The sequence below is a fragment of the Haloparvum alkalitolerans genome (assembly GCF_055381565.1).
Genome location: NZ_AP043938.1, coordinates 1,549,048 through 1,604,603, shown reverse-complemented (window position 1 = coordinate 1,604,603; position 55,556 = coordinate 1,549,048). Strand labels below are relative to the sequence as shown.

The following is a 55,556-nucleotide window of genomic DNA, read 5'->3' as shown; positions in this document are numbered from 1 at the left end:
GGCGCGTCCGCGAACGTCGACGGCTACAACTCCGAGCTGGAGCGCACCATGTTCGTCGGCGACTACACCGACGAGCAGGAACACTACTTCGAACTGATGAAGGAGGCACAGGAGGTCGCCATCGACGCGCTCGGGCCGAGCGTCCCGGTCTCGCACGTCGACGAGCAGGTGTTCGCGTACGCGGACGAGCAGGGGATCGCGGACCTCCTCCAGCACCACACCGGCCACAACATCGGCCTCGGCGGCCACGAACCGCCGTACATCGACCGCGGCTGGGACGAGCGCTACGACGGCGCGGACGTCGAGATGGCGCCCGGCCACATCTACACCATCGAGCCGGGGATCTACACCGACGAGTACGGCTACCGCCACTCCGACACCATCGCCATCACCGAGACCGGCGTCGAGTGGCTGACGCACTTCCCGCGCGACATCGAGTCGAACACGATCTGAATGGCGGGGCGTCGTGCGGACCTCCACCTCGACGGCGAGCGCGTCTCCCTGATCGACGGGCACAACGACACCGTCCTGCGCTGTACCGACGGGGACAGGCGGACCGAGGCCGCCGCGGAGGTCGGGGTCGCCCCCGAGAACGTCCCCGGCGTCGACGCGGCGTTTCTGGAGGGCGGTGCGGGCGGCCACCTCGACCTCCCGCGCGCGCTCGAGGCGGGGCTCGCGGCGGGGCTGTTCGCCACCTTCGTCCCGAACGCCGCGGACCCCGCCTTCGAGGAGGGGTCGGTCGACTACGCGGCCGGCGAGGTGCCGCCCGCGGTCGACCCCGCGGTCGCCCGCGACGTGGTCCTCGAGCAACTCGCCGCGCTTCACCGGTGGGACCGCGCGAGCGACCGCTTCCGGCTGATCCGGGACGGAGCCGACCTCGACGCGTGTCTGGAGGCTCCCGGCGACGTCCTCGGCGCGGTGCCGCATCTGGAGGGCGCGGCGGCGGTCGCCCCGGACCTCGCGAATCTCGACCTGCTGTACGCCGCGGGGCTGCGCTCGGTCGGCCTCGTCTGGTCGCGGCCGAACGCCTTCGCCGAGGGCGTCCCCTTTCTGCACGACGCCTCCCCGGACACGGGTTCGGGGCTGACCGACGCCGGTGAGTGCCTCGTCCGCGCGTGCAACGAGCGCGGGATGGTCGTCGACTGCGCGCACCTCAACGCGGCCGGGTTCTGGGACGTGCTGGACGCCTCCGACGACCCGCCGGTCGTGACCCACGCCTGCGCGCACGCGGTCTGTCCGTCCAGCCGGAACCTCACCGACGAGCAGCTCCGGGCAGTCGGGGAGCGCGACGGCGTCGTCGGGCTCACCTTCGGCACGGGCTACCTCCACCCCGAAGGCGACCGGGACGCGACCGTCGGACTCGACACGGTCGTCGACCACGTTGACGCGATGGTCGGCGCGGCCGGGGTCGACGCGGTCGCGCTCGGATCGGACTTCGACGGCGCGTCGATCACCGACGCCGTCGGGGACGTGGCCGGGCTCCGCGACCTGCTCGACGCGCTCCGCGAGCGCGGCTACGACGAGCCCGCGGTCGAGAAGGTGGCGTGGCGCAACTGGCGGCGCGTGCTGACGGAGACGCTCGACGGCCGCGGTCGATAAATGCCGCCCCGGCCACGGGGACTGAACCCACCGACAGGTTCAACCCGGCCTTCCACCTACTGCCGGCAACGTGGCCGTAACGTTCGACCTGTTCGGGACGCTCGTCGACGTCTCCTATCCGACGGACCCGGCCGAAGCGGTGGCTCGGGAGCTGGAGGCGCGCGACGTGGCCGTCCCCGACGACTGGCACGTCGCCTACGGGGAGCGACACGTCGACGCCCCGGAGGGCGCCGAGGTTCCGCTCCCCGCACACGTCGCCCGGGCGCTGTCGTCCCGCGGCGTCGACGCGCCGGAGAACGTCGCCCGACACGCGGTCGTCGCGGCGTTCGACCCCGAGGTGACCGTCCGAGAGGGCGCGCACGCGGCCGTACGAAGCGCCGCGGAGCGCGGCCCGGTCGGCCTGCTCTCGAACTGCTCCGTCCCCGAGCTCGTCTCGCGGACCCTGATCCGGGCGGACCTCCGCGGCGAGTTCGACGCCGTCGTCTCGAGCGTCGCCTGCGGCTGGCGGAAGCCGCACCGGAAGGCGTTCGAGCGCGTCGCCGACGAACTGGGCGTCGCGCCCGCTGCGCTGACCCACGTCGGCGACGACCCGACGGCCGACGGCGCTGTCGCCGACCTCGGCGGCCGGTTCGTCGACGTGACCGAGACCCCCCTCGCGCGGCTCCCGGAGCGACTGGAGGCACCGTAGCGTGCCCGCCGCGGCCGCCGCCGCGGTCGCGCTCGCGGCGGTTCTCGACCGTCTGTTCGCGGAGCCGCCGGCGCGCCTGCACCCCGTGGTCTGGCTCGGCAAGCCCGTCGGCGCCGTCGACCGCCGCTTCCGCGGCTCCGCGCTCGCCGGCCTCCTCGCCGCCGCGGCGTTCCCGCTCGCGTTCGCCGGCGCGGCCGCCGCCGTGGTGTGGGCCGGCGGCGCCCTCGCGGCCGGCGTCGCTCCGCGGGGACTCGGCCTCCCCGTCGCGACCGCAGCCGCCGCCGTCCTCGCCGGGCTGGTGCTGTTCTCCTGTTCGAGCCTGCGGATGCTGCTGGACGCCGCGAGCGAGGTGGTGGCGCTGTCGGCGACGGACCTCGACGCGGCGCGGGACGCGCTCCCGGCGCTGGCCGGCCGCGACCCGAGCGACCTCTCCGCGGCGGCGGTGCGCTCGGCCGCCGTCGAGAGCGCCGCGGAGAACCTCGCCGACGGACTGGTCGCGCCACTGCTGGCGTTCTCGCTGGCGGCGGCCGGGGCGTCGCTTCTCGGCGCGTCGACGCCGTTCCTCGCGCTCCCGCTCGCCGCCGCCGCCGCGGCGTGGGTGAAGGGGGTGAACACGCTCGACTCCATGCTCGGCTACCGCGAGAAGCGGGCGGGGCGGGCGCCCGCGCGTCTCGACGACGCGGTCATGTGGCTCCCCGCTCGGACGAGCGCGCTCTGTCTCGGAGTGGCGGCGCGGTCGCCGGGCGCCGTCGCCCGGGCCCGCGAGTGGGCTCGCGTTCCCGCCTCGCCGAACTCCGGGTGGCCGATGGCGACCGCGGCGGCCGCCCTCGACGTGCGCCTCCGGAAGCCGGGCGCCTACGACCTGAACCCCGACCGGGATCTGCCCGACGTCGAGACGGCCGCCGACGGGGTTCGCCTCGTCGGGCGAGCGGGCTGGACCGCGGTCGCGCTCGCGGGGGTGACCGCGGCCGTATGACCGGCGCGGACGGCCCGAGCGACGACGCCGACCCGAGCGACGGCGCCGACCGGCCCGCGGCGCCGACCGGGCGCGCCGAGCCGATCCCCGCGCTCCGCGGTGCGTTCGGTTTTCTGACCCGATTTCCGGTCCCGGGCGGAGAGCTCGCGGACTGGGACGCGTTCCGGCGGTCGCCGTGGACGCTCCCGGTTGTCGGCGCAGTTCTGGGGGCGGTTGCCGGCCTCGCGTTCGCGCTCCCGGTCCCCGCACCGACCGCCGTCGCGGCGTACCTCCTCGCGCTCTACCTGCTCGGCGGGATCACGCACGCGGACGGGCTGGCCGACCTCGGCGACGCGCTGTCCGTCCACGATCCGGAGAAACGGCACGCCGTCCTGAAGGACGCCGAGACGGGCGTCGGCGGCGTGCTCGCGCTCGGGGTGACGCTCGCGGCGCTGACGCTCGGCGCGGTGGGTCTCGCGACCACGGCCGCGGCCGCCGGCGTGGCGTTCCGGATCGCCCTCGCCGCCGAGGTCGGCGCGAAACTCGGCATGGCGCTGCTCGTCTGTCTCGGCGGGCCCGCCCACGAGGGGCTCGGCTCACAGCTCGTCGGCGTCGTCGGGCCGCTGTCGGCGGTCCCGGCGGTCGTCGTCGCCGCGCCGGTTCTGCTCGCGCCGCCGACCGGCGCGCTCCCGGCGCTTGCGACTGCGCTACTTGCCGGGCCCGCGGTCGCGCTGGCGGTGCTGGCCCGGAGCGATCGGTGGGTCGGCGGCGTCAGCGGCGACCTGATCGGCGCGGCGAACGAACTCGGGCGCGCGGTCGCGCTCCACGCGGGGGTGGTCGCGTGGGCGCTGACGTGACGGGCGACCCGGAGCCGGTCCACGAGCCGGTCCCGGCGGTCCTGCTGTGTGGCGGGCGCGGAACCCGGCTCTCCGGCGCCGACGCGCCGTCCGCGGTCCGGGACGCCGAGAAGCCGATGCTCCCGATCGCCGGCGAGCCGATGGTCGCGCGCGTCCTCGACGCGCTGCTCGCCGCGGAGCGGGTCGGGGTCGTCCACGCGGTCACCTCCCCGCACACGCCCGCAACGGCGGGGTTCCTGGAGGACCGAGCGACGGCCGCCCGCTCCGACGAAGAGGGCTCGCGCCCCGTCCGCGTGATCGAGGGTTCCGGCGAGGGGTACGTCGCTGACCTCGACGCCGCGATCTCGCGCGTGGGAACGCCCGCCGTCACGGTCGCCGCGGACCTTCCCCTCCTTGCGCCCGCGGACGTGGACGACGCGGTCGCGCACGCGGCGGGCGACTCGCTCGCGGTCTGTGTCCCCGCCGCCCTGAAGCGGTCGCTCGGGGTCAGCGCGGACACGACGTTCTCGGCCGCGGACGCGGGCTCCGGGGAAGGCGAGGTGATGGACGGCGCGGGCGACGACCGCGAACTCGCCCCCACCGGCCTGAACGTCGTCGGCGAGGGCGACGACCGGCTTCGGGTCCGCGAGGACGCGGCCGGCCGGCGGCTCGCGGTGAACGTCAACCGCCCCCGGGACGCTGCGGTCGCTGATCGGCTGCTTTCCGAGGGCGAGTGAGTCGGAGCGAACCCCCGTGTTGGGGACCGTGTTCGGGCTGTTTCTGCGTCTGTTGCGGACGTTGTTGATCTGGACAGCAACACCTCGAAAGCCCCAGCCGGCTGCCCCTTTCAGTCCCGCCCCGCACCGCGACCGCAGCCTCACGCCCCCCCAGCCTCGCCGCGGCCGCGGTCGCGCGACCGCACCACAGCGCGACCGCGGTCGCGGGCTCCCTCGCGCGCGTTTCTCGCGCGCGCCGACAGCACAGCATCACAACAGCCCAGTACCGCAACAGCACCGTACCGCAACAGCACAGCACCACAACAGCACCGTCTCCACAACAGGATCACCTCACGGCGTCGTTCACGTCACGCTAACGCGGTGTGTCCCCTCAGATCCCCTTGCCCATCAGGTGGCTACGGAGCACGTCGGGCGTCTTCACGCCGCTCTCGGTGTTGATCAGGACGACCTCGTCGTCCGGGTCGAAGAAGTCCTCCTGTGCGAGGGCCCACGCGCCCGCGGGAGCGACCCCGCCCGCGGCGCCCATCTCCAACACCTCGTTCTGCGCGACGGTCACCGCGCTCTCGAGGATGTCGTCGTCGCTCGCGGTGACGCCGCGGCCGCCCGTCGCGCGGACCGCCGCGACCGCGGCCGCACCGCCCGCGGGGTCGGGGATCTCCAGTTCGCCGCAGATCGTGTCCGGCGTCTCCCACGGCTCCGGCGCGTCGAGACCGCGGTCCAGCGCCGCGGAGACCGGCGCGCACCCCTCGGGCTGGGCGGCGACCAGCGTCGGCACCGCGTCGAGAAGCCCCAGCTCGCGGAGCTCGCGGAACCCCTTCTCGAGCCCGACGATCAGCTCCCCGGTGCTGGTCGGGACGACGACCGCGTCGGGCACGTCCCACGCGCGGTCCGCCGCGATCTCGTAGGCGACCGTCTTCGCTCCCTCGTGGCGGTAGGGGGTGGTGAACGCCCCCAGGTCCGTGTAGTCGGTCGCGAACTGCTCGTCGACGGCCGCCGCGGCGTCCGGGAAGCGGCCGCCGACGACGCGCATCTCGCCGCCGTGGACGTTCGTCATCGCCTTGTTCGAGAAGGCGCACCGCGAGGGGACGAACGCGTACGACCGCAGGCCCGCGCGGCCGGCGTACGCAGCCATCGACTGCCCCGAGTTGCCGGGCGTCGCGGCCGCGAGCGGCTCCACGTCACGGGACGCCGCGTGCTCGCTCGCGGCCGCGACCGCGAGACACATCCCGCGGTCGTGGAACGTTCCGGTCGGGTTGCGCGCCTCGTCCTTTATCAGCACCTCGCCGACGCCGAGTTCGCCGGCGAGCCGGTCGGCGCTCACGAGCGGCGTCCCCCCCTCGGCCGCCCCGGGGAGCGCCGCGGCCGGGAACGGTAGCAGCGCGTCGAACCGTCCGACTCCGCGGCCGCGTGCGGCCTCGGAAGCCGCCTCGCGGAACGCCGCCGAATCGACGGCGTCGTAGTCGTAGGTCGGGTCGAGCGACCCGTCACACTCCGGGCACCGGCCGGCCGTCGTCGCGTCGTGGACGGCGCCGCAGCCTCGGCACTCCAGCCCCTCGAACGCGTCCGTCGTCTCCATGCACGGCCCTTGTGACAGCGGCGACTAAGCCCTTCCCGTCTCGGCTCGCTCGGCCGCGGGAGCGGACCGCCGCCCTCCGCCGCCGGGACTTTTGGCCCCGCGCACCCAACGACGGGCATGGACGACGACTCCGAGGTCGCGGTGGTCGGCGGGGGGCTCGCGGGGCTGACGGCGGCCGCCCGGCTGGCCGAGCGGGGCCGCGACGTGACCCTCTTCGAGCGCCGCGAGCGCGTCGGTGGCCGCGTTCGGAGCCGGACCGTCGACGGGTTCACGCTCGACCGCGGGTTCCAGGTGCTGTTCACCGCCTACCCGGCGGTCCGCGAGGAACTCGACCTCGACGCGCTCGACCTCCGGCGGTTCGCGCCCGGCGCGACGATCTGTCGCGATGGGTCCCGAGCCGTCCTCTCCGACCCGATCCGGGACCCCCGCCACGCGGTCGAGTCCGCGCTGAACCACGAGGTACCGCTGACCGACAAGCTCCGGACGCTCGCGCTCAGACACGACCTCCTCCGGCGCCCCGAGGTGGAGTTCTTCGTCGGTCCGGACGAGTCGATCCGCGAGTACCTCGACGAGTGGGGGTTCTCCGACGCCTACGTCGAGCGCTTCGTCGAGCCGTTCTACGGCGGGATCACGCTCGACCGGAGTCTCTCGACCTCCTCGCAGGTGTTCGAGTACACCTTCCGCGCGATGAGCCGCGGCGGAATCGCGGTGCCGGCTGCTGGCATGGCCGCGGTCCCCGACCAGTTGGCGGCCCGCGCGAGCGAGGCCGGCGCGCGGATCGAGACCAGTCGCGAAGTCGTCCGGATCGACGCCGAGGGCGGCGAGGAAGGGGGGAGCGCCGACGGCGCGGACGCGACCGTCTCCTTCGCTGACGGCACCGCCCACGCCGCGGACGCCGTCGTCGTGGCCGCGGACCCGAAGACGGCGCGCCGACTGACCGACGTGCGCTCGGTCCCGACGGAGGGCGTCGGTTGCGTCTCCGCGTGGTACACGCTTCCGGAGGGAGCCACCTTCGAAGCCGGCGGTCGGATCCTTCTCAACGCGGGCGACGAGCGGCCGAACACGGTCGTCCCGATGTCCGACGTCGCGCCGGAGTACGCGCCCGACGACCGCGCGCTGATCAACGCGACGTTCGTCGACGAGGCGGCGCCCGACGCCGACGACGGAACGCTCCACGCGGCGACCCGCGAGGCGCTGGCGTCGTGGTTCCCCGAGCGCTCCTTCGAGGGACTGGAGCCCGTCGCAGTCGACCGGATCCCGTTCGCACAGTTCGCACAGCCGCCGGGGTTCCGGGCGGACCTGCCGAGCGTCGACGACCCCGACGGGCCGGTGTGTCTGGCCGGCGACTACACCGAGTGGTCCTCGATACAGGGTGCGATGGCGAGCGGGCGGGCCGCGAGCGACGCGGTCGCGGAGCTGTTGGCGGAGTGAGAGCCTCGGTGGTCCGGACGGCTACCGGGTCCCCCGAGTCTCCGGGACCGGATCGACCGAAGCCTCTCCCTCGACGTGTGCGCTCGCGGTGGCGTACGCCTCGCGGACGCGCCTGAACGCCGCCTCGTCGCCCCCCTGGTCGGGGTGGACCTCCTTGACGCGCTCGCGGTAGGCCCGCTTGACCGCCGCGGCGTCCGCGGTTCGCGGGACGCCGAGTTCGTCGAACGCGGCCGCGACCGGATTCGGCGTCCGGCGGGCCCGCGGTTCCGGTTCGGGCACGTCGAAGGGGAGCCGCCGGCCCAGCGAGTGGCCGGGGAGTTCGTGCTCGGCGAGCACGGCGCTGACACCGGCCTCGCGCAGTCGGAAGTAGTCGTGTGCGTCGAAGGTGATCGCCACCTCGCGCTCGGGGAGGAAGAACGGAACCGTCACGCCGTCGACCGCGTGGTTCTCGCGGACGCGCTCCCCGATGGAGCGCAGGTAGTCTCGCACCTCCATCCGTCGGCGTTCGGCGCCGTCCACGCTGGGCCCGCCGCCGGCGCGGTTGCGAGCCGGGAACAGCCGGTCGGCGGCGTAGAAGGTCGCGGCGACGACGCCGGTCGCGGCAAGCCCCAGCGCGACGCCGACGAGCAGCCACGCCGGCAGGAGTCGGACGATGTCGACGACCACACCCCGCGTAGGGACGCGGGGCTCAAGAACCTCTCGTCGGTGTCAGTCGTCGCTAGCACGGCAGAACGGAGGTCGCGAGTGCGGTCCGGCCGACTCAGAGCATGCCCTGCGACTTCAGCCCCTCGATGACGTCGTCGACGAGGGAGTCCACGTCGGCGTAGGGGAACTCCTGTTCGCTGCCCAACTTGGCCGCGAGCTCCATCGCGGTGAAGCTCACGTCGCCGGCCTCGAACTTCGTCGCCGGACCGTCCGGCAGCGCCGGAACGAGGTCCATCTGGCTGTCGACCGGAAAGTCTGCGCCCTCGAAGGCGTCGCGGAACTGTGCACGGAGTTCGGCTTCGACGTCAGTCATGTCTCCACGTCCAGCCACGGACCGCAAAAGCGTTCCGGAACAACGGTAAACTGGTTCTTGGTGGATCCGTGCGCGGATCCGGGTCGGCGTTCCGGAACCTCCGCGGTTATGTCGACGGAGCCGCCACGCTCGGGCATGTCGTTCGACTTCGACTTCGACCTGCTGCGCGAGTTGACCGAGGCGCGGGGCGTCCCCGGCTACGAGGACCGCGTCCGCGAGATCGTCCGCCGCGAGTTCGCGGAGAGCGTCGACCGCGTGCGCTCCGACGCGATGGGCAACGTCGTGGGCACGATCGAGGGCGAAAGTGACTACGCGGTCGCCGTCGCCGCCCACATGGACGAGATCGGCTTCATGGTCAGACACGTCACCGACGAGGGGTTCCTGCAGGTGGACCCGCTCGGCGGCTTCGACGCCCGCGTCCTGCGCGCTCAGCGCGTGACGGTCCACGCCGAGGAGGCGGATCTCACCGGCGTCATCGGGTCGGTTCCGCCGCACACGCTCACGGAGGAGCAACGCGAGGCGGACGACGAGGTCTCGGACGTCTACATCGACGTGGGCCGCGACGGCGAGGCGGTCGGGGACCTCGTCGACGTGGGCGACCTCGTGACGCTCGACCAGACGACCACGCGGATGGGCGACCGCGTGACCGGAAAGGCGCTCGACGACCGGGTCTGCGTCCTCGCGATGCTGGAAGCGGCGCGGCGGATCGAGGACCCGGCGGTGACGGTCCACTTCGCCGCGACCGTCCAGGAGGAGGTGGGCCTCCGCGGCGCCGAGGCGCTCGGCGTCGACATCGACCCCGACCTGGCGGTGGCGCTGGACGTGACCGTGGCGAACGACGTGCCGCAGATCCCCGACGAGGCCGACGCGGTCACCCGGCTGGGCGAGGGAGCCGCGATCAAGCTGAAGGACTCCTCGGTGATCACGAACCCGAAGGTGACGGCGCGGCTCCGGGACGTTGCGGCGGCGGAAGGGATCGACCACCAGACGGAAGTGCTGCCCGCGGGCGGGACGGACACGGCCGGGTTCCAGAACAGCGCGGGCGCGAAGCCGGTCGGCGCGCTGTCGATCCCGACGCGGTACCTCCACACGGTGACCGAGACCGCGGACGGCGACGACGTCGCGGCGACGATCGACCTGCTGACCGCCTTCCTGGAGTCGGAGACGGGGGAGAACGACTACACGTTCTGAGACCGGCACGGGTCGGCCGCGGCGCTCCGGCGGCGCCGCTCGACGATGGCGAACAGGCGGCGCACCGCTCCGCGTCCCCGGCGGCGCGCCGCGCGACCGCCTCGACGCGCCGAGGACTCCGTTCAGGTCACGGGGCGGGTTCGCCGCGTCATGGGTGATAAATGACCGGAGCGGTCCGAGCGGCGAACCAAAGTATTCACTACGGGGCGTCGCCAACCGGGAGGTATGAGTACGGACGACGTCTCCCGGCGCAGGTTTATGCGGACTGCCGGCGGGGCCGCGGCGGCGGGCGCGGCGGTCGGCGCGAGCGGCACGGCGGCCGCTCAGGAGGAGGAGCCCGACTGGCCGAGCGCGACCGAGGGCAACGTCAACAGCTACCAGGACGCCCGCGGACAGGACGAAGTGACGGTCTCGGTCGGTGCCGGCGACGGGCTGGCGTTCGACCCGACCAAGATCTGGGTCGACCCCGGGACGACGATCGTCTGGGAGTGGACTGGCGCGGGCGGCGACCACAACGTGCACGCGGTCGAGGGGCCGGCGTCATTCCAGAGCGAGATCGTCGGCGAGGAGGGCCACACCTTCGAGTACGAGACCAGCGAGGAAGACGTGGGGATCACCCACTACCAGTGTGACCCTCACCAGCAGGTCGGGATGCACGGCGGGCTCGCGGTCGGCAGCGACATCCCGACGGTGGACACGGGCGGCGGCGAGTCGAACGCCGTCTTCATCCCCGACGCCGCGAAGGCGCTCGGCGTGGCGACGTTCATCGCGATGGTCGCGACGCTCGGGCTCGCGTTCTTCTTCATCAGCTACGGCGGCGACGGCGGCGCGGCCCAGTAGGCCGTCTCGTCGCGCCGAGAAGCCGATCTCTGCCTTCGGTCAGGACTCCCCGTTCAGCAGCGACCGGTACCGTTCCAGAACCGTCTCAAGCACCGCGCCGTGGTCGTACTCGGCGTACGTCTCGTCGACGGTCCGGTGGTCGAGCGCGCTCGCGTCGGTGATCTCCGCCGCGAGTTCCGCGGGGCTGGTGACCAGGCTCGACCGCTCGCGCCCCTCCACCAGTTCGTGCGCGCTGGAGCCGGCCTGGTACTCCACGAGGCCGACGCAGCCGCAGGCGAGCGCGCGCAGGAGGTCGACCGCAAACGTCTCGCGCGTGGCGGTCCACGCCGCGACGTGCGCGCCGCGGAAGAGGGGGATCCGCTCCGCGACGGGCAGGTCGCCGAGGAACGTCACGCGGTCGTCGATCCGGAGGTCGCTCGCGGTGCGTTCGGCGGCGGCACGCTCGGGTCCGTCGCCGATCACCGCCGCGTTCCAGTCGCGGCCGCGGAGCTCCGCGAGTCCGAGCAGGAACGTCTCCACGTTGGCGTGCCGGTCGATCCGCCTGGAGTAGACCAGGTCGAAGCGGTCGTCGACCGGCGCGTCGCGGACCGCGTCGAAGTCGACGCTCTCGGGGACCACCGTCACCGCGTCGTCGCTCGCGCCGTGTTCCCACACCCGGGTTCTGACGGTCCTCGCGGGCGTGAGGACGGCGTCCGCGCCGCGGGCGGCGAGCCGGTAGCGGCCCGCGGCGTCCGTCGGGCGGTCGTCCCACCAGTCGACGACGACCGGGACGCGGAGGAGCCGCCCCGCGAGCTCCGCCGCGACCGCGCCGCCGGGCGGACTGTTGACCGCGTGGACGAGCTCGGGGCTCGCCCGGCGGAGCGCCGACGGCAGTGTCGCGACGAAGCGGGCGGGCGCCGGCTCCCGGGTCACTCGCCGGTAGGTGATCCCGTCCTCCTCGAAGGCGTCGTGGTCGCCGCCCCACCACTGCGCGCACAGCCACGTCACGCGGTGGCCGCGGTCGGCGAGCAGGCGGGCGAACCGTCGCGTCCGGGTCCGGGCGGGCGTCTCCCCGTGGTGGGGAGTGAACAGCGAGACGAACGCGACGCGCATGCCCGAGCCAACCGCGTGCCCCGACATAAATGCCGGCGGTTCCGGCGACGCGGTTTCGGTCGACCGCGGGATGAGGCGCCCGTCGGCGACGGTCCCCGACGGCCGCCTCCGTTCGAAAGGCGGTCGCACCCTCGCCCACCCGAAGGGGTTTGCCCCGGGCGAGCGAAGCGGTCGCATGGAGCAGTACGACGTCGACCGCTACCTCAACGTCCGCAGCGCCGGCGGAGCCAGCCTCGGTCCCGACGGCCGGCTCTCGTTCCTGATCGACACGACCGGCACCTCGCAGGTCTGGTCGCTCGACGCGCCCGAGGCGTGGCCCGACCAGCACACCTTCTTCGAGGACCGCGTCGCCTTCGTGGACGCTTCGCCGGAGCGCGACGAAGCTGTCTTCGGCATGGACGAGGGCGGCAACGAGCGCGCGCAGCTGTACCGCCTCGACTACGCGACCGGGACCGTCACGAACCTCACGGAGCGCCCCGAGGCGAAACACCGGTGGGGCGGCTGGGCGAGCGAGGGCGACCGGTTCGCGTTCGCCTCGAACCGCCGCGACGAGGCCGTCTTCGACGTGTACGTGCAGGGTAGCGCGGAGACCGGGAGCGACGCGGACCTCGTGTACGAGGGCGACGGCTGGCTCTCGCTGGCCGGGTGGTCGCCGAGCGACGACCGCCTGCTCGTGGTCGAGGCCCACTCCTCGTTCGACCAGGACCTCCACGCGCTCGACGTGGCGAGCGGCGAGCTCCGCCACCTCACGCCCCACGAGGGCGACGTACGCTACGGGAGCGCCGAGTGGGGTCCCGACGGCGAGGCGGTCTACTGCGTCACCGACCGCGACTCCGACACCCTCCGACTGGAGCGGCTGGACCTCGAAACGGGCGAGTGGGACGTCGTCGCGGCCGGCGGCGAGTGGAACGTCGACGGCGTCTCGGTCGACGAGGACTCGCGCCGCCTGGTCTACTCTCGAAACGTCGAGGGGTACACGGAGCTGACGGTCGGCGAACTCGTCGCGCCCGACCGGATCGACGAACTTCCCGACCCGGACCTCCCCGAGGGCGTCGCCGGCGGCGTGAGCTGGGGCCCCGAGGGCGACCGCTTCGCCGTCTCCGCCTCGGGTCGGGGGACCAACGGGAACGTCTACGTCGTGGAGACGACCACCGGCGAGACGGAGCGGTGGACGAACGCCTCCACCGCCGGCATCCCGCCGGAGACGTTCGTGGCGCCGGAACTCGTGCGCTACCCGACGTTCGACGGCCGCGAGATCCCGGCGTTCTTCTCGGTGCCGGAGACGGAGCCGCCCGAGGGCGGCTACCCGGTCGTCGTGGACGTCCACGGCGGGCCGGAGTCACAGCGCCGGCCCTCCTTCGCGGGCGTGACGCAGTACCTGCTCAACCACGGCTACGCGGTGTTCGAGCCGAACGTCCGGGGGTCGTCGGGCTACGGGAAGGCGTACGCCGCCCTCGACGACGTGGAGAAGCGCATGGACTCGGTGCAGGACGTGCGCGCCGGCGTCGAGTGGCTCCACGACCACCCCGAGGTCGACCGCGACCGCGTCGTGGCGATGGGCGGCTCCTACGGCGGGTTCATGGTGCTGGCGGCGATGACGGAGTACCCCGACCTGTGGGCCGCGGGGGTCGACGTGGTCGGCATCGCGAACTTCGTCACCTTCCTCGAGAACACCGGCGACTGGCGCCGCTCCCTGCGCGAGGCCGAGTACGGCAGCCTCGAGGCGGACCGCGAGTTCCTGGAGTCCATCTCGCCGGTCAACAACGTCGACCGCATCGCCGCGCCGCTGTTCGTCCTCCACGGCGCGAACGACCCGCGCGTCCCGGTCGGCGAGGCCGAGCGCATCGTCGAGGGCGCCCGCGAGCAGGACGTGCCGGTCCGGAAGTTGATCTTCGAGGACGAGGGCCACGGCTTCTCGAAGCTGGAGAACCGCAAGGAGGCGTACCGCGCGGTCGTGGAGTTCCTCGACGAACACGTCTGAGGGCCGGCGGTTTTTGGACCACTCGGAGGCTCAGAGGTCCCGTCTCAGACCACGTCGCCGCGCACCGAGGTCCCCTCGCTCTCCGCGCGTTCGGCGGTCACGGCCTCGGCGGCCGCGGCCGCCGCCTCGGGGTCGGCGCCCATCCCCTCGAGTGCCGCCTCGAGTGTCGGCATGGCGAACGACCCCTCGCGAAGCTTCTCGAACGCCTCCGGGTCGCGTTGCCCCTCCGCCCACAGGCAGACGCCGCGGGGGTCGAGCACCTCGTCGTACGCCTCGCGCGCGAGCGCGCCGCGGAGCCGCTGGGTCACGTTGTCGCCGAAGCCCGTGTTGCACACCTCGAGGTGGACCGGCTCCGTGACCCCGTCGAGCAGGTGGGCGGCCAGGCACTTCTCGGGCGCCGCGTAGCCGTTGTCGCTCGCCCGGATCCACTCGGGGTGGGCGGCCGCCCACTCCGCGCGGACGGTGCTGTCGATCCCCTTCACGCCGTACTCGGCCTCGAAGTCAGTCGCGTCGGCGGCGCCGTCGTCGCCCGCCGTCGCCGACGCGTCGCCGCCCGCCGTCGCCGCCGCACCGGCGCCGCTCCGGCCGCCGCCGAACAGCACGTCCTTGGTCACGTACACGTCGAGGCGCTCGACGGGGTCGAGCCCGAGCGCCACGTCGCCGTACACCCACACCTCCCGGACGGGGACGGGCATCGTCTCGGTCGCGACCGTCTCCACGACGGACGCCGCGCGGTCGACGGCGGTCTCGCGGTCCATGTGCACCAAATTGGCGACGGGGGGTGAAACGGATTTCGTCCGCGGTTCGCGGCGCTACTTCTCGATGATCGACTCCTCGACGGTCTCGCCGAAGTGCCGCGCCACGTCCTCGTAGTAGCAGAGCACCTCGTCGCCCGGCTCCAGGTCCGTGACCGCGACGCGGCCCCCGCGGGTCGGGACCTTGATCGTCTCGGCGTTCTGGAGCAGCGTCTCGACGCGGTCGGTCCCCTCCGCGGTCTCGACCTCGGCCTCGACGCGGAACATGGGCCGTTTCTCGATCTTCACGCGGCCGACGATGGCCTCGCGGGTGTGCCCCTCGGTGTCGACGACCTGCACGTCGTCGCCGGACTGCAGCTCCGCGAGGTACTTCGTGCCGCCGTCGGGCGTGCGGACGTACGCGTGGACCGCACCGGCGTTGACCCGGAACGGGCGGGAGGCGACGTACGGCGACTCCGCGGTCTCGGCGTGGACGAAGAAGAGGCCGCGCGACATCGACCCGACGAGCATCCCCTCGTCGTGGTCGAGCAGGCTACCGGTGTCGATGCAGACGCGGTCGGCCATGCCGGTCGGCTCCACTTCCAGCACCTCGGCGTAGGTGAGCTCCAGCTGCTCGCGCTCGGCGGCGTCGCGGGCCTCCACGGCCCCGCGGATCTCGTCCGGGGAGTCCGAGTCGATCAGGACGCCGTCGGCGCCGGTCTCCAGCGTCTCGAAGGCCGTCCGGGCCTCGGCGGCGGTGGTCGCGCCCGCGATCAGGTGCGTCTCCTCGCCGACGCGGGCGATCAGGTTCTCCAGCGGGATGATCGTCCAGTCCTCGCCGATGACGACGGTGTAGTCGGCCTCGGCCGCGGCCTCCTCCGCGAACGCCTCGTACTCGGTGTCGAGGATCCGGACGTACGCGCCCTGCGCGCGGTCGTCGCGCCGCCGGAGCGTCGTCAGGTCCGCGGAGCCGGAGAAGTCATCGGGCAGGTCGATGGTGCCGTCGCCCTCGCTGTCCTTGCCGACGAAGTAGAGGTCCGCCTCCCCCTCGGGCTCGGCCGCGTCGACCACGTCCGCGTCCGAGCGGAACGCCGCTACGTTCACGTCGCCCAGCTCGCGGACCCGGGAGACGTCCCCCTCGTCCACGAGCACCCAGTCGACGCCGGCCTCGATGCCCGCGGTGATCCGCCGCTTCCGGTCCTCCCAGTCGCCGACGGCGTCGTCGGCCTTGACCCAGACGGTACGCGTCATTACCGAAGAGTCGCGGCCGCGCGGCTTCAAAACTGCGGAAGGTGCAGGCCGGTGCGGCCGGGATGCTGTGGTGGTGCTGGGACGGGCCGTGGGCGGCGCTGGGGCGGTGCTGTGGCGGCGCTGGGGCGGTGCTGTGGCGGTGCTGTGCTGTCGGCGCGCGCGAGAAACGCGCGCGAGGGAGCCCGCAGTCGCGGTCGCGCAGCAGCGCGGTGCGGTCGCGCGACCGCGGCCGCGGCGAGGCTGGGGAGGCGCGAGGCTGCGGTCGCGGTGCGGGGCGGGACTGAAAGGGGCAGCCGGCTCGATCCCGCCCGGACGACGCAAGCACTCGCGTCGGGTGTTGCGGAGAGACGCGAGCGCGCAGCGAGGCCCGGCGGGTCGAGCCGGCTGGGGGCTTTCTGGGTGTTGCTGTCCAGATCAGCAGGATCTACGACAGAACGATTTCTGTATGAGGGAGAGCCGGCTGGGGCTTTCTGGGTGTTGCTGTCCAGATCAGCAGGATCTACGACAGAACGATTTCTGTATGAGGGAGAGCCGGCTGGGGCTTTCTGGGTGGTGCCGTCGAGCACAGTAACAGGACCCACGAGCGCCGGAACTCTCTCCCGACGACCGGCCCGACGCTCACCCCGCAAACGCGCAGTCACCGCCGCTCCCGTTCAACAGCAGGACCAGCCCCCGTCGACGTACAGCGACTCGCCGGTGACGTACCCTGCGGCGTCGCTGGCGAGGAACAGGATCGGTCCGGCGATGTCCTCGGGGTGACCGGCGCGGCCGAGCGGGACCGGCTTGAGGAACGCGTCCTCGCGGGCGCCCTCGACCGCCTCCTCGGTCCAGCCCTCGAAGAACTCGGTGGCGATCTGGCCGGGCGCGACCGCGTTGACGCGGATCCCGTGGTCGGCCAGTTCCAGCGCCGCGTTCCGGGTGAGCATCTCGACGGCCGCCTTCGTCAGGTCGTAGCCCGCCTGGTCGTGCTGTGCGAACCGGGCGCTGATCGACGCGACGTTGACGATCCGCCCCGGCTCGCCCCGCCGGACCATGTCCTCGGCGGCCGCCTTCGTCCCCGCGAAGTAGCCGCGGACGTTGGTCTCGTAGAGACGGTCCAGGTCGCCCGTCGAGTGCTCCAGCAGGGGGTCCGAGACGTACTCGGCGGCGTTGTTCACCAGCACGTCGACGCCCCCCTCGGCGCGGGCCGCCTCGATCACGTCGCCGATTTCTCCCGGGTCCGCCACGTCGCACTCGACGAACACCGCGTCGCCGCCCGCCTCGCGGACCGCCTCGTGGGTCGACGTCTCGGCGTTCACGTCCTTCGGCGCCTCGCGGCGGTCGGCCACGACGACGAACGCGCCCGCCGCGCCGAGGCGCTTCGCGGTCGCGCGCCCGATGCCCGAGGCGCCGCCGGTCACCACCGCCACCTCGCCGTCGAAGTCGAACCGAACCATGAGTCGTCCGGCGGCCGGGCGCGACAAAAACGCGGCGGCCGGTGCGGCGACGGCGCCGCGACAGCGCCCCGACAGCGCGACCGCTCCGCGACGCCGCTCGGAAGCCGTAAAACGTGTCGTAACGCGCGGTTACGCCTCGACCAGCCCGGCCGCCCGCAGCGCGTCTTCGACGTCGCGATCTTCGTGAACGACGGCGCTGACGGCGCGCGCGATGGCCTCGGGCTTCTCGTGCTGGAAGATCGACCGGCCCATCGAGACGCCCGCGGCGCCGCCGTCCATCGCGCCGCGGACCATTTCCACGGTCTCGCGGTCGGTCCCCTTCGAGCCGCCGGCGATGACGACCGGAAGCCGCGTCGACTCGCAGACGTGCTGGAAGGAGTCGCCGTCGCCGGAGTAGCCCGTCTTCACCACGTCGGCGCCCAGTTCCTCTGCGAGCCGGACGGCGTGGCCCAGCGCCTCGGGGTCGTCGCCTTCGACGCCCGGTCCGCGGGCGTACGCCATCGCGAGCACCGGGAGTCCGAGCCGGTCGGCGTCGTCGGTCAGCTCCGCCAGGTCCTCGATCTGTTTCGGCTCGTAGTCGGAGCCGACGTTGATGTGGAAGGAGACGGCGTCGGCGCCCGCGCGGACCGCCTCCTCGGCGGTAGCCGTGACGCGTTTGTCCTGCTCGTCGGGGCCGATGGTCGTCGACGCGTTCGCGTGGACGATGTAGCCGGCGTCGTTCTTGTTCGGGTGGACGCGGTCGGCGATGCCCTTCTGGGTGAGCACCGCGTCCGCGCCGCCGCTGGTGACGCCGTCGATGGTGGCTTCGATGTCCTTGAGCCCGGTGACGGCGCCCATGGTGATCCCGTGGTCCATCGGGACGATGAGGTAGCGGTCGTTCGTGGAGATGCGCTCGAGTCGTGCGGAGAGTCCTGCTGTCATGGTGTGTGCTGGTGTGTGTCGCGGTGAGTCCGCCGGGGCCTCCGACGGTCGGTTGTGTGAGACTGTGGCAAACGCGGATAAGTGGCTTTCGTTCGGTGCGACGCTATCGGGCTTCCGGTGACGGCGACCGTTGCTCGTACCCGCGTTCAGCGCCGGCCGCGAGTTCGCGCGAGAGCGCCTCCAGTCGGTCGGCGACCTCCTCGACGGGCAGGTCCTTCTCGGCCCCCTCGGCGACGATGTCGACGAGCGCGGAGCCGACGATGATGCCGTCCGCGCCGGCGGCGACGATGCGCTCGGCGTGGTCGCCCGCCGAGATGCCGAAGCCGACCGCCTTGGGCACGTCCCAGTCGGAGAGCCGCGCGAGGCTCTCCTCCGTCTGGTCGGAGACGTCCGCCTTCGCGCCCGTGGTGCCGAGCCGCGCCTGCACGTAGACGTAGCCGGAGACGCGGTCCATGATCCGCTCCAGTCGCTCGCCGCGGGTGGTCGGCGCGACGATGAACACCAGGTCGAGGCCGAACTCGTCGCAGGCCGCGCGCAGGGGGTCCGCCTCCTCCGCGGGGAGGTCGGGGACGACGAGCCCCTCGAGCCCGACCGCGGCCGCCCGCTCGACGAAGGGGCGCGGTCCCTGCTCGTCGCCGTACTGGTAGATCAGGTTGTAGTAGGTCATACAGACCAGCGGCGCGTCGGTCTCGACCGCCTCGACGAACGCGAAGAAGCGGTCGGGGGTCATCCCCGCCTCCAGCGCGCGGACGACCGCGCCCTGAATCGTCGGTCCCTCCGCGACCGGCTCCGAGAAGGGGAGCCCCAGCTCGATGACGTCCGCGCCGCCGCGGTCGAGCGCCTCGACGTACGCCAGCGAGGCCTCGTAGCTCGGGTCGCCGACCGCGAGATACGGGATGAACGCCGGCCCGTCGGCGAACGCCGCGGCGATGGCCTCGCTGTTGCCGGTCGCCGGCGGGGAGGAAGCGCCGCCGGCCACGTCGTCCCCCTCGGTCCCATTGTCCGCCATTCAGATCCCCCCCGAGAACTCCGCCATGTCCGGGGCGTTCTCGATGTCCCGCTTGTCGGTCTCCTCGATGACGGCCTCGAGGTCCTTGTCGCCGCGGCCGGAGACGTTGATCAGGACCGACTCGCCCAGGTCCGCGTGGTGCTCCTCGACGTACGCGACCGCGTGCGCCGACTCCAGCGCGGGGATGATCCCCTCGGTGCGCGAGAGCAGGTGGAACGCCTCCAGCGCCGCGTCGTCGCCGACCGAGACCGGCGTGACGCGCCCCTCGTCGACGAGGTTCGCCAGCTCCGGGCCGACGCCCGCGTAGTCGAGCCCCGAGGAGACCGAGTGGCTCTCGACGATCTGTCCGTGGGGGTCCTGGAGGAGCTTCGTGCGCGCGCCGTGGAGCACGCCCTCCTCGCCGGCGTACAGCGACGCGGAGTTGGGCGCGACGCCCGCCTCCGCGTCGATCTCCAGCGTCGAACCGCCGGCCTCGACGGCGTGGAGCGCCACGTCCTCGTCGTCGACGAACTCCGCGAACGTCCCCATCGTGTTCGAACCGCCGCCGGCGCAGGCGACCACGTCGGTCGGCAGGCCGCCGGTCTTCTCGCGGGCCTGCTCGCGGGCCTCCTCGGAGATGACCGCCTGGAAGTCCCGCACCATCGACGGGAAGGGGTGGGGGCCGACGACGCTCCCGATGACGTAGTGGGTGTGCTCGACGGAGCCCGCCCAGTCGCGCATCGTCTCGGAGATGGCCTCCTTGAGCGTGCCGCGACCCGCGGTGACCGCGTTGAGCTCCGCCCCGTTGAGCTTCATCCGGAAGACGTTGGGGCGCTGGCGGTTGATGTCGCGCTCGCCCATGTATATCTCGCAGGGCATGTCGAGGTGCGCGGCCGCCATCGCGGTCGCGGTGCCGTGCTGGCCGGCCCCGGTCTCCGCGATGATGCGCTCCTTGCCCATGTACTTCGCGAGCAGCACCTGCCCGAGCGCGTTGTTGAGCTTGTGCGCGCCGCCGTGGACGAGGTCCTCGCGCTTGAGGTAGACGTCCGTGTCGTACCGCGCCGAGAGCCGTTCGGCGTGCTGGAGCGGCGTCGGCCGGCCGCCGAAGTCCGCGAGCCGGCGCCGGAACTCGTCCATGAAGCCGTCCTCGTTGTCGAGGACGTAGCGCTCGTAGGCGTCGGTCAGCTCCTCGATGGCCGGCATCAGCGCCTCGGGGACGTACTGGCCGCCGTAGCGGCCGAACTTCCCGTCGGCCGCGCCGTCGTTGCCGCGCTCTCCCTCGCGTCGGTCCGTCTCCGGTGGTGTCTCCGAACTCATGTCGATGTCTCCTCGGCCGGGGTCCCTTCATCCGACGTCTCCGCCGCGTTCACCAGCCGTCTCGTGTTCGCCGCTACGTCCCCGTCCATGATGGCGCTTCCGACGAGCAGCGCGTCCGCCCCCGCGTCGCGCATCCGGCGCACGTCCGCGGGGGACCCGATCCCGCTCTCGGCGACCAGCGTCACGCCCTCGGGCACCGCGGGCGCGACCGCCTCGAACGTCGAAAGGTCGACCTCGAGCTGTCCGAGATCGCGGTTGTTGACGCCGATCAGGTCCGCGCCGGCGTCGAGCGCCCGGGTCAGCTCCTCGCGGTCGTGGACCTCCACGAGCACGCGGAAGCCGCGGTCGCGCGCCGCCGCGAGCAGGTCGGGGAGGTCCTCGCCCACGAAGCGCGCGATGAGCAGGACGATGTCGCTCTCGACGGCGTCCAGCTGCGCCTCCTCGACCACGAAGTCCTTGCGGAGGACCGGCACGTCGACCGCCTCGCGGACGCGGGCCAGCCGGTCCGTGGAGCCGCCGAAGTGCTCGGGCTCGGTGAGCACCGAGAGCGCGGCCGCGCCGCCCGCGACCATCGCCTCGGCCAGTTCCACGGGGTCCTCGTCGCGGGTTCCCTCGGTGGTCGGGCTCGTCGGTTTCACCTCGGCGATCACGGGCACGCGCCCCGCCGACTCCGCCGCGGCGAACGCCGCCTCGAGGTCGCGCGGGTCGACCGACACGCGCTCGCGCCCCCCGCCGTCGACGGCCTGCTCGGCCTCCCGCCCACGTTCGCGAGCGGCGTCGAGGATGGAGCGAACCGCCGGGGCCAGCTCCGCCTGTGTGTCCTCCATTACTGTACACTAATGTACGCATCTGTTCATAAGGCTTGCGCACCGGGGGCGGATCCGGTGCGACGGAGCGTCGCGTCGGGGTGACGTCGTCGCCCCGGCAATCGCACCGTAAACGCGCTATAAACGACCCGAAAAGTCCGTAAACGCATGACACAGCACCGCGACCGCACAGCACCGCGACCGCACAGCACCGCGACCGCACGGCACCGCGACCGCACAGCACCGCAACCGCACAGGACCCCGACCGCACGCCGGACGGACATCTAGCACCTAGCACGCTTCGTGAGACAGAGAGCGGAGCCGTCCACGACGCTGGTCTCAGCGCCGCAACCGAACCGCCCGCAATCCTCCCGCCGGTCCGATCGCCGTCCGACTTAAGGACGCCGCGGGCGGAAGGGCGGTATGGTCAGCATGGGAACGACGGGCGTGTACGCGCGGACGTACGACGCCCTCGACCGCGCGGTGGAGGTCGGGTTCGCGGGCGGGCGCGTCATCTCGGTGGAGTTCCCCGAGACGGTGCCCGACGACGCCGACGCGGACCACGAACTGCTCGACCGGATCGCCGACTACCTCGCCGGGTCCGAGGAACCGTTCGCCGAGGAGCCGATCGGCCTGACGGTCCCCACCGACAGACGCGACGTGCTGGAGGCCGCCCGGCAGGTCCCCTACGGCGAGGAGACGTCGGTGAGCCAGGTGACCCGGATGGCCGGCCTCGACGACAACGACCCCGAGGACCTCGACCTCGTCACGGCGGCGCTCGGCGCGAACCCCGTCCCGCTGTTGATCCCCGACCACCGCGTGCAGGGCGGCCCGTACGCGACCCCCGCGGGCGTCCGCGGGACGTTTCGGCGAGTCGAGGGCCTGCGCTGATCGCCTGCTGAAGGACAAAAGGGTCCGACCGCACCGCCGCGTTACTCGTCGTGGCGGAGCTCGCGCACGCGGTCGATGTTCCACGCGAAGGACTTCCCGTCCTCGGTGGGCGTCTCCAGCGCGAACGGCACGTCCGCGAGGTCGGGGTGGTTGACGATGCGCTCCATCCCCTCCTCGCCGATGTGGCCCTCGCCGATGTGGGCGTGCTCGTCCTTGTTGGTCCCGCAGGCGTGCTTGGAGTCGTTGAGGTGGATGTACTGCAGGTGCTCTAACCCGACCACGTCGTCGAACTCCCGCACGGTCTCGTTGACCGCGGGTGCCGAGGAGAGGTCGTAGCCGGCCGCGAACGCGTGGGCGGTGTCGATGCACACGTTGATGTCCGTCTCCGTGCGGTCGATGATCCCCGCGAGGTGCTCGAAGTCCCCGCCGAGCTTCGTACCGGAGCCGGCGTCGGACTCGATCAGGATGGTGACGCCGTCGGGCACGTCGATGTCGTCGATGACGGAGGCCGCGTTGTCCAGCCCGCCCTCCACGCCCGCGCCGGTGTGGGCACCGAGGTGGACGTTCACGTACGGGATGTCGAGCTGCGCGGCCGCGTCGACCTCCTTCTGCATGGAGTCGAGCGACTTCTCGCGGAGGTCCTCCTTCGGCGTACAGAGGTTGACGAGGTAGGAGGTGTGGATCACCCACGGCCCCTCGAGGTTCTTCTCGGTGCCCGTGCGGAACTTCTCGGCCTCCTCGTCGCCGATGTTCGGGTCCTGCCACACCTGCGGCGAGTGGGTGAATATCTGTCCGCAGTTGCCGCCGACCTCGATCTGGTTCTCGACGGCGTTGTCCACGCCGCCCGCTATCGACACGTGCGCGCCGACCTTCAGGCTCATGCCCGGGACTCCGCGTGCGGCCGGCAAAGCCGCTTCGGAAGCGGCCGAACGCGGGCGATGCCCCGTCAGCGGCCGTTCGGACGCCGCCGCACCCACTCGTCGCTCCCGTAGCGCTCGTCGACGAGCTCGCGGGCCCGCTCCAGTTCCGCGTCGGTCCACCCGCCCGCGGTCGCGTCGGCCCAGTCCGCGAGCGCGCCCTCGAGCGCCGCAACCACGTCCGCCCGCGAGGCCTCGACGAGCTCGTCGATCCCCACGACCCGGTCGCGGAACGCGTCCGGCGAGACCGGGGGGTCCGCGAACGTCCCGAGGTGGCGCTCGGCGTCGACCGAGAACGTGATCGAGCCGTGCTGGATCACGGCCTCGTCGCGGCGGTACTGCGCGTTCCCGGCGATCTTCCTGCCCTCGGGGCCCGCGACCACGTCGTGAGCCGGGTGAAGCTCCCGGAGGTAACAGGCGGGGTGGTACAGCTCCGAGACCTCCGCCTCGACGTATCGGGCGTCCACGCCCAACCGGTCGAAAGCCTCGAAGACCGGCTCACAGAGCAGGTGGTAGCAGTCGATGAGCTTGCCCGGGACCGCGTCCGCGGGCACCGCGATCGAGTAGGCAACGTCTCCGTAACCGTCGTGGTAGATGCCGCCGCCGCCGGTGCGTCGGCGCGTCACGTCGATCCCCTCGCGGTCGCAGAACGCCCAGTCGACGGTGTCCGGGTCCTGTCCGTACCCCAGCGTCAGACAGCTCGGGTCCCAGCGGTAGGTCCGAACCGTCGCCGGCCCGCCGTCCGCGGCCGTCTCGGCGGCCGCCTCGTCGAGCGCCATCTGCAGCGGACCGGAGTGCCGATCCTCGGTGATGAGTCGCCAGTCGTCGCCGGGCGCGTCCATGCTCCGGCTTGCGTACCGGATCAAAAAGCGGTTGCGCTCGCCGTCCGTAGGCCGGCAGCGGCGCGAGGGTGTTTCTGTATCGCGATATCCGATTTATCCGACGCCGCCCGCCGACTCGCGGCCCTTTTAGGAATCGCCGGAGTAGGGCGGGTATGGTTCGGAACATCGCGGCGCTGATGCCCGAGCTGGAGGCGGCGGACTTCTACCTCCTGTCGGGCGTCGAGCAGGGGATGCGTTTCTCCGAGTGGGTGCGCCGCGGGAAGCTCCCGGAGTACGCGGACCTCACTCACGAGGAGGTCGACTACCGGCTCGACCGGTGTCTCGACCGGGAGCTGATCGAGCGCAAGACGATCCAGTACGAGGGGTACCAGCTCACCTTCGAAGGGTACGACGCGCTCGCGCTGCGGGCGTTCTCCGAGCGGGACACGATCCGCGGCGTCGGCGCCCCGCTCGGCGTCGGCAAGGAGGGCGACGTCTACGAGGTGGAGTCGTTCACGCCGCTCGCGTTGAAGTACCACCGGGAGGGGTACACGAACTTCCGCGAGGTGATGAAGGAGCGCGACTACACCGCGGACCGCCAGCACGTCTCCTGGCTCTACACCGCGCGCAAGGCGGCCGAGCGCGAGTATCAGGCCCTGGAAGATCTGTACCCCGACGTCTCGGTCCCTCGCCCAGTCGACCAGAACCGCCACGCCATCGTGATGGACAAGTTCGAGGGCGTCGAGCTCGCGCGGGCGAAACTCGACAGCGAGCAGGTCGTCGGCGTCCTCGATCTGGTGATCGGCGAGATCGAGGCTTCCTACGAGGGGGGCTGGGTCCACGGCGACATGTCCGAGCACAACGTTGCGATCGCCGAGAGCGGCCTCACCGTCTTCGACTGGCCGCAGGCGGTGCCGACCGACCACGAGAACGCGCGCGAGTACCTCGAGCGGGACCTCCGGAACGTGACGCGCTACTTCACCCGGAAGTATCCCCGCGAAACCCCCGATTCGGTCGACATCTCCCGTCTCGCGGACGACGTGGAGGCGTCCGCGGTCGAGAGCGTCCGCGCGTACGCCGACTCGTAAATCGTTATTCGCGATACAGAATTTCTCCAGTCGCCCGTGGGTCGGTAGCGACGTCGCTCGGCGTCGCGAGGCGCGACTCGAAAGGGAGGTCGGCCCGGTTCAGGCCCGCGAGAGCGTGACGCGGTCGGCCTCGACGTCCTCGACGAACGCCCCGGGGCCGCCGACGGTCAGCTCGCCGTCCTCGGTCTCGACGACGAGGGAGTGCTGAACGGGGAACTCGTTGTTCGCGGGCGCCACCATTCCCTGTCGCGTGTCGACGACGCGGCCCTCGATCGCCGCGGCGCCGTCCTCGGTGAACCGCCCCTCCACGGCGGCGTGGAGCGGCGTGTCCGCGCGGAGGTGAAGCGTCGCCTGGAAGACGGCGTGCCGGAAGTTCTCGTAGGAAGTGGGTAGCGTCGCTGGGGCGGCCGTCGCCACCTCCTCGGCGGCGGGCCAGTAGTTGCCGAAGAAGGACCCGACGAGCACGGGCCCGAGCTGTTCCTGCGCGAAGACGATCGCCTGGCGGTCGGAGTTCGACCGGAGCAGCATCTCCGCGGGCGCGACCGCGCCGATCGACTGGTCGACCGTCACCATCGTCGGCATCGGCTCGCGCCAGACGCGGACGGCGCTGGCGACGCCCCCGAGGTCCGGGAGGTCCTCCTCGCCGGTGACGATGAGCAGCACGAGCACCCCCCGGTCGACCGCCTCTCGGAGCTCCGTCTCGACCTCCTCGAGGTGCTCCAGGGGGATCGACAGCGTCACCTCGGAGTCCGCCGCGGCGATCAGCTCGCGGATCCGCTTGAAGACGGTCACGCGGGACTTCACGACCTCGAACTGCTCGGCGGTCGGCTCCGCCTCCGCGTACCGCTCTTCGAGCCCCGGTTGCATCGACTCCACGTCCGAACGGAGCCGGCGGATCACGTCCTCCGGAGGCACCGCGCGGATGGTCGTGGGGACCACGTGGTCGTTCACCTCCACGAAGCCGCGCTCCTCGAGCGCCTCGCTGACGCTGTAGACGTAGCGCTTCGAAACGCCGGCCGCGTCCGCGATCGTGCTCGCTTTCGCCTCGCCGTGTTCGAGCAGAGTGAGGTAGGTGTCGACCTCCTTGTCGGAGAGCCCGAATCGGTGGAGGAGGTCCGCGAGCGTCCGTTCGTCCATGGATCCGTAGCGGATGGGGGGATACTTATGTCGGTCGGTGGCGGGGACGGATCGGTCGCCGTGGGTGGAAAGGGAACGGTGTCGAACGCAGGTGATCAGGATCGACGCCCCGGGACAATCAATGAACAACAATTACACCAAAGATTATTAGCCCGGTACCCCCTCCAGACGGATAATGCAACTGCGCGACGCGCTCGACGACTTCAAACGACACGCGGGCCATCCCACCCGTTTCCCGGGCGAACGTCGGACCACTTCGGGGCGGTTCTCGGGGGACGAGGGACGGCTCGTGCACGTCGCTCCGCACGGAAGCATCCGCGACTTCGGCTACCCGCTCTCGGGACGAACCGGCATCGAACGCTCCCGGCTCGGGGTCGCGACCGACGACGGTGACGTGGTCTGGTTCGACGAGACAACGGGCGATCAGCAGTACGTCGGTGGGACGACGCTGGTCGAGACGACACACGAGACGCCGTTGGGCACCGTCGACCAGTACGACTGCACCCTCGGGGGCGCGCACCTGACGCACGTCACGGTCGACGACCGAGCGCCGGAGGACCTCCAGTTCGTCGTGTACGCGTCGTTCGCGCCGGACGGACGCGACGACCGCGTTGGACAGCTCCGGTTCGCGAACGCCGTCGAGCTCTATCACGGCGACGAGCACGACTACCTCGCCAGCGCGTCGGGCTTTTCCGACCTGCGCGGGCAGCTCCCGACCACGTTCCCGGAGGTGCTCGACGAGGACCCCGTCGACCTCCCGCGCGAGCGTGACGAGGACCGCTACGAGGAGGCCCGCCTCTCGGGCGAAGTGATCGCGCGCGTCCCGTTCGAGGACGGGGCGGCGACGGTCGCGACCCTGCTCACGGACCGCACCGAGACCTCCCGGGAAGTGGCTCGAACGCGGCTGGACGCCCTGCTCGACCGCGACCGTTCCCCGGACGAGCTGGCCGCGGCCGCGGACGACCGCCTCCCGGAGGCGTCCCCGAACGCGGCCGACCCCGACGCGGTCCGCGCGGACCTGCGCGCGCTCACGCTGCTGTCGGCGCCGAACGGGCTCCGGATGGCGGGCCCCGACTTCGATCCCCATTACCGTCACTCGGGCGGGTACGGCTACACCTGGTTCCGCGACGACGCCGAAGTCGCGCGGTTCCTGATCGCGGCCGACGGCCGGCTCGACGTGGGGCTCGAGAAATGGCACCGCCGCTCCGCGGCGCGCTACGTCGAGACGCAGCGCGCGGACGGCTCGTGGCCCCACCGCGTGTGGCCGCGTGACGGAAGCCTCGCGCCGGGGTGGGCCAACGCTCGGATAGAGGACGGGTCCGATCTCGACTACCAGGCCGACCAGACCGGCAGCGTCATCGCCTACCTCGCGACCGCCTACGGCCGCGGCGTCGCGGCCGACGTGGAGGGTATCGAGGAGACGCTGGCGCTGGCGCTCGACGGGCTCGACGAGACGCTGGCCGACGACGGGCGTCCGGTCGCCTGCCAGAACGCCTGGGAGGACATGGCCGGCCGGTTCGCACACACGACGGCGACGTTCCTCGAGGCGTACGGGTCGCTGGCCGGGACGGAGCACCCCGACAGCGAGCGGGCGGCGGCGCGCGCTCGGGAGGTGTACGCGGCCGTCGACGACCTCTGGGTCCCGGAGCGCGGCTGCTACGCCCTCCGGGAGACCGTCGACGGGGACATCGACGACCGGCTCGACTCCGCGTCGCTCGCGCTCGTGAGCGCCCACCGCGCGTTCGAGCACGTCGACTCGGTCGGCGACGAGCGGCTCGATCGGCTGGTCTCGCACGTCGAGACGGTGGTCGAGGGGCTCCACCGCGACCCGGCGGAGAGCGCGGTCGCCGGGCTCGCCCGCTACGAGGGCGACGGCTGGCGCCGGCGCGAGCAGGCGGAGTCGAAGGTGTGGACCGTCTCCACTGCGTGGGGCGCGAACGCCTGCGCGGAGCTGGCGGCGCTGCTGGCGGACCGCGGCGACGACCGCGCCGCGCCGCTCGCCGACCGGGCGCGCGACCTCCTGGCGCTCGTGGAGCCGGACGGCCCGCTCTGTCCCGGGACGGGCTACCTCCCCGAGCAGTTCTTCGACGACGGCACGCCCGACAGCGCGACGCCGCTCGGGTGGCCCCACGCGCTCCGGCTCTCGACGCGCGCGCTGATGGCCGACCGGGGCATGCTGACCGTCGACGCCGCGACCGCGGACGACTGACGGGCGGCGCGAGCGTTCCTTTCGTGTCCTTACGTCGACGGGCTCTTCGAGCCACGAGCCAGCGGCTCTCCTTCCCCGTTCGGTTCTACACCGTCGGCACTCCCGACCGGCGGACGGCGGAGCGCCACTCCGACGTCCGCGCCGGCCGACCCGAGGTGGACCCCCCATCCGACAAAAGGGTTCGGCTGGGGCCGGCGAGAAGAGGAGAGAGTGGGGAGGAGAGAGTAGAAAGAAAGAGGAGACGCAGGAGAAAAGCGATCTGCCGCGCTTACGCCTCGACCGGCACGGGGTCGTCCCGTTCCGGGACGCCGACGACCTCGCCGTCGCGGTCGAAGACGTGGACAGCCGACTCGTCGAAGTCGACCTCGATCCGCTCGCCGGTCGCGGGCTCGACCGCCGCGGGGACGCGGGCGATGAACGAGGCGGACACGTCGAGATAGAGGTAGTTGTCCGCGCCGACCGGCTCCACGACCTCCACGGTCGTCGCGATGCCGTCGTCGACGACCGACACGTCCTCCGGGCGGACGCCGACCGTGTAGGGCTCGTTCGGTTCCAGGCCCTCCGCGGCCGGGCCCGTGAGCGTCGTCCGGAAGGCGCTCTCCTCGTCCGCCGCGACGAGCGCGACGCCGCCCGCGGTCGACTCGCTGCGCACGTCGACGAAGTTCATGCTCGGGGAGCCCACGAAGCCCCCGACGAACTCGTTGGCGGGCGCGCGATACACCTCCTTGGGCGCACCGACCTGCTGAAGCACGCCGTCCTTGAGGATCGCCATCCGGTCGCCCATCGTCATCGCCTCCTCTTGGTCGTGGGTGACGTAGACGGCGGTGATGTCGAGTTCCTCCTGGAGCCGCTGGATCTCGGTGCGCATCTCCACGCGGAGCTTCGCGTCGAGGTTCGAGAGCGGCTCGTCGAACAGGAACACGTCGGGCTCGCGGACGATGGCGCGGCCGAGCGCGACGCGCTGTTTCTGCCCGCCGGAGAGCTCGTCCGGCTTCTGGTCGAGCAGCTCCGGGATCCCCATCATCTCCGCGGCCCACTCGACCTTCTCCGCGCGCTCGGCCTCGTCGAGGTCCGTGGACATGCGGAGCCCGAACGCCATGTTCTCGAAGACGGTCTTGTGCGGGTACAGCGCGTAGTTCTGGAACACCATCGCCACGTCCCGCTTGCGCGCGCTCAGGTCGGTCACGTCGTCGTCGCCGATGTGAACCCGACCGCCCGTGGCGCGCTCGAGCCCCGCGATCATCCGCAGCGTCGTCGACTTCCCGCAGCCGGAGGGGCCAACGACCGTGAGGAACTCCCCGTCATCGATCGTGAGTGATACGTCGTCGACCGCGACGATATCCCCCGCGTCGAACTCCTTCCGGAGGTTCTCGAGCCGTACGGTTGCCATATACCGTGTGTGGGGTGGTGTCACGGGATAACTCTTTCCCTTCTTTTGGGATTTATGAAGCGATATTTCGTATTACTTTCAGAGATCGTGCCGCGGGAGCGGTTCGGTACGTCGGGGTCGTGACGAACGAGAGGTACGATTCTCGCGGAGATCGGGTCGTGGCTGTCGGAGATCTGCTGTGCTGGACAGCGATACCCAGAAAACCCAGCCCGCTCGATCGGCTGCTCCGTTCAGTCCCACCCCGAACCGCCACCGACCCGCGACCGCTCCGCACCGCGACCGCACCGGCACCGCATCCGGCCGCCCCGGGGCCGCGACCGCGGGAGCGCGGCCCCGGTCGAGCCCCCTCAGCGCCAGACTGCCCCCGCAGTCGGGCCGAGGCTGATCGTCCCGGCGTCGGCGTCGACCGCGCCGGTCGAGACGAGCACGTCGGCCTCCCCGTCGACCGGCACCGTGACGGCCTCGTCGCCGCGGTTGACCGCGACCGTCAGCGCACCGCTCTCGTCGGGGCCGGGGGCGGCCGCGACGGTCTCGGCCGCGGGGAGGTCGGCCTCCTCCGCGACGACCGCGCCGGCGTCCGCCGCCGGGTCCGGCGCGGCCGGGTCGTCGAGGACGCGGCGGAAGACGACGAGGTCCCCGCCGGAGCGCTCGCGGTCGACGCGCAGGTCGCCGCGTCGAAGCGCGCGCTCCCCGGTCCGAAGGCTCGTCAGGTCCCGCACGTACGACAGCAGGTCGCGGTTCTGCTCGGCGGGGTCCCACGTCATCGGTCGGCGACAGTCGGGGTCGTCGCCGCCGGTCATCCCCACCTCGTCGCCGTAGTAGACGCAGGGCGCGCCGGGATACGTGAACAGCAGCAGCAGCGAGAGGCGCGCGAGCGACTCGTCGCCGTCACAGCGGTGGAGCAGTCGCGGGGTGTCGTGGCTCCCCAGCAGGTTGAACTGCACGTCGGTCACCTGCCGCGGATAGCGCGCGAGCAGGCCGTCGATGGCGTCCGCGAACGCGGTCGCGTCGGTCTCGCCCTCGGCGACGAAGTCGTGGACGGCGTCGGTGAAGAGGTAGTTCATCACCGCGTCGAACTGGTCGCCGTGGAGCCACGCGCGCGAGTCGTGCCACACCTCGCCGAGGATGTAGGCGTCCGGCTTGGCGCTCGTGACCGCCTCACGGAAGTCGCGCCAGAAGGCGTGGTCGACCTCGTTGGCCACGTCGAGCCGCCAGCCGTCCACGTCCACCTCCTCGACCCAGTAGGTCGCCACGTCGAGCAGGTACTCCCGGACCTCGGGGTGCTCAGTGTTGAGCTTCGGCATGTACGGCTCGAACGCGAACGCGTCGTAGGTGGGCCGCGGCTCGAACTCGACCGGGAACTCGTGGACGTGGAACCAGTCGGCGTACTCCGAGTCCGCGCCGTGTTCGACCACGTCCTGAAACGGCTCGAAACCGCGGCCGCAGTGGTTGAAGACGGCGTCGAGCATCACGCGCATGTCGCGGTCGTGCGCCTCCTCGACCAGCTCTCGGAGGTCCCCCTCGTCGCCGAACTGAGGGTCGATGGTCTCGTAGTCGGTGGTGTTGTACTTGTGGTTCGACGGGGAGGCGAACAGCGGGGTGAAGTAGAGCGCGGTGACCCCGAGCTCCTCGAGGTAGTCGAGGTTGTCGATGACCCCCCGCAGGTCGCCGCCGTAGAAGCTGTCGCGGTCGGGTCTGCCGCCCCACTCCTCGACGCCCTCGGGGTCGAGTTCGGGGTCGCCGTTGGCGAACCGCTCGGGGAATATCTGATAGAAGACGGCGTCGGAGACCCACGCCGGCGGGTCGTGGACGTCCGCCGGGTTGACGAACGGGTACTCGAAGCAGTCGGCCGCGCCCGCGGGGTCGTCGACGGGGAGGTCCGAGAGCGCGGCCGCCTCGAAGCCGCGCTCGTGGTACAGCAGTTCCTCGCCGTCCGGACCGCGCCCTCCCCGAGTCCCGGCGAGGTGGAACGCGTACGCGAGTCGACGGTGCGGCGGTTCGACCGCGGCCTCCCAGTAGTCGAAGCGCTCGTCGTGACCGACGCGACGCATCGGCGTCAGCGAGGACGTGCCGGGCCAGTCGTACTTATCGCCCCACAGCACCGTCGCCGAGTCCACGTCGCCCCGCTCCGTGCGGAGCCTGAGGTGGACCGTCTCCGCGTCGTACGCGTACGCCTGCTCGCTCTTCGGCCGGTGGTGGACCGCGGCTCGGTGGATCACGATGGTGTCCGTGAGACCGCCCCGTGAGTAAAGCGTTACGCGTCGCTCGAGATTTGTGATGCAGTATTTCGTAGTACGTTTTTAGATCGCGTTTTTCCGAGGTAGGACCCTATAAGCTCCGCGAGAACCGGTTCGCTACTGGCGTGAGAGTGAGAACCAATCCCTAATCTTTACAACAGTGAACTCATTATTCATCACAGATTCACCCATGACTTGGAAACGGCGAAAACTGCTCGGTGCACTGGCTGGAACGGGCGCGGTCGGCATGGCCGGCTGTGTCAGCGTGGACGACGGCGGCGACGGCGGGTCGGGCGGTTCCGGAGGATCCGGTGGAGGGGCAACCGACGAAAGCGGCTCCGGAAGTTCGGACGGTGAGAGCGGTCCCGCGGGCGAGGCCGAGTTCTGGTACGAGCTACAGGAGGGCGAACTTCAGCTGATGGAGGACGCCATCGCGGACTACAACGGCTCGGCGGACTACGCCGTCGAGGGCGTCGACATCGCAGAGATGCAGGACCGGCTCACCAGCTCCATCCCCACCGGCGAAGGGCCGGAGCTGTTCATGTGGGCACACGACTGGGCGGGCGACTTCGCGGACAGCGGGTTCCTCTCGGCACAGACCGACGAACTCGACGTCGACCTCGGAACGTACACCGAGGCCGCGCGGGGTGCGGCTCAGTTCCAGGGAGAGACCTACGGGCTCCCCGTCAGCGCCGAGACGGTCGCGCTCCTATACAACAAGGAGATGGTCGACGAACCGCCCGAGACCATCGAGGAGATGAAGTCGATCATGGAGGAGCACCACGACCCGGCCAACAACCAGTACGGGCTGTCGTACAACATCGACGCCTACTTCATCAGCGGCTACGTCCACGCCTTCGACGGGTTCTACTACCGAACCGACGGCCACGAACTCGGACTCACCAACGAGGAGACCCTCCGCGGGCTCCGCGTGATCACCGAGGACCTGTGGCCCTACGCACCCAACGACACGGAGTACGAACCGCAGGTCGCGGTGTTCAACGAGGGGAACGCTCCCTTCGCGGTCAACGGTCCGTGGGAGTTGGGCAACGTCGACTTCGACGTCGGCGTCGCGGAACTCCCCGCCCCCGAGGGAGGGACGCCGGCGCCCTACTCCGGCATCCAGATGGTCTACTTCGCCGACGGCATCGAAGAGGATCCGGATCGCGCCGCTGCCGGCCGCGACTTCGCGCAGTGGTACACCACCAACGCCGACGTGCTCCAGGAGCTCGCGGAAGAGCAGGGGTTCATCCCCGTACTCGACGAACTCGCCGGGAGCGAAGACCTCCCCGAGGCGGTGCAGGGCTTTTCCGCCTCCGCCGCGGCTGGGACGCCGATGCCGGCGCATCCTCGGATGAACGACGTGTGGAGCCCCACGGAGGACGCCATCCTCAACGTGCTCACCGGCGACGTGGACCCCGAGGAGGCGATGGCGGAGGCCGAGAGCCGGATCCGCGAGAACTGGGAATAATCGATGGCGACGACCGACGTCGCACAGCACGTCCGCGAGTACGAGCTTCCCCGGTGGCTCAGTGACAACCTCGCGCTGTTTCTGGTGCTTCCCGGTCTGTTCTTTTTCCTGTCGTTCGTTGCGATCCCGCTCGTCTACCTGATCGGGCTCTCGTTTACTGACGCTGCGCTCTCGACGATGTTCCAAGACGCGCCGGGCCTGTGGGGAACCGTGTTCGGGGAGGCCGATTTCGTCGGCTTCGCGAACTACGCGGAACTGCTGTCCGACAGCCAATTCTACCGATCGTTCGGCATCACCTGGCTCTTCGTCGCGACGAGCGTGGTCGGGAAAGTGTTGCTGGGCGTCGGGATCGCGATGGTCCTGACACACCACTGGGTCCGCGGAAAGCGGCTCATGCGTGCACTCGTCATTCTCCCGATGGGACTACCGAACATCTTCACGATCACCATCTGGCGCGGCGCCTTCTCCTCGGCGCAGTTTGGTCTCGCGAACCAGCTTCTGGCCTTCTTCGGGATCGACCCGATAGCGTGGTTCAGCGACAGGTGGCTCGCCTTCTTCACGTACAACGTGACGGAGATGTGGCTCGCGTACCCGTTCCTCGTGATCATCACCGTGAGTGCTCTCCAGAACGTACCGACTGAGCTTCACGAAGCGGCGAAGGTCGACGGGGCCGGATTCCTGAGTCGGTTCCAGCACGTGACCATGCCCGCGATCAAGCGACCGGTAATGTTCGCCTCGATCCTCACTGCAGCCGCATCGTTCCAGCAGTTCCTGATCCCGTTCATCTTCAACCGGGGCGGACCGGCGCGGGCGAACGAACTCGTGTTGCTGTACGGCTACCGCGAAGCGTTCGAGTTCCGTGAATTCGGTGAAGGCTCGGCGATCATGCTTACCGCCGTGGCCATCATCGGCCTGTTCATGATCGTGGCCGCAACAAAAGGCGATCTCGCGGAGGGGGCCCACTGATGTCACTCCTGTCCGCAATCGCCGGCCAGATCCGTGACGACCTCGAAGCGATCCCCGAGGCGGTCGCCGACTGGTACCACAAGAGCCAGTACAAGATCGACCTCTATCGGCGTGGAAAGATCGGCTTCTCGCAACTGGTCGCGCCGGTGGTCTCGTCGCTCGGCGCGCTGGTGCTGGTGGCGGGACTCATGTTCCCCGTGTACTGGATCGCGCTGGCGGCGCTGTCCGGAGAGGGGGCGTCCCTGTACTCCTCCAGCGGTTTCAGAGTGATCCCCGACGGGTTCAACCCGGTGCTTCTGGTGACCGAGGGCGACCTCTGGATGGGGATGGATCTCTCCGCGTTCGTCTGGGTCATCGGCGACGTGGTGATACCGAGCCTCCGCGTCTCGATCCCGTTCACCGACCTCAGCGTCGTGACGAGCGAGACGACGCTGTTCCGAGCGGCCGACTACGGTGTCGAGAACCCCTCCGACTTCACGACGTACGCGTGGAACTCCCTGACGGTCGCGATCCCGACGGTTATCATGGCGATGATCGTCATCGTTCCCGCCTCCTACGCACTCTCCCGCAGAGAGTTCCTCATGCGGAGGAAGGTGCTGTACGGATACATCCTGTTCACGCAGGTCGGCGGCGGACTCGGGCTGGCGATGCTCATCGCCGTCTTCGCCATCTTCGCCGGGCTCGACCTGACCAACAGCAAGTTCGCGCTGGCGGTGTACTACGCCGCGATGGCGGTGCCGTTCAACACGTGGCTGCTGAAGACGTTCATGGACTCGATCCCGCCCTCCTACGAGGAGGCGGCGGTAATGGACGGCGCACCGCCGTGGCGCGTCGTCTGGGAGATCATCCTCCCGCTGTCGAAGGCCGGCCTCGCGGCCGTCTTCATCTTCGTCTTCCTCGCAGGATGGATGGAGTTCATCGTCGCACAGACCGTGCTTCGGCCGGAGAACTACACCCTCCCGGTCGGCCTGTTCGCACTGATCGACGAGTACTCGGTGCCGTGGGCGCGCTTCTCGGCGTTCGCGCTGACGTTCGCGGCGCCGGTGATGTTCGTCTACCTGTTCGCGCAGCGGTACATCGAGTCCGGGCTCTCGTTCGGCGGCATGGAAGGCTGAGCCGCCGACCGCGCCCCGTTGTGGTCCGCTTTTTCTCCGCTCAGTCCGCGTCGATCCGACAGCCCGCAGAGTAGTCGATCCCGTCCAGCGTCGTGATACCCCCCTCGCCGCAGGTCGGACAGTCGGGATTCCGCTGGTACGGCACCGTCTCGAAGCTCATCTCCATCGCGTCGTAGAACAGCAGGCGACCCTCGAGCGGCTCGCCGGCGTCGAGCAGGAGCTTCACCGCCTCCGTGGCCTGGATGCAGCCGACGGTCCCCGGGAGCACGCCGAGCACGCCGGTCGCGGCGCAGTCCGGTACCGTCCCCGGCTCCGGCGCCTCCGGAAACAGGCACCGGTAGCAGGGCCCCTCGGGCGTCAGCGTCGTGACCTGCCCCTCGAACTTGTAGATGGCGCCGTGCGCGACGGGGACGCCCTCGATGCGCGCGGCGTCGTTGACGACGTACCGCGTCGAGAAGTTGTCCGCGCAGTCGACGACCACGTCCCGGTCGGCGATCAGTTCGCGGGCGTTGCCCGCGTCGAGGCGGGTCTCGTGGGTCACCACGTCCACGTCCGGGTTGAGCGCCTCCACGTAGCGGCGGGCCGACGCCACCTTCGGCTCGCCCACGTCCGCGTCCGCGTGGACGACCTGTCGCTGGAGGTTCGACCGTTCGACGACGTCGTCGTCGACGAGGTGGATCTCCCCGACGCCGGCGGCCGCGAGGTACTGGATGACGGGCGCGCCGAGCCCGCCCGCGCCGAGCACCAGCGCCGAGGCCTCGAGCAGGCGCTTCTGTCCCTCCGGGCCGACCTCGTCCATGATGATGTGTCTGGAGTAGCGGTCGAGCTGCGTCGCGTCGAGCGAGAGGGTCATACCGACACGTTCGGAACTGGCGGAGTTAAGGCTGCGGGAGGCGCGCACGCGTGGCGCGGGAGCGCGGCCGGGCCGCCACGGACGCACCGCGGGGGACGGTACGGTCGCTCACGGGGTGAGAAATGGAAGACGGTTCCGCGGCGGTGAGCCGCGCGGAGCGGCTTACTTGCCGCGGCGGCGGTCGCCCGAGATGGACGGCCGCGTGTGCTCGGTGCCCTTGCCGCGCTGGTTCTGGCCGCGACCCTTACTGCCGGCCGAGGTGAGTCCGCGGAAGGCGCGACCCCGGTGGTCGTCGTCGCAGATCCAGTTGAGGTCGTCGTCGTTCTCGATCGCGGGGTGAGCGGGGTCCACGAGGATCACTTCGTGCCACTTCTGGGAGCCGTCCTCACCGACCCAGTAGGAGTTGAGCACGCGCAGGTTGCGGTACTTCCGCGAGGCGCGCTCCTCCGAGATGCGCTGGATCGACTTGCGTCGCGAGAGGCGGTTCACGCCCTGTCGCTTCGACCGGCGGCCGGCGGTGAACCGCTCCTTGCGCGAGCCACCCTTGCGGACGGCCACGCGGGCGACGATGACGCCCTGCTTCGCCTTGTAGCCCAGCTCGCGGGCCTTGTCGAGGCGGGTGGGGCGCTCGATGCGCTCGATGGCGCCCTGTTCGCGCCACTCCTGTTTGCGCTGCCACTGCAGTTCGGCGAGCTTCCCCTCCTTGGGGGAGCGCCACGCTTCCTTGATGTGCGAGTAGAAACTTCGTGCCATAGTGTTGTCCACGGACGCTTCCGATTCAGTCCTGGCGGCGCGCGCCGCGTTCCGGACCACATTTCGTCCCGTCCTCCGGCCGCGAGGCGGCCGGGAGCGGCGGGTGCCCGCTGGACGCCCGTACCAGCGAGTTGTCGGGTCTACCCGGCGAACCGTTTTAACCACTTCGCATCCGCGCGAGCGTGCGGGACGACCCCACGCCCCGCGAGCCGAAGTTCCGCGGGGGCTCCGAACCACCCGACACGGCGACCGTACCGCTTAACTATTCTTCAGAGAATACCCGGCCATGAGCAAGATAAGCGTCGAGATCCCCGACGAGCTGCTCGCGGACCTCGACGAGCACGTCGGCGAGGACGGGAAGTTCGTGAACCGGAGCGACGCCGTGCGGGCGTCGATCAGGAAGACGCTGGACCTGCTGGACGAGATCGACGAGCGCCACGGGCGGCTGGAGGACGAGGCGGCGGACGGGAGCGCCGGCGACGCGACGGACGCCGGCCCGGAGGACGCCGAATGAGTCGGGCGGACGGGTCGGGCGGTCCGGGCGTCGCGCCCGGCACGACGCCGGTCGACCGCGCCGCGGTCGCGCAGGTCGGCCTCGTGGCGCTGTTCGTCACGGCGCTGGCGACCGCACAGCTGACCGCGGCCAAGATCCTCGCGTTCCCCCTGCCGTTCGGACTGCCCGCGGTCGGCGCCGAGATCATGCTCCCGGGCGCGGCGCTGGCGTACGCGCTCACCTTCTTCGCGTCGGACTGCTACGCGGAGCTGTACGGCCGCCGCGCCGCGCAGGTGATGGTGAACGTCGCGTTCGCGATGAACTTCGTCGTGCTCGCGCTGGTGTGGTCGACGCTCGCGGCCCCGGCCGCGAACCCCGAGTTCGCGGACACCTTCGCGGCCGCGCTCGCGCCCGCGACGAACATCGTCGCCGGGAGCCTGCTGGCGTACGTCGTCAGCCAGAACTGGGACGTGGTCGTCTTCCACGCGATCCGCGAGCGCACCGACGGCGACTACCTCTGGCTGCGCAACGTCGCCTCCACCGCGAGCAGCCAGGCCATCGACACGGTCATCTTCGTCGGCGTCGCGTTCGTCGCCGCCCCCGCCCTGTTCGGCATCGGCGACGCGCCCCCGACCGCGGTCGTGGTCGGCCTCGTCGTCGGGCAGTACCTGCTGAAGCTCCTGATCGCGCTCGTCGACACGCCGTTCGTCTACCTCGTCGTGGGCGCGGTGCGGGAGTAGTCGAGACGCCGCGAGCCGGCGCAACCGGGAGACGGAAAAGCGCCCCCGCAGGGACAGAAAAGCGCCCCCGCAGGGACAGAAAAGCGCCCCGGCGAAAGCGGGCGTCTCGCGCTACTCCTCGGAGACGGTCGCGACGGTCGTGATCGCCTTCGGGCTGCCGGGTTTGGCCTGCTGGATGTGGTGTTCGAACTCCTCGTAGCCGGCGGCCTCGAACATGCGGTCGGCCTCCTCGGCGTCGTAGAACAGCATGATCGCGTCGGCGACCTTCCGCATCAGCTTGGAGTTCGGGTAGTCCGGACCGACGACGAGGACCGTCGCACCGGGCTTGGCGACGCGGCGGATCTCCCGGAGCCCCTCGACCGGTTCGGGCCAGTACTCGATGGAGCCGGACGACCAGACGGCGTCGAAGGAGTCGTCCGCGAACGGGAGCCGTTCGGCGTCGCCGCGGTAGAAGTGCACGCGGTCGCGCCTGCCGAACTTCTCGAACGCCTTCTCCATCTGGTGGACGCTCTGGTCGAGCCCGTGCACGTCGTCGGTGTACCGCAGCAGGCCCTCGGTGCCGAAGCCGGTGCCACAGCCCACGTCGAGCACGCGGTCGCCCTCCTGCACGTCGAGCCACTCCAGCGCCTCGTCGCGCATCGCCTCGTTCCAGACGAAGGGGTTGATCCGGTCGTACACCTTCGAGAGGTACTTGTAGAACAGGCGGGCCCGGGCCTTGTCCTCGAGGAGTCCCATCGCGCGTTCGTTGGGGCGGCCGGCCCATAACGGTGCGGATCCGGGGCGGCCGCCGGTCCGTCCGCGCGGACGAGCCGCTCAGTCGGGCGAGGCGGCTCCCGGTCCGACCGGTCCGACTCCGACCCCCTTATCCGCCCTGACGGTCTACGCGTCCCCATGCAACCGACCACGGAGGGCCGGTTCCGGGTGCTCGACGAGCGCGAGGCCGAGGGGACGTTCGTGCTCGTGGAGCTGCCCGACGAGCCGGGGCCGGTCGACCCCACCGAACCGGACGCGGAGGCGGCCTACGACCGCGTCCACGTCGACGCCGAGGGGTACGCGGGCGACCTCGGGGCGACCGTCGGGGCGCTTCGCCCGGGTTACGTCGTCGCGGCGACGCTGGCGTGGGACGACGGCGACGCGCGCTTCGAGGCGGTCGAAGTGGAACGCGAGACGCGGATCGAGGTCGCCGACGGCGTGACGGGGATGTTCGACGCCGCGACCGAGGCGTGGCAGGCCGCGCGCGCGAACGGCGAGGCGATGACCTCGCTGACGACACGGGGACAGGACGGCGACCCCAACGGCGCGCTCTACTGCTTCGCGGACCCGCCGGGCCGCGACCTGCTCGCGGACCTCCGGGACGGAACGGTCCCCCTCGAACCGCTGATCGCCCGTGTGAACGCGCGGCTCGACGACGGCCGGCCGCGTGCGGTGTTCCTGATGCGCCCCGACGCGTACGACTACGTCGCGGTGTACGTCGTCTTCGCGCGCGAGGGCGTGCTCGCGAGCACGATCCGCGACACCTACGACATCCGGTCGGGGCTGGTCGACCAGCTCGGCGCCGCCGGCGAGGACGCCGGCGTCTACGGCGACGACCCCTGACGGGAGGGAGCGTCCCCGAGATCGCCGTCGGCCGGACGCCCGCCGGCAACTCGTCCCGCGTCGAACCCGAAGACGGATTATGCGTCCGGCCCAATCCCGACCATGGCTTCCTCCGGCACGACGACGTGGGCGAAGCGGCACCCCGGAATCCTCACCGCGCTGCTGACCGTCGTGGGGTACGGCGTCGTCCTCGGCGTCTTTCTCGTCCCCTCGTTCGCGGCGCTTTTTCCCGACCTCTCGCGTGAGACGGTGAACCTGCTGACCCACGCCATCGCCGTCGTCAACACGATGACCGTGGCCACGCTCGTGCTCGGGTGGTACTGGATCCGGCAGGGGGAGGTGCGAAAGCACGCGGCCGCGATGTCGACCTCGTTCGCGCTCATCCTGCTGTTCCTCGGCATCTACGTGCCGCGCGTCGCGGGCGGCGGGACGAAGCGATTCGCCGGCCCGGAACTGGTCTCGTACGCCTACTTCCTCATGCTCGCGGTCCACATCCTGCTGTCCATCCTCGCGGTGCCCGTGGTGCTGTACGCCATCATCCTCGGGATCATTCACAGCGAGCGCGAACTCCGGACGGAGACGCCCCACGCCCGCGTCGGCCGGATCGCGGCCGGCTCGTGGGTGCTCTCGCTCGTGCTCGGCGTGATCACGTACCTGCTTCTCAACCACGTCTACGCGTACACCTACTGAGTCGTCGTCCGCGGTCCGAGGCCCGATAGCCCGCCGCAACCGACGCCTCCCCCGACCCTTTTCACGGAGAGCAAGGCAGACGCCCCGTGCGCCAGCGTCGCCCCCGGCGCGGAGCGCGGACTCCGGCACGGCCGCGCCGCGGGGTCGGGGATCCCGTGTCGGCTGTCCGCCACCGAAACCCTTAGCGGCGCGCCCCCGAGACCGGGAGCCATGACCGACTGGATCGGCGAGACGTTCACGAGCACCGTCGGCTGGGACCACCTGGAGACGCTCGTCGGCATCGGCGACCGCATGGCCGGTTCCGCGGGCGAGCGGGCGGCGCTGGAGGCGACCCGAGACGCCTTCGCGGACGCGGGCGCCCGGAACGCGCGCATCGAGGAGTTCGACCTGCAGGGCTGGGAGCGCGGCGACTCCGCGATCGCGGTGAACGGAACGCCCGTCGCCGACCGCGCCCACGAGTGTATCGCGCTGCCGCGCAGTCCCTCCGGCGAGGCGACCGGCGAGTTCGTCGACCTCGGCTACGGCCTCCCGTCGGACTTCGAGGAGACCGACGTGGCCGGCAAGGTCGTAACCGTCTCGACCACCGTCCCCGACGACTTCGACCGGTTCATCCACCGCCGCGAGAAGTACTACTACGCGGTCGAGGGTGGCGCCGCGGCGTTCGTCTTCACGAACCACGTCGACGGACAGCTCCCGCCCACCGGGAGCGTCGGCTCCGAAGCGGCGCCGATCGGCGAGATCCCCGCGGTCGGCGTGAGCAAGGAGACCGGGGCTCGCCTCGTCCGCGAACACGAGGGCGAGACGGCGACCGTAAGCGTCGACTGCGCGGTGCCGGAGGCGACCAGCGGCAACGCCGTCGCCGAACTCGGCCCCGACACGGAGGAGTACCTCGTCGTCTCCTCGCACGCCGACGCCCACGACATCGCCGAGGGCGCGATGGACAACGGCGCCGGCACGGCGACGATCGTCGAGGTCGCCCGCGCGCTCGCCGCCCGCGAGGACGAACTCGACACGCGCGTGAAGCTGACCGCCTTCGGCGCCGAGGAGGTTGGACTGGTCGGGTCCGGAATCGCGGCCGAGGCGGCCGACCCAGCGGCCGTCCGCGCGGTCGTCAACGTCGACAGCAACGTCTTCGGACGCACGCTGAAGCTCGATCACCACGACTTCGACGAGCTCGAGGCGGCGGCCGACCGCGTGAGCGACCGCTTCGACCACCCGGTCTCGACGAGCGGCGAGCTGGTTCCCCACAGCGACCACTGGCCGTTCGTGAAACGCGGGATCCCGGGCTACATGGTCTCGGGCGAGACCGAGGACCGCGGCCGCGGGTGGGGCCACACACACGCCGACACGCTCGACAAGCTCGAGTCGCGCAACCTCCGTGAGCAGGCGATCCTGCTGACCGAGCTGGTCGTCGACCTCGCCGGCGCGGACGTGCGCGTCGAGCCGCGCGACACCGCCGCGATCGCGGCCGCGCTGGAGGAGGAGAACAAGGCCGAGGGGATGAAGGTCACCGGCGACTGGCCGTTCTAGCGTACCCGCTGCGTCCCGCGGTCTTTTTGCCGCCCCCGCCAGAGGGACGATTATGAATCAGCCGGGTACGCAGTTCGTCGAGATAGCCGTCCTCGGCGGCGACGACGCTCTTCGGACCGCGGTCCGCGAGGCGGGCGGATCGGTCGTCCGAACGGCCGACGCGGACGCCGTCGTCGCCGCGGGCGAGCCGGCGCTCCGCGAGGCGACCGAGACGGTGGCTGGAACGCCCATCCTCCCGGTCGATGTCGGCGACTCTCCCCATTCGGTACCTCCGCAGCGCGCGCCGACGGCCCTGGATCGCCTGATCCGCGGCGAGGGGCGCGTCGTGTCCCACCCGCGCCTCACGGCCACGGTCGCCGGGGAGACGGTTGGCGACGCGCTCCTCGACGTGACGCTCGTCACCGGCGACCCGGGGCGGATCTCCGAGTACGGCGTGACGCTCGAGGGCGACCGCCTCGACAGCTTCCGGGCCGACGCGGTCGTCGCAGCCACGCCGCTGGGGAGCGGCGGCTACGCGGCGGCCGCCGGCGGCGCCAAGCTCGCGGCCGACACCGGGCTGATCGTCGTCCCGATCGCGCCGTTCGAAACCCGGTCGGACACGTGGGTGGTTCCGGACCGCGTGACCCTGACCGTCGAACGCGACGAGGGACCCGTCGAGCTCGTGGTCGACGATGAGGTCCGGCGGACCGTCCCCGCACACGAGCCGGTCGAGGTGACGGCCGGCGGGGACGTGCCCCTCGTGCGCGTGCCGTCGGGCGCGCCGTCCGCCGAGTAGCTCGCCGGGGGAACGATTGGAAAAGCTCTAAAGAGTCGTGGTCCGACTATCCGGTATGGACCCACTGCAGTTCCTCGTCCCGCTCGGCTGGATCGAGGTGGTCGGGCCGGTGCTGCCGTTCGCCATTCTCGTCCTGGCACTCGCCAACGTGGCGACGCGCCACCTCGCCCACGCACAGCACGTGGAACAGGCCGAGTCGTCCGACAGCGTCGACCGGTTCCTGCCCCACGTCTTCACGAACGTCGGCCTCGTCCTTCTGAGCAGCCTGTTCACGCTGTATCAGGCCACCGGCGGCGTCCTGCTGACGACGTTCGCCGTCACCGTGCTCATCGCCGACGTGTTCGAGTTCGAGGCGCGGAACCTCGAGGCGCGCAACGACATGACCATCGAGCGCCCCAAAAGCGCCATCGCCGCGTCGTCGCTCGTGCTGCTGTACGCCGCCTACTACGTCCTCACGGCGCTGAACGCGACTTTCTGGTCGTCGCTGTTCGCCTGAACCTCGCGCCCCTTCTTCCGCCCGTTCGACCGTCGTGGTCCCGCGTGACCGACCCGTCGTTCTCGGAGTTACCGTTCCTCGTCACTGTCCGGCACCTCGACAGGGTCAGCCGCTTCGTTCGTCCTGGTCGTCACGACCTGCTCGCGCCGACTGCCGAACGAACCGGCCGATGAGCTCGCGGCGTTGCGGCCGACAGCGGAGCGGCCGGCGGCGGAGCAGCGGAGCGGCCGGCACGGGCAGCGCCACGGCTCCGGACCTCGGCTGGACCACAAAAGGGGACCGCAGGCCGCTGCGTCAGTTCGACGCGTCGGCGCGGCTGCGGCGAAGCTCGCGGAGCGCCGGGATGATCACCCAGAACGTGAGCGGGCCGAGGACCATCAGCCAGAAGAACAGGTCGCTCGCGAAGATTGCGACCGCGTCGTAGATCCCGTTCGGCTCCGGCGGTTCGACGGTGAGCTGCTGGATCCGCTCGAACGAGGGCGTCCGGTACCAGCCGGCGAAGAAGAACCAGCCGAGGGCCCCCACCATCGAGATGGCGAACCCCTTCATGAATTCGTCAGCCATTGTCTGAGTCTTCGGCGGAGTCCTCTTGAGACTTTCCCATTCCCTGAGCGCGGAACCGGGTTCCCAGGACGTACACGGCCGAGCCGAAGGTGATCGAGGCGAGACCCGCGACCGCGAGCACGGCGGTCAGCGTGTCCGCGGGCGGTGTGACCCCGACCGCGGTCAAAAGCCCCGTCAACAGCCGCCGAAGCGTGCTCGTCTGGAGCGTCGCGGCGTCTAAGAGTAGGAAGCCGAAGATGAACGTCACGACCGCGATGAGCGTCGAGAAGACGGTCACGACCTTGTACAGCGACAGCGGGACGACCACCTCGCGGCCGCCCGGTCCCTCGCGGGCCCCCACCGGCTCCGGTTCGGGGCGCTCCTCCTTGGGGAGGGGGTCGCCAGTTTCGTCGTCGCGTCGCTCGTCGGCGCCGGTCGGATCGGATGACGGTGGGGCCATGAGGAACGTGGTGCGGGAACGGCGGGTAGTGGATAGGGGACGGCGGGTCGTGACGGAGTCACGCCGGCCGCGCCGGGCGGTCGTCGCTCGTCACGGTGCGTCGTGCGGGCGCTACTTCGGCGGGCGCAGCCGGTAGTAGCGCTTGTTGAGGTCGTACATGTACCCCTCGCGCATCGTCTTGAGGACGGCGTAGGTCAGGATCGCCGCGACGATGGGCAGGGTGAACGTGAGCGTGAGCAGCAGCTCGAGCTCGAACGGGAAGAAGTTCTGGATGGCCAGCGCCGCCAGCGTGAACGACAGCACGACGCCGGAGATGCCGACCGCGGACCAGAACGGCTGCTCGACCGGCCGCCGCGCGCTCCCCTTGTTGAGGAACGGCACCAGCGCGAGGATCCCAAAGATGACCCCGTGGGCGGCGACCCCGTAGAACTGGTCGGAGAGGACCTTCTCACCGCCGAGCACCGCCAGCTCGGGGTTGATGGGGTTGAGCTTCAACAGCCCGAACGACCAGTAGAGGTACCAGTCCGGCAGGATGACCGCGGGCGTGGAGTTCGGGTTCGCCGGGTTCATGAACTCGGGCGGCAGCGCCGCGGCCACGAGGATGATGATCCCGACGAAGAAGCTCGTGATCGCGAGGTTGCGGATCGTCTCGTGGGGCCACGTCGGGAAGCCGAGCACGTCGCGCTCGACGTAGTCGGACTCCTGCCGGAGGTCCTGGTCCTCGCGGCGGGAGCGCTCGAAGTACTCGTAGGTGAGCCGCGAGAGGCCGCGGCTCCGCTCCTTGCGTTCCGTCCAATCGGGCGTCTCGTCGTCGGGCGGAACGATGCCCGTCCCGCCGTCGGTTCTGATCTCGGTGGTGTCGTCTGATTCGGTCATTGGCTTAGTGGGGTTCCGCGATGCCCTGCACCCAGACGATGCCGACGTGGAGCGCGATGAGCGCCGTCACCACGAACGGCAGCAGGAACACGTGCAGGATGTACATTCTCACGAGCGTCGCCTGTCCGAGCGTGAAGCCGCCGAACACGAGCTGTGCGGCCCACTCGCCGACGAGCGGCGTCGCCAGCGCCATCTCGACGCCGATCTGTCCGGCCCAGAACGAGAGCTGGTACCACGGGAGCAGGTAGCCGGTGTACCCGAACAGCAGGGTGAGGCCGATGAGGACGATACCGAGCACCCAGTTGACCTCGCGGGGCTCCTTGTACGCGCCCGTGAAGTAGACGCGCAACATGTGGAGGAACACCGCGGCGACCATGAACTGGGCCGCCCAGCGGTGGATCCCGCGGAGCATGAGGCCGAACTGCACGTCCTTCATGATGCTCTCGACGGAGATCCACGCGGCGGTCGGGTCCCCCGCCGCCGCGGCGCCCGCGGTCGAGGGGGAGTAGTAGAACCCGAGCAGCGCGCCCGAGACCGCCGCGACGAGGTACGCGATGATCGAGAGGGACCCGAGCGAGTAGAGCGGGTACCAGTACCAGAACTTGTTGTCGAGGTCGTACTGTTCCGTGTGGCTCTTCGGCATCTGCAGGTTGACGCGGTAGTACATCGTCTCCAGCAGTTCGAGGTAGTCGACGATGCGCAGCCGCTTGTCGAGCCAGATGAGCGTGGTGAGGAAGGCCGTCTCGACGGGCGTCAGGTCCTTCCGCTTGAGCCACGCGTCGTGGTCGAAGTCGTCTTTCTTTTCGAGGCTCATTGGTCGTTACCGTTTGTAGTAGGGGTAGATCGCTCGTTTCACCGTGTCCCAGGCCGCCTCGCCGTCAGCGAGACTGGTGCCGTCGGCGTCCTCCTCGCGGACGTAGAGGTCCTCCCACTTGCGGCGGCGCTTCTTGACCACCATCACGTCGGGGAGGAACTCCTTGCGGTACAGAAGCAGGATGAACGCCAGGTCGATGAAGATCAGCGCCAGCAGGCCGCCGACGAACTGGTTGCCGAACAGGGTCGACGCCCACGCGGACATCAGCCCGTAGACGAACAGGAAGACCAACGCGATCTCGATGATCGTCAGCAGGACGATCCCGATCGCGGCGGCGGTGCTCTCGCGGGCGGGCTCGTAGCGGTGGATGTCGCCGTAGGAGGAGGTGTCCCCCGCCATCAGCGCCTCCCGTGCCCGGCGTGGGCGGTTTCACCGTACTTCAGCGCGTAGAACGTGAACACGATCGTCAGCGAGATGCCGACCCCGGAGACGAGGCCGACCCAGTGCGGATGGAGCGGGACGCCGATGTCGTGGATGTCCTCGGGCCAGCCGTTGCTCGGGCCGCCGACCTCCACGGTGGGGACGTCCTCGCCGACCGCGATCCCGCCGTGCATGCCGGTCGAGGAGTGCGGGTCACACTGGTAGTGGGTGATTCCCGCGTCCTCCTCGCTGGTCTCGTACTCGAAGGTGTGCCCCTCCTCGCCGACGATCTCGCTCTCGAAGGACGCGGGGCCGTCGACCGCGTGCACGTTGTGGTCGCCGCCCGCACCGACCCACTCCCAGATGATCGTCGTTCCGGGGTCGACCCAGATCTTGGTCGGGTCGAACGCCAGCCCGTCGCCGGCACCGACCGAGACCGTCACTTCGTCCTGTCCGCGGGCGTCGAGATAGGTGTTGACGTTGCCCTCCACGGCGCTTGGCCAGTCGGGCTGTACCTCCTGGGCTGCCGCCGTCCCGGCCGCAGCGGAGGTAGCCGCGGCCGCGGCCGTCGCCCCGCCGGCCGTACGCATAAAGTCCCGCCGTTTCATACGGTCAGAAGTCAGGACGGCCTGCGCTTAAACCCACCGACTATCGCCGGTCGTCGGGACGACGCGCTCGCGGCTCAGTACGGCGTTCTCGGCGGTCTGGGTGCCGCCGCGGGCCGGCCGGATCGGTCAGCGATCCGCCCCCGAGTCGCCCCCCTCCTCGACACCCTCGGGGAGGTACCCCTCGCGCTCCTCGGCAGCCTGCAGCGCGCGGAGTCGCTCGCGGTACTCCTCGGAGCGAAACCGGTCCGAGAGCCGGGCGTTCGCGACCGTCGAGAACAGGAACAGTCCCGCGAGCGCGAACAGCCCACCGACCAAGGGCGCGAAGAGGGTCTCCACGCCGAGGAAGAGCCACGCCCCGACGAGCGCCACGCCCGCCAGCAGCTGCGTCCCGGCGATGGCCTGCATCATCAGGTTCCCGAGCTCGCCGGAACCGCTCTCGACCTCCTCGGGGTCCGGTAGCTCCCAGTTCTCGGGCGGCGTCGGCGGATCGTAGCTCTCCATCGAACAGAGCACGACCGTGGGCTCGATTTCCTGTAACACGGTGCCGCGGCCGCGCACCTCGCCGGTCGGTCGGACGACCGCGTACCCCTCGTCCGAGTAGAGCACCAGTCGCTCCTCGTCCTCCTCGACGATCCGGTCGAGCACGCCGAACACCTCGCGGCTCGCGATCCGGGACTGGAGCGTCCGCTCCACCCGGTCGAGGAGCTCGGGTCCGGTGATCCACGTGTCGGCGTCGAAGACGGCCTCCCATTCGTCGCCCGTCATCGACGCCATGTCCGCGGGGCCGAACTCCTCGAAGTCGTACGTCTCCTCCACCTCGCGCCGGAGGGCTTCGAGGTCGGCGTCCTCGTCCGCGGCCGGGCCGGCGTTCCCCGCGCCCTCACCGGACGGGTCGGTGTCGGTCATTGGCGGGCGTACGGGACGCGCAGGGTAACCGTTTTCGTCCTCCCGCCGGACCGCATCGGGCGGAACCGGGAGGCTTTACGCGCCCGCCCACCAACCGCCACGGTAGATGGCCGAGATGCCCCTCGCCGCGGCCGTTACCGCCCTCGCCGTCACCGCGAGCCTCCCCTTCTTCCTCTACGGCGCGTGGGTGATGATCGACGCCGAACTGGTCACGTGGGACCTGCTGATCTACCACCTCAAGTTCGTGGTCACGGGGCTGGTGCTCACGACGGTCCCGCTCGTCGGGTGGATGCTCCCGCGGCTGTTCGAGCAGCTCTCCGGGCTCGCCGCGGTCCACGCGTTCCTCGGCCTGCAGGCGTACGCCCTCCTGACGTTCGCACTCACCGGCATCGTCCGCATCTTTCAGGCGAAGCGGGACGCGGACCTCTACGACGACCCCGCGGCCGAGGCGACCGCGGACATCGACGAACTCCACGAGAACATGAGCCACTGGCGAACCCGCCTCCGCGTCGGCGTCTTCGGCTTCACGCTGCTGTGGATCCTCGCGTGGATCTCGGGGCTCTACCGGTTCTACCTGCTGTACGTGGCGTGAGACTATGGCGTTGTGAGTGGGGTTGGTGTTGCTCGTCACTGCGTTTGTGACTGTTCCGTGACTGGTGGCAGCCTCACTACTGGTGACAGCAACACCTCGAAAGCCCCAGCCGGCTCGACCGGCCGCGCCTCGCTGTCGTCCGAAAATCGGAGATTTTCGGGATGACGAAAGAGCTTTGCTCTTTCGAACCACGCTCCTCGAACAGTCGCGGCGACACAGGGTCGCCGCGGGACTGCGGTGCTTACGTCGTCGGGGCCGGACCGAGCCGGCTGCCCCTTTCAGTCCCACCCACCGCCCCGCGACCGCACAGCACCGCAGCCTCACGCCTCCCCAGCCTCGGCCGCGGGCCGGCCGCGAAACCGCAGCGCAGGCGGCCGGCCCGCGCCCTCCCTCGCACGGTCGCGGCGACACGCGTTGCGGTCGCCGCGGCGCGCGCCGACCGCGCCACCGCGGGACGAACGTTTTTCGCGTATTAGGCAGAACTCCCGCCGTGAGTGCAGCCTGATCGCTCGTTCTTCGACACGTCGGCTCGCCGGCTGTCCCGCGCTTGGCGCGCGCGCGAGCAACGCGCGCGAGGGAAGCCCGCCCGCGGCCGGAGCAACGCGAAGGCCGCGGGCGGCTGAGGCTGGGGAGGTGTGAGGCCACGCGTGCCTCGACAGCCAATGTGGAGACTCACCGAGCAGCCAGTCGCGACGACCGAACGGACGAACCACGTCCTGGCGTCTCCGGCGCGCTACTGCACGCCGGAGGCTCGCGAGACGCGGTTTGTCTCGCGGCGGACTGAAAGGGCGAGGCCGGTCGCGCCGGAGGGGAGTCGCTGAGCAACCTCTATCGGCGCGGTCTGTGTCTCCGGCGTCGCCGTGAGCGCGGTGCGGAGCGAACGGCGGCTCGAAAATCTCCGATTTTCGGCGCGCCACTGCACGCCGGAGGGCAGCGAGACGCGGGTTGTCTCGCCGGTCGGAGAGCGCCGATATGTTGCTCAGCGGCCGCGAGCGGCCGAGGGCTTTCTGGGTTGGCAGCAAGCGCAGCAAGACGTTTGACCACACAAACACCAGCGTATCGCGGGCTGTCTGAGGTCTCCTACGCGTTCACGCCACACACGGAGAACCGCTTTTTCACACAAAGATCAACGTATCGCCAGTCGTCAGACGAACGAGCCGAGACCGGTCTGCTCCTGGCCGGTCTTGACCTCTTCCCACGAAGTGCCCAGCGCCTCGATGACGCGCTCGATGGGACCTTTCAGGGTCTTGTCGAGCATCTTCTCCCAGTCGACCGCGAACTCCTCGGGGATCTGGTCGGCGTACTCGAAGCAGATGACGTCCGGATCGCGCTTGAACTCGCCGTACAGCGGGTCCGTCTGGGGGTCGAGCCCGCGCTCGTTCTCCATCCGCTGCCAGAAGTCGGGGTGGACCTTCTCCAGGTAGAGCCGTTTCGGCTTCGAGCCGCGGTCGAAGTTCGTGCCGAGCAGGAGGTTGGCGTACTTCGCGCCGCGGACCTGCGCGGTGTCGGTGTCGTAGGCGTCGAGCCGCTTGCCGATGCCGCCGGGGATGCCCACCTTCTCCAAGTCCATGTTCCCGGTCAGGAAGTCGTCGATGACGTCCGAGAGGTAGGTCGTCACCTCCTCCAGATCGGCGTCGATGTCGTCGCCGGTGACGATGAGCTCGATGACGTGCTTTTGCACCTCCTTGGTGATCGGCGCGATGTCCGACCGCTTGTACTCGAAGCCCGTGATGTCGATGTCGTCGACGTCTTTCCCCTCCTTCCAGACGATGTGGCCCGCGTAGCGCTTCTTCTTGCCCGCCTGGAAGAAGCGGCGGTAGAGCTTCTCGAACTCGATCTGGAAGCGGTGGAACTCCGCGTTCAGCTCCTCGCGTGCGAACTCGTCGTACGACTCGTTGATGTGGTCCTCGATGGCGAACGACTGCTCGATGGCGTCCTCTTTGGACACGTCGGACCCGAGCTCCAGCATGATACTGTCAGTATCCCCATATGTAACTTCTTTGTCAATTTCTGCGGCCGCGTCCTCGGTGAAGTCGATCACCTCGCGGCCGGTCGCCGTGACGGCCGCCGCGCCCTCCTTGTCGTACAGCCGGAACCGGTCCCACCCCGTGACGCCGTACAGTGACTGCCCGACGAACTGGAACTTGCCGTCCCGGCCGGCAAGCAGGGTGTGATTGTCCTCGACGGTCACGCAGTATGCGCCGTCCTCAGCCGTGCTCGTCCCGCCTGAACGGTGCATCCGGAAGCTGTTTTTCGATTTTTCGGTGCAGTAGATGCGCCACGAACCACTGTCGTGGTTGACGCTCGCGGTCAGTCCCAGGTGCGCGCAGAGGCGCAGGACGTCGTCGCGAAGGCGTTCGCTGGACGTCGTGTACCGCCAGCTGTTCGGTTGTCGGTCACCGTCGCCAGCGATGAGCGTGTCGAGGAACAGCTGTTTCTGGTCCCGGCTCAGGCCGAACACCAGGTTCGGAACCCGTTTCTGAAAGCTGTCGCTCCCGCACGCGTCCACGAGCCAGTCACCAAGGAGCTTCGACGTGAACTGATAGCCTCGTTCGTCGACGTACGCGTCGAAGCCTATCCTGTCGAGGAGGTCACCGATGGCCGAGTGGTCGTCCCGCTCGCCACCATCGGCGACCGCGTCACCCGGAATCGCGTCCTGCGCGATGTTCACCTTCGTGGCGCTTCCCCGGAAGTTCTCGCCGAACTGCTTGTCCTCAGAGGTGTACACGGAACCTTCGGTGACGTACCACGCGAGTAGTTCGAGAAAGTCGTCCCCGTCGTAGAACCGAGGGATCCACTTCCGGCCGCGCTCGGCATGGACGTAGAAGTTCGAACAGTTGGTGTCCAGGTATTCCCGGTGTTCCTCGAATTCGTCGGCACTGAACACGTAGCCGGTGCCCTGTTCGCCCTGCTTCTGCATCTTGTCGGGGTAGTACCCGATCTCGGCGGCGAGCGTGTGGCCGTGGATGTCGTTATCGCACCAAACCTCGTAGTCACCGTCCATCAGTTCAGTGAGGTCGACGCGGTCGAGCGGGTCGCCGTCCGGACCGTCCCAGTCGTGCGGGAGTTCGTAGTGCGAGGCGTCGTTGAGATCACCGGCTTCCACGAACTGGAAGTCCTCCCAGGATGCACCGTTCTTGTCGTCCTTCCGGACGAGCATGCGATGGTTCGGGGTGACGCTGAAGTCGACTTTGCTCGTCTCGATGTCGACCATCTCACCGCGATACTCCGGGTACTCGTGGGTCTCGGTGACCGGTTTCACCTCCATCTCCATCGAGTCCGGATCCAGCGAGTACACGTCATCGCCGACCTCGAGATCGCGGATGTTCCTGACGCCCTCCGGCGTCAGCACGTCGGTGTCCGACGAGAAGCAGTTCATGATGACCTTCACGGCCGCCTGCTGGCGGTCGTACTGCTCGTACGCCTGACTGTCGGGGTCGTGCTCGTTGCGGAGCGCCTTCTTGTCCTCGCGCTCGCTGAGCAGTTCGTCGACCATCTCGCGCATGATGCCGTCCGGCTGCTTGCGGAAGTGGGTCCCGTTGGGGGCGACGTACGTCTCGCCGTCGAACGCCTCGGGGTCGACCTTCGTCTCCGGGCCGGCGTTGATCGTCACCATGCACATCGGGTAGAGGCTCTTCAAGTCCAGCACGGTGACGTTCTCCTTGACGCCGGTGATGGGGTCGAAGACGGCGCCCCCCTCGAACTCCTCGGACTCCTGTTGGCCCTTCGTGGGGAGCGCGAACTTGCCGAACGCCTTGTGGAGGACGTACACGTCGACGGTGTCGCCAGGGGTCGGCGCGTCCTCGATCTTGCAGCCGACGAACTTCCGCACCTCGTCCCAGAAGGCGATCACGTCCTGCTTGCGGTCGATCTCGACGCACAGCTCCACGTCGCGGAGGTTGTACTCCAGCAGGCGCTCGGGGTCCTGCTCCCAGAGGTCGCCGATGTCGCCGGCGTAGCGCTCCTTGCCCGCGCCGAGTTCCATCTCCGCGACCGCGTCGAGCCGGTACGACTCCAGCTCCGTGAACTGCGTGCGCTTGTAGGCGTACAGCAGGTCGAAGACGACGCGGCCCTTGATGTCGGGGCCGCCCCACCCGGAGCGCCACACCTCGCCGATACGGGAGAGGCGGTCGAGCGAGAGGTCGCGGTCGTGGTCCGGGCGTTTCGCGACCTCCTCCATCCGGTCGAGGAGGTAGGGGGCGTCGAAGTCCTCGAAGTTCCACCCCGTCAGGATGTCCGGGTCCGTCTCAACGAGGTAGTCGACGTAGTCGTCGAGCATCGCCGGTTCGTCGTCGAAGGTTCGGACCTCGAAGGTCACGTCGCTCACGAGCCCCTCGTAGCCCGGGAGTTCGTCGGGGGGTTCGACCGCGGCGTCGTCCGACTCGAACAGCCAGACGACGTACTCGTCGCGGTAGGAGTCGTGGCTGGTGAGACAGATGATCGGCTCCTCGCCGTCCTCGGGGAAGCCGTTGCGGTCGTCGACCTCGATGTCGAGGTTGTGGACGCGCATCTCCGCGTCGACCGCGGCCGGTTCGAGGTGGCCCTCGTGGACCTGCAGGCGGCCGTCGTCGAGGCGACGCTCCTCGATGCGGATCCCGCCGTTGATCCCGTTGTCGATCAGGAAGCGGTTCGGGAAGAGGATGTCCGCTTCGAAGGAGGTCTCGAAGTCGTCGCGGATGGTCCCCACGTCGCGGGGCGTCCGCGTCACGATCTTCGTGAGCGGTTCGCCGCGGATGCTCTCGTAGGGGTCGCCGTCGGGGTCCGCCTCGCGGGTACCGATCACCACGTCGTACGCCTCCTCGGGGTCACGGTCGAGGTCCTCCGTCGGGACGTAGAAGTACGGCTCTACGCCGAGGACGCGGATGTGCTCGGTCACGTCGTCGCCGTCCTCGACCGGCCGGCGGCCGAAGACGTGGACGACGGGGTACTCGCCGGCGCCGTGGCCCTCCACGGCGTAGTCGACCTGCGTGATCATCAGTTCGACCGTCCCGGTCGAGTCCGGGAACTTCGCCTCGTCGACGTCGACCACGTCGCTGACGCGCCCGCGGCCGTTGCCGGCGACGACGCGCGCCTCCTCGGTCACGTCGTCCGGGCGGTCGTCGGGGCCCTCCCCGCCGTCCGCGCCGTCCGAACCGAAGTCCGAGAGCCCGCTCTGAGTCATGGGCGCCCTTTGGCGCACCCGGCTAAAAAGGTCGGCCTTTCGCCCCCCGCGGCCGTCCCGAGGAGCGCCTGCGTGCTCCGTAGCGAATCGCCCGGGGGCGGTCGGCTCGCCCGATGGGAACTGGCCCGCTCGCGGCGACGGAAAGGCATTTACCTTGTGACACCATACCACGCGGCGTGACCTCGAACTCACACGCCGACGACGGGACGGTGGAGCGTGCGGACGACCGTGCGGCCGCGGGTGACGCGGAGGCCGTGGTGGAGGCGTACGAGGACGACGGGAGCGTGGTCCTCTTCGAGGCGGAGAACCCGCTCGCGTGGGTCGAGGCGACGCGAACGGTGGCGCTGCGCGACGCCGCCTGACCGGGGCAGCGCCGCGTCGGAATCTCAACGGGGTGGCTGTGACTGACACACCGGAACCCCTTTCCTGCCAGTTCCCCAACCGTGAGCCGTGTTTCCGGGAGACGACGGCGACGGGTCGGGCGACGCCTTCGAGGACGCGCTGGGCGGCTTCGACGAGGCGTCGCCCGAGGAGTCCGAGCTCGGCCCCGAGACGCCGAGCGTCACCGACTACGGGAACCGCTTTCCCGAGGCGAGCGACGAGGACCTCGCCGGGAGCCTCTCGGACCTCCACCCCGACACGGCCCGGACGTTCATCATCTGTGCCGTCCTCGCCAACGCGGCCGTCCTGCTCGTCAGCCTCGGCGCGATGCTCGCGTACTTCCGCGGGATGACGCAGCTCGGCGGCGGCATGATCGTGTTGGGACTGTTCGCGGCCCTCCGAACGTACATGCAGTACGCCAACTGGCGGGAGCGGTACGAGGAGCGGGAGGCCGCGGCCGACGCGGAGGCCGATGCCGCAAGGGCGGAGGCGAAGGGCGTGGAAGTGACGGCGGACGCGGACGCCGAGGAGACGGCGGACGCGGACGCCGCCGACGCGGCCCCCGCGAGCGATGACGAGAGCCCGGAACGCTAATCCGCCCCGACCGCCTTTTCGGACCTGATGCGAACCGTCCGCGACGCCGACGGCCGGCGCTACCTCCTCGTCAAGCGCTCGGACCAGTCGAGCCTCGTCCGCGACCCCGAGTCCGGTGCGGAGCGCTACCTCGAGAACGACCGGATCGAGCCGGTCGAGGGGGAGTCTCCGCTGGAGACGGCAGCGAGCGGCGTTCCCGACCCGGTCCGGCGCGTCGTGACCGCCGCCCACGACGACCGGTCCCTCGGCCTGCTGGTGGCCCTTTCCGACGACGGCCCGCGCCCGGTCGTAGGCCTACTCGACGCCTTCGACCTCTGCGAGTCGGACCTCCACGGCCTGCTCGCGGAGTTCCGCGCCGCCGGACTGGTCGAAGAAGCCGAGACGCCCGGCGGCCGCGGCTACGCCGCGACGGAGACGACCGAGCGCGCGGTCGCGCTGCTGCGTGACGACGGCGACCCGTAGGACTGCGTGACCTCACGCCGACTGCGGCCGCGGCCTCACTCCGACTGCAGCCGGCGTTTTACCTCGTCCGCGTACGCGTCCGCGAGCCGCGTCGGCTCGGGGAGCTTGTAGCCCGCACAGAGCCGTCCGACGAGGTCCCGCGTCGTCCCGGCGCTCACGCGGTGGCCCGGGCTG

The 55,556-nt window shown here is 70.5% G+C and carries 55 protein-coding genes (2 of these 55 only partly in view); 27 read left to right on the top strand and 28 right to left on the bottom strand.

Features of this window, described 5'->3' with window-relative positions; genetic code table 11:
• From ACZ432_RS10395 to ACZ432_RS10370, 6 genes are all read left to right on the top strand, one after another.
• Positions 1-453: the 3' end of a M24 family metallopeptidase gene (locus ACZ432_RS10395; protein ID WP_426964534.1), read on the top strand. The gene continues 723 nt to the left of window position 1, outside the view; only the last 453 of its 1,176 coding nucleotides appear in the window; its start codon lies off the left edge, out of view; the stop codon is at positions 451-453.
• Positions 454-1,599 (top strand): dipeptidase, encoded by a 1,146-nt coding sequence (locus ACZ432_RS10390; protein ID WP_426964533.1) that lies wholly within the window; start codon positions 454-456, stop codon positions 1,597-1,599. It begins immediately after the preceding gene.
• Positions 1,600-1,669: 70 nt separating this feature from the next.
• On the top strand, positions 1,670-2,287 hold the full coding sequence (locus ACZ432_RS10385; protein ID WP_426964532.1) for an HAD family hydrolase: 618 nt from the start codon (positions 1,670-1,672) through the stop codon (positions 2,285-2,287).
• A 1-nt stretch (position 2,288) separates the two neighbouring features.
• Entirely contained in the window at positions 2,289-3,263 is a 975-nt protein-coding gene (locus tag ACZ432_RS10380) for a CobD/CbiB family cobalamin biosynthesis protein (RefSeq protein WP_426964531.1), read from the top strand.
• Complete coding sequence (gene cobS, locus ACZ432_RS10375; protein ID WP_426964530.1) at positions 3,260-4,099, top strand: adenosylcobinamide-GDP ribazoletransferase; 840 nt, start codon at positions 3,260-3,262, stop codon at positions 4,097-4,099. The genes ACZ432_RS10380 and cobS overlap by 4 nt, the downstream gene beginning before the upstream one ends.
• Positions 4,084-4,815: an NTP transferase domain-containing protein gene (locus tag ACZ432_RS10370; RefSeq protein ID WP_426964529.1), complete on the top strand. Its 732-nt coding sequence runs from the start codon at positions 4,084-4,086 to the stop codon at positions 4,813-4,815. Before cobS ends, ACZ432_RS10370 begins: the two co-directional genes overlap by 16 nt.
• Positions 4,816-5,185: 370 nt before the next feature.
• Here ACZ432_RS10370 and ACZ432_RS10365 read toward each other — a convergent pair whose 3' ends face one another.
• Entirely contained in the window at positions 5,186-6,391 is a 1,206-nt protein-coding gene (locus ACZ432_RS10365) for a threonine synthase (protein WP_426964528.1), read from the bottom strand.
• Positions 6,392-6,508: 117 nt separating this feature from the next.
• Here ACZ432_RS10365 and ACZ432_RS10360 point away from each other — a divergent pair, with 117 nt between their 5' ends.
• Positions 6,509-7,822: an NAD(P)/FAD-dependent oxidoreductase gene (locus tag ACZ432_RS10360; RefSeq protein WP_426964527.1), complete on the top strand. Its 1,314-nt coding sequence runs from the start codon at positions 6,509-6,511 to the stop codon at positions 7,820-7,822.
• Between the two features lie 21 nt (positions 7,823-7,843).
• On the opposite strand, the gene ACZ432_RS10355 is transcribed toward ACZ432_RS10360, so the two are convergent.
• Both ACZ432_RS10355 and ACZ432_RS10350 read right to left on the bottom strand, forming a co-directional pair.
• Positions 7,844-8,488: a J domain-containing protein gene (locus tag ACZ432_RS10355; protein WP_426964526.1), complete on the bottom strand. Its 645-nt coding sequence runs from the start codon at positions 8,486-8,488 to the stop codon at positions 7,844-7,846.
• A 94-nt stretch (positions 8,489-8,582) separates the two neighbouring features.
• Positions 8,583-8,840 carry an MTH865 family protein gene (locus ACZ432_RS10350; RefSeq protein WP_058367281.1) on the bottom strand — a complete coding sequence of 86 codons (258 nt, stop codon included), beginning with the start codon at positions 8,838-8,840 and terminating at the stop codon, positions 8,583-8,585.
• A gap of 135 nt (positions 8,841-8,975) precedes the next feature.
• Between ACZ432_RS10350 and ACZ432_RS10345 the strand changes: the two genes are divergently transcribed.
• Positions 8,976-10,031 (top strand): M42 family metallopeptidase, encoded by a 1,056-nt coding sequence (locus ACZ432_RS10345; protein WP_426964525.1) that lies wholly within the window; start codon positions 8,976-8,978, stop codon positions 10,029-10,031.
• 225 nt (positions 10,032-10,256) lie between these two features.
• Positions 10,257-10,871 (top strand): plastocyanin/azurin family copper-binding protein, encoded by a 615-nt coding sequence (locus ACZ432_RS10340; protein WP_426964524.1) that lies wholly within the window; start codon positions 10,257-10,259, stop codon positions 10,869-10,871.
• A 39-nt stretch (positions 10,872-10,910) separates the two neighbouring features.
• Here the strand turns inward: ACZ432_RS10340 and ACZ432_RS10335 are convergent, their stop codons facing one another.
• Complete coding sequence (locus ACZ432_RS10335; protein WP_426964523.1) at positions 10,911-11,963, bottom strand: glycosyltransferase family 4 protein; 1,053 nt, start codon at positions 11,961-11,963, stop codon at positions 10,911-10,913.
• A gap of 175 nt (positions 11,964-12,138) precedes the next feature.
• Between ACZ432_RS10335 and ACZ432_RS10330 the strand changes: the two genes are divergently transcribed.
• Positions 12,139-13,944 (top strand): S9 family peptidase, encoded by a 1,806-nt coding sequence (locus tag ACZ432_RS10330; RefSeq protein ID WP_426964522.1) that lies wholly within the window; start codon positions 12,139-12,141, stop codon positions 13,942-13,944.
• Positions 13,945-13,988: 44 nt separating this feature from the next.
• On the opposite strand, the gene ACZ432_RS10325 is transcribed toward ACZ432_RS10330, so the two are convergent.
• The 7 genes from ACZ432_RS10325 to trpC form a co-directional block, all read right to left on the bottom strand.
• A complete protein-coding gene (locus tag ACZ432_RS10325) occupies positions 13,989-14,702 on the bottom strand; it encodes a DUF7095 family protein (RefSeq protein WP_426964521.1) in 714 nt (237 codons plus the stop codon).
• A 54-nt stretch (positions 14,703-14,756) separates the two neighbouring features.
• Positions 14,757-15,929 carry a 3-dehydroquinate synthase II gene (locus ACZ432_RS10320; RefSeq protein WP_426964520.1) on the bottom strand — a complete coding sequence of 391 codons (1,173 nt, stop codon included), beginning with the start codon at positions 15,927-15,929 and terminating at the stop codon, positions 14,757-14,759.
• Between the two features lie 653 nt (positions 15,930-16,582).
• Positions 16,583-17,365, bottom strand: a complete 783-nt coding sequence (locus tag ACZ432_RS10315; RefSeq protein ID WP_426964519.1) for an SDR family NAD(P)-dependent oxidoreductase — start codon at positions 17,363-17,365, stop codon at positions 16,583-16,585.
• 129 nt (positions 17,366-17,494) lie between these two features.
• A complete protein-coding gene (locus ACZ432_RS10310) occupies positions 17,495-18,286 on the bottom strand; it encodes a 2-amino-3,7-dideoxy-D-threo-hept-6-ulosonate synthase (protein ID WP_426964518.1) in 792 nt (263 codons plus the stop codon).
• A 103-nt stretch (positions 18,287-18,389) separates the two neighbouring features.
• Positions 18,390-19,295: a tryptophan synthase subunit alpha gene (gene trpA, locus ACZ432_RS10305; RefSeq protein ID WP_426964517.1), complete on the bottom strand. Its 906-nt coding sequence runs from the start codon at positions 19,293-19,295 to the stop codon at positions 18,390-18,392.
• Positions 19,296-20,591: a tryptophan synthase subunit beta gene (gene trpB, locus ACZ432_RS10300; RefSeq protein WP_426964516.1), complete on the bottom strand. Its 1,296-nt coding sequence runs from the start codon at positions 20,589-20,591 to the stop codon at positions 19,296-19,298. It lies immediately after the preceding gene.
• The gene (gene trpC / locus ACZ432_RS10295) at positions 20,588-21,418 is read right to left on the bottom strand and encodes an indole-3-glycerol phosphate synthase (RefSeq protein ID WP_426964515.1); all 831 of its coding nucleotides are present in this window, start codon (positions 21,416-21,418) and stop codon (positions 20,588-20,590) included. The genes trpB and trpC overlap by 4 nt, the downstream gene beginning before the upstream one ends.
• Before the next feature lie 402 nt (positions 21,419-21,820).
• Between trpC and ACZ432_RS10290 the strand changes: the two genes are divergently transcribed.
• On the top strand, positions 21,821-22,288 hold the full coding sequence (locus tag ACZ432_RS10290; protein WP_426964514.1) for an MGMT family protein: 468 nt from the start codon (positions 21,821-21,823) through the stop codon (positions 22,286-22,288).
• Between the two features lie 41 nt (positions 22,289-22,329).
• Here ACZ432_RS10290 and ACZ432_RS10285 read toward each other — a convergent pair whose 3' ends face one another.
• Positions 22,330-23,163, bottom strand: a complete 834-nt coding sequence (locus ACZ432_RS10285; RefSeq protein ID WP_426964537.1) for a deoxyribonuclease IV — start codon at positions 23,161-23,163, stop codon at positions 22,330-22,332.
• Positions 23,164-23,234: 71 nt separating this feature from the next.
• The gene (locus ACZ432_RS10280) at positions 23,235-24,047 is read right to left on the bottom strand and encodes a lipoate--protein ligase family protein (RefSeq protein ID WP_426964513.1); all 813 of its coding nucleotides are present in this window, start codon (positions 24,045-24,047) and stop codon (positions 23,235-23,237) included.
• Between the two features lie 152 nt (positions 24,048-24,199).
• Between ACZ432_RS10280 and ACZ432_RS10275 the strand changes: the two genes are divergently transcribed.
• On the top strand, positions 24,200-25,114 hold the full coding sequence (locus tag ACZ432_RS10275; protein ID WP_426964512.1) for a serine/threonine-protein kinase RIO2: 915 nt from the start codon (positions 24,200-24,202) through the stop codon (positions 25,112-25,114).
• 99 nt (positions 25,115-25,213) lie between these two features.
• Here ACZ432_RS10275 and ACZ432_RS10270 read toward each other — a convergent pair whose 3' ends face one another.
• Entirely contained in the window at positions 25,214-26,251 is a 1,038-nt protein-coding gene (locus ACZ432_RS10270; RefSeq protein ID WP_426964511.1) for a TrmB family transcriptional regulator, read from the bottom strand.
• Positions 26,252-26,426: 175 nt separating this feature from the next.
• Between ACZ432_RS10270 and ACZ432_RS10265 the strand changes: the two genes are divergently transcribed.
• Positions 26,427-28,460, top strand: a complete 2,034-nt coding sequence (locus ACZ432_RS10265; RefSeq protein WP_426964510.1) for a glycoside hydrolase family 15 protein — start codon at positions 26,427-26,429, stop codon at positions 28,458-28,460.
• A gap of 268 nt (positions 28,461-28,728) precedes the next feature.
• Here the strand turns inward: ACZ432_RS10265 and ACZ432_RS10260 are convergent, their stop codons facing one another.
• The gene (locus ACZ432_RS10260; RefSeq protein WP_426964509.1) at positions 28,729-29,850 is read right to left on the bottom strand and encodes an ABC transporter ATP-binding protein; all 1,122 of its coding nucleotides are present in this window, start codon (positions 29,848-29,850) and stop codon (positions 28,729-28,731) included.
• A 347-nt stretch (positions 29,851-30,197) separates the two neighbouring features.
• Positions 30,198-32,069: a glycoside hydrolase family 13 protein gene (locus tag ACZ432_RS10255; RefSeq protein ID WP_426964508.1), complete on the bottom strand. Its 1,872-nt coding sequence runs from the start codon at positions 32,067-32,069 to the stop codon at positions 30,198-30,200.
• A 208-nt stretch (positions 32,070-32,277) separates the two neighbouring features.
• Here ACZ432_RS10255 and ACZ432_RS10250 point away from each other — a divergent pair, with 208 nt between their 5' ends.
• The 3 genes from ACZ432_RS10250 to ACZ432_RS10240 are packed head-to-tail and all read left to right on the top strand — an operon-like array spanning position 32,278 to position 35,639.
• Positions 32,278-33,558 (top strand): extracellular solute-binding protein, encoded by a 1,281-nt coding sequence (locus ACZ432_RS10250; protein WP_426964507.1) that lies wholly within the window; start codon positions 32,278-32,280, stop codon positions 33,556-33,558.
• 3 nt (positions 33,559-33,561) lie between these two features.
• Positions 33,562-34,524: a carbohydrate ABC transporter permease gene (locus tag ACZ432_RS10245; RefSeq protein WP_426964506.1), complete on the top strand. Its 963-nt coding sequence runs from the start codon at positions 33,562-33,564 to the stop codon at positions 34,522-34,524.
• Positions 34,524-35,639: a sugar ABC transporter permease gene (locus tag ACZ432_RS10240; RefSeq protein ID WP_426964505.1), complete on the top strand. Its 1,116-nt coding sequence runs from the start codon at positions 34,524-34,526 to the stop codon at positions 35,637-35,639. Before ACZ432_RS10245 ends, ACZ432_RS10240 begins: the two co-directional genes overlap by 1 nt.
• 40 nt (positions 35,640-35,679) lie before the next feature.
• Here the strand turns inward: ACZ432_RS10240 and ubaA are convergent, their stop codons facing one another.
• Together ubaA and ACZ432_RS10230 are read right to left on the bottom strand one after the other, a co-directional pair.
• Positions 35,680-36,492 (bottom strand): SAMP-activating enzyme E1, encoded by an 813-nt coding sequence (gene ubaA, locus ACZ432_RS10235; protein WP_426964504.1) that lies wholly within the window; start codon positions 36,490-36,492, stop codon positions 35,680-35,682.
• Positions 36,493-36,654: 162 nt separating this feature from the next.
• Positions 36,655-37,245 carry a 50S ribosomal protein L15e gene (locus ACZ432_RS10230; RefSeq protein WP_426964503.1) on the bottom strand — a complete coding sequence of 197 codons (591 nt, stop codon included), beginning with the start codon at positions 37,243-37,245 and terminating at the stop codon, positions 36,655-36,657.
• A gap of 286 nt (positions 37,246-37,531) precedes the next feature.
• Here ACZ432_RS10230 and ACZ432_RS10225 point away from each other — a divergent pair, with 286 nt between their 5' ends.
• Together ACZ432_RS10225 and ACZ432_RS10220 are read left to right on the top strand one after the other, a co-directional pair.
• On the top strand, positions 37,532-37,759 hold the full coding sequence (locus ACZ432_RS10225) for a ribbon-helix-helix domain-containing protein (RefSeq protein WP_426964502.1): 228 nt from the start codon (positions 37,532-37,534) through the stop codon (positions 37,757-37,759).
• Positions 37,756-38,478, top strand: a complete 723-nt coding sequence (locus ACZ432_RS10220; RefSeq protein ID WP_426964501.1) for a queuosine precursor transporter — start codon at positions 37,756-37,758, stop codon at positions 38,476-38,478. Before ACZ432_RS10225 ends, ACZ432_RS10220 begins: the two co-directional genes overlap by 4 nt.
• 111 nt (positions 38,479-38,589) lie before the next feature.
• Here the strand turns inward: ACZ432_RS10220 and ACZ432_RS10215 are convergent, their stop codons facing one another.
• Positions 38,590-39,213, bottom strand: coding sequence for a methyltransferase domain-containing protein (locus ACZ432_RS10215; RefSeq protein WP_426964500.1), 624 nt, complete (start codon positions 39,211-39,213; stop codon positions 38,590-38,592).
• 156 nt (positions 39,214-39,369) lie between these two features.
• Here ACZ432_RS10215 and ACZ432_RS10210 point away from each other — a divergent pair, with 156 nt between their 5' ends.
• From ACZ432_RS10210 to ACZ432_RS10190, 5 genes are all read left to right on the top strand, one after another.
• Positions 39,370-40,074, top strand: a complete 705-nt coding sequence (locus tag ACZ432_RS10210) for a DUF6663 family protein (RefSeq protein WP_426964499.1) — start codon at positions 39,370-39,372, stop codon at positions 40,072-40,074.
• Positions 40,075-40,176: 102 nt separating this feature from the next.
• Positions 40,177-40,764, top strand: coding sequence for a DUF420 domain-containing protein (locus tag ACZ432_RS10205; protein WP_426964498.1), 588 nt, complete (start codon positions 40,177-40,179; stop codon positions 40,762-40,764).
• Positions 40,765-40,974: 210 nt separating this feature from the next.
• The gene (locus tag ACZ432_RS10200) at positions 40,975-42,294 is read left to right on the top strand and encodes a M28 family peptidase (RefSeq protein ID WP_426964497.1); all 1,320 of its coding nucleotides are present in this window, start codon (positions 40,975-40,977) and stop codon (positions 42,292-42,294) included.
• 52 nt (positions 42,295-42,346) lie between these two features.
• Positions 42,347-43,069, top strand: a complete 723-nt coding sequence (locus tag ACZ432_RS10195) for an NAD(+)/NADH kinase (protein WP_426964496.1) — start codon at positions 42,347-42,349, stop codon at positions 43,067-43,069.
• A gap of 55 nt (positions 43,070-43,124) precedes the next feature.
• The gene (locus ACZ432_RS10190; protein ID WP_426964495.1) at positions 43,125-43,565 is read left to right on the top strand and encodes a DUF7313 family protein; all 441 of its coding nucleotides are present in this window, start codon (positions 43,125-43,127) and stop codon (positions 43,563-43,565) included.
• A 294-nt stretch (positions 43,566-43,859) separates the two neighbouring features.
• On the opposite strand, the gene ACZ432_RS10185 is transcribed toward ACZ432_RS10190, so the two are convergent.
• The 7 genes from ACZ432_RS10185 to ACZ432_RS10155 form a co-directional block, all read right to left on the bottom strand.
• Complete coding sequence (locus ACZ432_RS10185; RefSeq protein ID WP_426964494.1) at positions 43,860-44,129, bottom strand: DUF7314 family protein; 270 nt, start codon at positions 44,127-44,129, stop codon at positions 43,860-43,862.
• The gene (locus tag ACZ432_RS10180; RefSeq protein ID WP_426964493.1) at positions 44,122-44,568 is read right to left on the bottom strand and encodes a DUF7315 family membrane protein; all 447 of its coding nucleotides are present in this window, start codon (positions 44,566-44,568) and stop codon (positions 44,122-44,124) included. The genes ACZ432_RS10185 and ACZ432_RS10180 overlap by 8 nt, the downstream gene beginning before the upstream one ends.
• A gap of 111 nt (positions 44,569-44,679) precedes the next feature.
• Positions 44,680-45,444 carry a cytochrome b family protein gene (locus ACZ432_RS10175; RefSeq protein WP_426964492.1) on the bottom strand — a complete coding sequence of 255 codons (765 nt, stop codon included), beginning with the start codon at positions 45,442-45,444 and terminating at the stop codon, positions 44,680-44,682.
• 4 nt (positions 45,445-45,448) lie between these two features.
• The gene (locus ACZ432_RS10170; RefSeq protein ID WP_426964491.1) at positions 45,449-46,258 is read right to left on the bottom strand and encodes a cytochrome b; all 810 of its coding nucleotides are present in this window, start codon (positions 46,256-46,258) and stop codon (positions 45,449-45,451) included.
• Between the two features lie 6 nt (positions 46,259-46,264).
• On the bottom strand, positions 46,265-46,657 hold the full coding sequence (locus ACZ432_RS10165; RefSeq protein WP_426964490.1) for a DUF7318 family protein: 393 nt from the start codon (positions 46,655-46,657) through the stop codon (positions 46,265-46,267).
• Positions 46,657-47,286, bottom strand: a complete 630-nt coding sequence (locus ACZ432_RS10160) for a plastocyanin/azurin family copper-binding protein (protein WP_426964489.1) — start codon at positions 47,284-47,286, stop codon at positions 46,657-46,659. Before ACZ432_RS10160 ends, ACZ432_RS10165 begins: the two co-directional genes overlap by 1 nt.
• A 126-nt stretch (positions 47,287-47,412) precedes the next feature.
• A complete protein-coding gene (locus ACZ432_RS10155) occupies positions 47,413-48,192 on the bottom strand; it encodes a DUF7319 domain-containing protein (protein WP_426964488.1) in 780 nt (259 codons plus the stop codon).
• Positions 48,193-48,298: 106 nt separating this feature from the next.
• On the opposite strand from ACZ432_RS10155, the gene ACZ432_RS10150 reads away from it, so the two are divergent.
• A complete protein-coding gene (locus tag ACZ432_RS10150; RefSeq protein WP_426964487.1) occupies positions 48,299-48,784 on the top strand; it encodes a DUF7321 family protein in 486 nt (161 codons plus the stop codon).
• Between the two features lie 1,144 nt (positions 48,785-49,928).
• Here the strand turns inward: ACZ432_RS10150 and ACZ432_RS10145 are convergent.
• Complete coding sequence (locus tag ACZ432_RS10145; RefSeq protein WP_426962417.1) at positions 49,929-53,945, bottom strand: DNA polymerase domain-containing protein; 4,017 nt, start codon at positions 53,943-53,945, stop codon at positions 49,929-49,931.
• A gap of 209 nt (positions 53,946-54,154) precedes the next feature.
• Here ACZ432_RS10145 and ACZ432_RS10140 point away from each other — a divergent pair, with 209 nt between their 5' ends.
• From ACZ432_RS10140 to ACZ432_RS10130, 3 genes are all read left to right on the top strand, one after another.
• Entirely contained in the window at positions 54,155-54,307 is a 153-nt protein-coding gene (locus tag ACZ432_RS10140) for a DUF7331 family protein (RefSeq protein WP_464378864.1), read from the top strand.
• An 88-nt stretch (positions 54,308-54,395) separates the two neighbouring features.
• Entirely contained in the window at positions 54,396-54,920 is a 525-nt protein-coding gene (locus tag ACZ432_RS10135) for a DUF7322 domain-containing protein (RefSeq protein ID WP_426962419.1), read from the top strand.
• Between the two features lie 27 nt (positions 54,921-54,947).
• On the top strand, positions 54,948-55,382 hold the full coding sequence (locus ACZ432_RS10130; protein WP_426962420.1) for a DUF7346 family protein: 435 nt from the start codon (positions 54,948-54,950) through the stop codon (positions 55,380-55,382).
• 35 nt (positions 55,383-55,417) lie between these two features.
• On the opposite strand, the gene ACZ432_RS10125 is transcribed toward ACZ432_RS10130, so the two are convergent.
• Positions 55,418-55,556 carry the end of an endonuclease V gene (locus ACZ432_RS10125; RefSeq protein WP_426962421.1) on the bottom strand. The gene runs 722 nt beyond the window's last position, so 139 of the gene's 861 nt are visible here — the last part of the coding sequence; its start codon lies beyond the right edge, outside the window; its stop codon occupies positions 55,418-55,420.

Bases quoted from the DNA above. Each gene is read 5' to 3' on its own strand.
- ACZ432_RS10365 (WP_426964528.1), bottom strand. From the start codon at position 6,391: ATGGAGACGACGGACGCGTTCGAGGGGCTGGAGTGCCGAGGCTGCGGC.
- ACZ432_RS10390 (WP_426964533.1), top strand. From the start codon at position 454: ATGGCGGGGCGTCGTGCGGACCTCCACCTCGACGGCGAGCGCGTCTCC.
- ACZ432_RS10290 (WP_426964514.1), top strand. From the start codon at position 21,821: ATGGTCAGCATGGGAACGACGGGCGTGTACGCGCGGACGTACGACGCC.
- ACZ432_RS10245 (WP_426964506.1), top strand. From the start codon at position 33,562: ATGGCGACGACCGACGTCGCACAGCACGTCCGCGAGTACGAGCTTCCC.
- ACZ432_RS10270 (WP_426964511.1), bottom strand. From the start codon at position 26,251: ATGGACGAACGGACGCTCGCGGACCTCCTCCACCGATTCGGGCTCTCC.
- ACZ432_RS10260 (WP_426964509.1), bottom strand. From the start codon at position 29,850: ATGGCAACCGTACGGCTCGAGAACCTCCGGAAGGAGTTCGACGCGGGG.
- ACZ432_RS10160 (WP_426964489.1), bottom strand. From the start codon at position 47,286: ATGAAACGGCGGGACTTTATGCGTACGGCCGGCGGGGCGACGGCCGCG.
- ACZ432_RS10185 (WP_426964494.1), bottom strand. From the start codon at position 44,129: ATGGCTGACGAATTCATGAAGGGGTTCGCCATCTCGATGGTGGGGGCC.
- ACZ432_RS10315 (WP_426964519.1), bottom strand. From the start codon at position 17,365: ATGGTTCGGTTCGACTTCGACGGCGAGGTGGCGGTGGTGACCGGCGGC.
- cobS (WP_426964530.1), top strand. From the start codon at position 3,260: ATGACCGGCGCGGACGGCCCGAGCGACGACGCCGACCCGAGCGACGGC.
- trpA (WP_426964517.1), bottom strand. From the start codon at position 19,295: ATGGCGGACAATGGGACCGAGGGGGACGACGTGGCCGGCGGCGCTTCC.
- ACZ432_RS10345 (WP_426964525.1), top strand. From the start codon at position 8,976: ATGTCGTTCGACTTCGACTTCGACCTGCTGCGCGAGTTGACCGAGGCG.
- trpB (WP_426964516.1), bottom strand. From the start codon at position 20,591: ATGAGTTCGGAGACACCACCGGAGACGGACCGACGCGAGGGAGAGCGC.
- ACZ432_RS10275 (WP_426964512.1), top strand. From the start codon at position 24,200: ATGGTTCGGAACATCGCGGCGCTGATGCCCGAGCTGGAGGCGGCGGAC.
- ACZ432_RS10205 (WP_426964498.1), top strand. From the start codon at position 40,177: ATGGCTTCCTCCGGCACGACGACGTGGGCGAAGCGGCACCCCGGAATC.
- ACZ432_RS10200 (WP_426964497.1), top strand. From the start codon at position 40,975: ATGACCGACTGGATCGGCGAGACGTTCACGAGCACCGTCGGCTGGGAC.
- ACZ432_RS10240 (WP_426964505.1), top strand. From the start codon at position 34,524: ATGTCACTCCTGTCCGCAATCGCCGGCCAGATCCGTGACGACCTCGAA.
- ACZ432_RS10150 (WP_426964487.1), top strand. From the start codon at position 48,299: ATGGCCGAGATGCCCCTCGCCGCGGCCGTTACCGCCCTCGCCGTCACC.
- ACZ432_RS10165 (WP_426964490.1), bottom strand. From the start codon at position 46,657: ATGGCGGGGGACACCTCCTCCTACGGCGACATCCACCGCTACGAGCCC.
- ACZ432_RS10130 (WP_426962420.1), top strand. From the start codon at position 54,948: ATGCGAACCGTCCGCGACGCCGACGGCCGGCGCTACCTCCTCGTCAAG.
- ACZ432_RS10170 (WP_426964491.1), bottom strand. From the start codon at position 46,258: ATGAGCCTCGAAAAGAAAGACGACTTCGACCACGACGCGTGGCTCAAG.
- ACZ432_RS10360 (WP_426964527.1), top strand. From the start codon at position 6,509: ATGGACGACGACTCCGAGGTCGCGGTGGTCGGCGGGGGGCTCGCGGGG.
- ACZ432_RS10180 (WP_426964493.1), bottom strand. From the start codon at position 44,568: ATGGCCCCACCGTCATCCGATCCGACCGGCGCCGACGAGCGACGCGAC.
- ACZ432_RS10225 (WP_426964502.1), top strand. From the start codon at position 37,532: ATGAGCAAGATAAGCGTCGAGATCCCCGACGAGCTGCTCGCGGACCTC.
- ACZ432_RS10330 (WP_426964522.1), top strand. From the start codon at position 12,139: ATGGAGCAGTACGACGTCGACCGCTACCTCAACGTCCGCAGCGCCGGC.
- trpC (WP_426964515.1), bottom strand. From the start codon at position 21,418: ATGGAGGACACACAGGCGGAGCTGGCCCCGGCGGTTCGCTCCATCCTC.
- ACZ432_RS10190 (WP_426964495.1), top strand. From the start codon at position 43,125: ATGGACCCACTGCAGTTCCTCGTCCCGCTCGGCTGGATCGAGGTGGTC.
- ACZ432_RS10215 (WP_426964500.1), bottom strand. From the start codon at position 39,213: ATGGGACTCCTCGAGGACAAGGCCCGGGCCCGCCTGTTCTACAAGTAC.
- ACZ432_RS10310 (WP_426964518.1), bottom strand. From the start codon at position 18,286: ATGACAGCAGGACTCTCCGCACGACTCGAGCGCATCTCCACGAACGAC.
- ACZ432_RS10210 (WP_426964499.1), top strand. From the start codon at position 39,370: ATGCAACCGACCACGGAGGGCCGGTTCCGGGTGCTCGACGAGCGCGAG.
- ACZ432_RS10350 (WP_058367281.1), bottom strand. From the start codon at position 8,840: ATGACTGACGTCGAAGCCGAACTCCGTGCACAGTTCCGCGACGCCTTC.
- ACZ432_RS10250 (WP_426964507.1), top strand. From the start codon at position 32,278: ATGACTTGGAAACGGCGAAAACTGCTCGGTGCACTGGCTGGAACGGGC.
- ubaA (WP_426964504.1), bottom strand. From the start codon at position 36,492: ATGACCCTCTCGCTCGACGCGACGCAGCTCGACCGCTACTCCAGACAC.
- ACZ432_RS10195 (WP_426964496.1), top strand. From the start codon at position 42,347: ATGAATCAGCCGGGTACGCAGTTCGTCGAGATAGCCGTCCTCGGCGGC.
- ACZ432_RS10335 (WP_426964523.1), bottom strand. From the start codon at position 11,963: ATGCGCGTCGCGTTCGTCTCGCTGTTCACTCCCCACCACGGGGAGACG.
- ACZ432_RS10280 (WP_426964513.1), bottom strand. From the start codon at position 24,047: ATGGACGCGCCCGGCGACGACTGGCGACTCATCACCGAGGATCGGCAC.
- ACZ432_RS10265 (WP_426964510.1), top strand. From the start codon at position 26,427: ATGCAACTGCGCGACGCGCTCGACGACTTCAAACGACACGCGGGCCAT.
- ACZ432_RS10320 (WP_426964520.1), bottom strand. From the start codon at position 15,929: ATGACGCGTACCGTCTGGGTCAAGGCCGACGACGCCGTCGGCGACTGG.
- ACZ432_RS10145 (WP_426962417.1), bottom strand. From the start codon at position 53,945: ATGACTCAGAGCGGGCTCTCGGACTTCGGTTCGGACGGCGCGGACGGC.
- ACZ432_RS10220 (WP_426964501.1), top strand. From the start codon at position 37,756: ATGAGTCGGGCGGACGGGTCGGGCGGTCCGGGCGTCGCGCCCGGCACG.
- ACZ432_RS10340 (WP_426964524.1), top strand. From the start codon at position 10,257: ATGAGTACGGACGACGTCTCCCGGCGCAGGTTTATGCGGACTGCCGGC.
- ACZ432_RS10230 (WP_426964503.1), bottom strand. From the start codon at position 37,245: ATGGCACGAAGTTTCTACTCGCACATCAAGGAAGCGTGGCGCTCCCCC.
- ACZ432_RS10155 (WP_426964488.1), bottom strand. From the start codon at position 48,192: ATGACCGACACCGACCCGTCCGGTGAGGGCGCGGGGAACGCCGGCCCG.
- ACZ432_RS10175 (WP_426964492.1), bottom strand. From the start codon at position 45,444: ATGACCGAATCAGACGACACCACCGAGATCAGAACCGACGGCGGGACG.
- ACZ432_RS10325 (WP_426964521.1), bottom strand. From the start codon at position 14,702: ATGGACCGCGAGACCGCCGTCGACCGCGCGGCGTCCGTCGTGGAGACG.